At 61.3% G+C, this 55,310-nt stretch carries 60 protein-coding genes, 2 tRNA genes and 1 riboswitch (2 of these 63 cut by a window edge); of the genes, 31 read left to right on the top strand and 31 right to left on the bottom strand.

Annotated features, from left to right (window positions below; genetic code table 11):
- Positions 1-1,298: the 5' end (the start) of a transcription-repair coupling factor gene (mfd, locus tag ACFSM5_RS06690; protein WP_379875529.1), read on the bottom strand. The gene continues 2,194 nt to the left of window position 1, outside the view; 1,298 of the gene's 3,492 nt are visible here — the first part of the coding sequence; the start codon lies at positions 1,296-1,298; the stop codon falls past the left edge of the window.
- Between the two features lie 12 nt (positions 1,299-1,310).
- Complete coding sequence (locus tag ACFSM5_RS06685) at positions 1,311-1,562, bottom strand: FAD assembly factor SdhE (protein ID WP_379875528.1); 252 nt, start codon at positions 1,560-1,562, stop codon at positions 1,311-1,313.
- 91 nt (positions 1,563-1,653) lie between these two features.
- On the opposite strand from ACFSM5_RS06685, the gene recG reads away from it, so the two are divergent.
- The 10 genes from recG to ACFSM5_RS06635 all read left to right on the top strand — a co-directional run bounded on the left by recG (position 1,654) and on the right by ACFSM5_RS06635 (position 10,529).
- Positions 1,654-3,738, top strand: a complete 2,085-nt coding sequence (gene recG / locus ACFSM5_RS06680) for an ATP-dependent DNA helicase RecG (protein ID WP_379875527.1) — start codon at positions 1,654-1,656, stop codon at positions 3,736-3,738.
- 6 nt (positions 3,739-3,744) lie between these two features.
- Positions 3,745-4,068, top strand: a complete 324-nt coding sequence (locus tag ACFSM5_RS06675) for a hypothetical protein (protein WP_379875526.1) — start codon at positions 3,745-3,747, stop codon at positions 4,066-4,068.
- 68 nt (positions 4,069-4,136) lie between these two features.
- Positions 4,137-4,319, top strand: a complete 183-nt coding sequence (locus tag ACFSM5_RS06670) for a YdcH family protein (RefSeq protein WP_379875525.1) — start codon at positions 4,137-4,139, stop codon at positions 4,317-4,319.
- A gap of 13 nt (positions 4,320-4,332) precedes the next feature.
- Complete coding sequence (locus ACFSM5_RS06665) at positions 4,333-4,521, top strand: DUF2842 domain-containing protein (RefSeq protein ID WP_379875524.1); 189 nt, start codon at positions 4,333-4,335, stop codon at positions 4,519-4,521.
- Positions 4,522-4,638: 117 nt separating this feature from the next.
- Positions 4,639-6,240, top strand: a complete 1,602-nt coding sequence (locus ACFSM5_RS06660) for a peptide ABC transporter substrate-binding protein (RefSeq protein WP_379875523.1) — start codon at positions 4,639-4,641, stop codon at positions 6,238-6,240.
- Positions 6,241-6,330: 90 nt separating this feature from the next.
- A complete protein-coding gene (gene oppB, locus ACFSM5_RS06655; RefSeq protein WP_379875522.1) occupies positions 6,331-7,269 on the top strand; it encodes an oligopeptide ABC transporter permease OppB in 939 nt (312 codons plus the stop codon).
- Positions 7,266-8,144, top strand: coding sequence for an ABC transporter permease subunit (locus ACFSM5_RS06650; RefSeq protein WP_379875521.1), 879 nt, complete (start codon positions 7,266-7,268; stop codon positions 8,142-8,144). The genes oppB and ACFSM5_RS06650 overlap by 4 nt, the downstream gene beginning before the upstream one ends.
- A 5-nt stretch (positions 8,145-8,149) precedes the next feature.
- Positions 8,150-9,121, top strand: a complete 972-nt coding sequence (locus ACFSM5_RS06645) for an ABC transporter ATP-binding protein (RefSeq protein ID WP_379875520.1) — start codon at positions 8,150-8,152, stop codon at positions 9,119-9,121.
- A 2-nt stretch (positions 9,122-9,123) separates the two neighbouring features.
- Complete coding sequence (locus tag ACFSM5_RS06640) at positions 9,124-10,128, top strand: ABC transporter ATP-binding protein (protein ID WP_379875519.1); 1,005 nt, start codon at positions 9,124-9,126, stop codon at positions 10,126-10,128.
- Positions 10,129-10,208: 80 nt separating this feature from the next.
- Positions 10,209-10,529 carry a hypothetical protein gene (locus tag ACFSM5_RS06635; protein ID WP_379875518.1) on the top strand — a complete coding sequence of 107 codons (321 nt, stop codon included), beginning with the start codon at positions 10,209-10,211 and terminating at the stop codon, positions 10,527-10,529.
- 209 nt (positions 10,530-10,738) lie between these two features.
- On the opposite strand, the gene ACFSM5_RS06630 is transcribed toward ACFSM5_RS06635, so the two are convergent.
- The 3 genes from ACFSM5_RS06630 to ACFSM5_RS06620 form a co-directional block, all read right to left on the bottom strand.
- On the bottom strand, positions 10,739-11,011 hold the full coding sequence (locus ACFSM5_RS06630; RefSeq protein ID WP_379875517.1) for a hypothetical protein: 273 nt from the start codon (positions 11,009-11,011) through the stop codon (positions 10,739-10,741).
- An 86-nt stretch (positions 11,012-11,097) separates the two neighbouring features.
- A complete protein-coding gene (locus ACFSM5_RS06625) occupies positions 11,098-11,574 on the bottom strand; it encodes a thermonuclease family protein (RefSeq protein WP_379875516.1) in 477 nt (158 codons plus the stop codon).
- A complete protein-coding gene (locus tag ACFSM5_RS06620) occupies positions 11,564-12,037 on the bottom strand; it encodes a peptidoglycan-binding domain-containing protein (RefSeq protein ID WP_379875515.1) in 474 nt (157 codons plus the stop codon). Before ACFSM5_RS06620 ends, ACFSM5_RS06625 begins: the two co-directional genes overlap by 11 nt.
- A gap of 308 nt (positions 12,038-12,345) precedes the next feature.
- On the opposite strand from ACFSM5_RS06620, the gene ACFSM5_RS06615 reads away from it, so the two are divergent.
- From ACFSM5_RS06615 to ACFSM5_RS06605, 3 genes are read left to right on the top strand one after another with little or no spacing between them, the layout of a single operon-like run.
- Positions 12,346-12,942, top strand: a complete 597-nt coding sequence (locus tag ACFSM5_RS06615) for a histidine phosphatase family protein (RefSeq protein WP_379875514.1) — start codon at positions 12,346-12,348, stop codon at positions 12,940-12,942.
- Positions 12,943-12,944: 2 nt separating this feature from the next.
- Positions 12,945-13,754, top strand: a complete 810-nt coding sequence (gene mazG, locus ACFSM5_RS06610) for a nucleoside triphosphate pyrophosphohydrolase (protein WP_379875513.1) — start codon at positions 12,945-12,947, stop codon at positions 13,752-13,754.
- Positions 13,751-14,503, top strand: a complete 753-nt coding sequence (locus ACFSM5_RS06605) for an SDR family oxidoreductase (protein ID WP_379875512.1) — start codon at positions 13,751-13,753, stop codon at positions 14,501-14,503. The genes mazG and ACFSM5_RS06605 overlap by 4 nt, the downstream gene beginning before the upstream one ends.
- 33 nt (positions 14,504-14,536) lie before the next feature.
- Here the strand turns inward: ACFSM5_RS06605 and ACFSM5_RS06600 are convergent, their stop codons facing one another.
- The 8 genes from ACFSM5_RS06600 to ACFSM5_RS06565 all read right to left on the bottom strand — a co-directional run bounded on the left by ACFSM5_RS06600 (position 14,537) and on the right by ACFSM5_RS06565 (position 22,367).
- The gene (locus ACFSM5_RS06600) at positions 14,537-15,457 is read right to left on the bottom strand and encodes a hypothetical protein (protein WP_379875511.1); all 921 of its coding nucleotides are present in this window, start codon (positions 15,455-15,457) and stop codon (positions 14,537-14,539) included.
- Positions 15,458-15,543: 86 nt separating this feature from the next.
- Positions 15,544-16,431: a hypothetical protein gene (locus ACFSM5_RS06595; protein WP_379875510.1), complete on the bottom strand. Its 888-nt coding sequence runs from the start codon at positions 16,429-16,431 to the stop codon at positions 15,544-15,546.
- Between the two features lie 86 nt (positions 16,432-16,517).
- Positions 16,518-17,030, bottom strand: coding sequence for a hypothetical protein (locus ACFSM5_RS06590; RefSeq protein WP_379875509.1), 513 nt, complete (start codon positions 17,028-17,030; stop codon positions 16,518-16,520).
- Between the two features lie 3 nt (positions 17,031-17,033).
- Entirely contained in the window at positions 17,034-17,840 is an 807-nt protein-coding gene (locus tag ACFSM5_RS06585; protein ID WP_379875508.1) for an inositol monophosphatase family protein, read from the bottom strand.
- Between the two features lie 81 nt (positions 17,841-17,921).
- Positions 17,922-18,641 carry an amino acid ABC transporter ATP-binding protein gene (locus tag ACFSM5_RS06580; protein WP_379875594.1) on the bottom strand — a complete coding sequence of 240 codons (720 nt, stop codon included), beginning with the start codon at positions 18,639-18,641 and terminating at the stop codon, positions 17,922-17,924.
- A 53-nt stretch (positions 18,642-18,694) separates the two neighbouring features.
- Complete coding sequence (locus ACFSM5_RS06575) at positions 18,695-19,981, bottom strand: amino acid ABC transporter permease (RefSeq protein WP_379875507.1); 1,287 nt, start codon at positions 19,979-19,981, stop codon at positions 18,695-18,697.
- A 10-nt stretch (positions 19,982-19,991) separates the two neighbouring features.
- Positions 19,992-21,185, bottom strand: coding sequence for an amino acid ABC transporter permease (locus ACFSM5_RS06570; RefSeq protein ID WP_379875506.1), 1,194 nt, complete (start codon positions 21,183-21,185; stop codon positions 19,992-19,994).
- A 138-nt stretch (positions 21,186-21,323) separates the two neighbouring features.
- Entirely contained in the window at positions 21,324-22,367 is a 1,044-nt protein-coding gene (locus tag ACFSM5_RS06565) for an amino acid ABC transporter substrate-binding protein (protein ID WP_379875505.1), read from the bottom strand.
- A 279-nt stretch (positions 22,368-22,646) separates the two neighbouring features.
- Here ACFSM5_RS06565 and metC point away from each other — a divergent pair, with 279 nt between their 5' ends.
- Complete coding sequence (gene metC / locus ACFSM5_RS06560) at positions 22,647-23,810, top strand: cystathionine beta-lyase (protein ID WP_379875504.1); 1,164 nt, start codon at positions 22,647-22,649, stop codon at positions 23,808-23,810.
- A gap of 136 nt (positions 23,811-23,946) precedes the next feature.
- Here metC and ACFSM5_RS06555 read toward each other — a convergent pair whose 3' ends face one another.
- Complete coding sequence (locus ACFSM5_RS06555) at positions 23,947-24,417, bottom strand: Fur family transcriptional regulator (protein ID WP_379875503.1); 471 nt, start codon at positions 24,415-24,417, stop codon at positions 23,947-23,949.
- Positions 24,418-24,467: 50 nt separating this feature from the next.
- On the opposite strand from ACFSM5_RS06555, the gene hisI reads away from it, so the two are divergent.
- Positions 24,468-24,863 (top strand): phosphoribosyl-AMP cyclohydrolase, encoded by a 396-nt coding sequence (gene hisI / locus ACFSM5_RS06550; RefSeq protein WP_379875502.1) that lies wholly within the window; start codon positions 24,468-24,470, stop codon positions 24,861-24,863.
- Complete coding sequence (locus ACFSM5_RS06545) at positions 24,856-25,614, top strand: molybdate ABC transporter substrate-binding protein (RefSeq protein WP_379875501.1); 759 nt, start codon at positions 24,856-24,858, stop codon at positions 25,612-25,614. Before hisI ends, ACFSM5_RS06545 begins: the two co-directional genes overlap by 8 nt.
- A gap of 22 nt (positions 25,615-25,636) precedes the next feature.
- Here ACFSM5_RS06545 and ACFSM5_RS06540 read toward each other — a convergent pair whose 3' ends face one another.
- From ACFSM5_RS06540 to ACFSM5_RS06530, 3 genes are read right to left on the bottom strand one after another with little or no spacing between them, the layout of a single operon-like run.
- Complete coding sequence (locus ACFSM5_RS06540; protein ID WP_379875500.1) at positions 25,637-26,320, bottom strand: hypothetical protein; 684 nt, start codon at positions 26,318-26,320, stop codon at positions 25,637-25,639.
- Between the two features lie 12 nt (positions 26,321-26,332).
- The gene (locus tag ACFSM5_RS06535) at positions 26,333-27,154 is read right to left on the bottom strand and encodes an alpha/beta hydrolase (protein ID WP_379875499.1); all 822 of its coding nucleotides are present in this window, start codon (positions 27,152-27,154) and stop codon (positions 26,333-26,335) included.
- 43 nt (positions 27,155-27,197) lie between these two features.
- Positions 27,198-27,776, bottom strand: coding sequence for a hypothetical protein (locus ACFSM5_RS06530; RefSeq protein ID WP_379875498.1), 579 nt, complete (start codon positions 27,774-27,776; stop codon positions 27,198-27,200).
- Here ACFSM5_RS06530 and pip point away from each other — a divergent pair.
- Positions 27,745-28,833 carry a prolyl aminopeptidase gene (gene pip, locus ACFSM5_RS06525; RefSeq protein WP_379875497.1) on the top strand — a complete coding sequence of 363 codons (1,089 nt, stop codon included), beginning with the start codon at positions 27,745-27,747 and terminating at the stop codon, positions 28,831-28,833. The genes ACFSM5_RS06530 and pip overlap by 32 nt on opposite strands.
- Before the next feature lie 3 nt (positions 28,834-28,836).
- On the opposite strand, the gene ACFSM5_RS06520 is transcribed toward pip, so the two are convergent.
- From ACFSM5_RS06520 to ACFSM5_RS06470, 11 genes are all read right to left on the bottom strand, one after another.
- Positions 28,837-30,279: a hypothetical protein gene (locus tag ACFSM5_RS06520; RefSeq protein WP_379875496.1), complete on the bottom strand. Its 1,443-nt coding sequence runs from the start codon at positions 30,277-30,279 to the stop codon at positions 28,837-28,839.
- Positions 30,280-30,470: 191 nt separating this feature from the next.
- Positions 30,471-30,722 (bottom strand): GIY-YIG nuclease family protein, encoded by a 252-nt coding sequence (locus tag ACFSM5_RS06515; RefSeq protein WP_379875495.1) that lies wholly within the window; start codon positions 30,720-30,722, stop codon positions 30,471-30,473.
- Positions 30,723-30,829: 107 nt separating this feature from the next.
- Positions 30,830-30,906, bottom strand: a tRNA-Arg gene (locus ACFSM5_RS06510).
- Between the two features lie 13 nt (positions 30,907-30,919).
- The gene (locus ACFSM5_RS06505; protein WP_379875494.1) at positions 30,920-31,222 is read right to left on the bottom strand and encodes an ETC complex I subunit; all 303 of its coding nucleotides are present in this window, start codon (positions 31,220-31,222) and stop codon (positions 30,920-30,922) included.
- Positions 31,223-31,295: 73 nt separating this feature from the next.
- Positions 31,296-31,372: transfer RNA gene (locus ACFSM5_RS06500), tRNA-Pro, on the bottom strand.
- Between the two features lie 51 nt (positions 31,373-31,423).
- Positions 31,424-32,329, bottom strand: a complete 906-nt coding sequence (locus tag ACFSM5_RS06495) for an EamA family transporter (RefSeq protein ID WP_379875493.1) — start codon at positions 32,327-32,329, stop codon at positions 31,424-31,426.
- Complete coding sequence (locus ACFSM5_RS06490) at positions 32,326-33,609, bottom strand: TRAP transporter large permease (protein WP_379875492.1); 1,284 nt, start codon at positions 33,607-33,609, stop codon at positions 32,326-32,328. Before ACFSM5_RS06490 ends, ACFSM5_RS06495 begins: the two co-directional genes overlap by 4 nt.
- Positions 33,606-34,100, bottom strand: coding sequence for a TRAP transporter small permease (locus tag ACFSM5_RS06485; protein WP_379875491.1), 495 nt, complete (start codon positions 34,098-34,100; stop codon positions 33,606-33,608). The genes ACFSM5_RS06490 and ACFSM5_RS06485 overlap by 4 nt, the downstream gene beginning before the upstream one ends.
- The gene (gene dctP, locus ACFSM5_RS06480; RefSeq protein ID WP_379875490.1) at positions 34,100-35,083 is read right to left on the bottom strand and encodes a TRAP transporter substrate-binding protein DctP; all 984 of its coding nucleotides are present in this window, start codon (positions 35,081-35,083) and stop codon (positions 34,100-34,102) included. The genes ACFSM5_RS06485 and dctP overlap by 1 nt, the downstream gene beginning before the upstream one ends.
- Before the next feature lie 96 nt (positions 35,084-35,179).
- Entirely contained in the window at positions 35,180-35,638 is a 459-nt protein-coding gene (locus ACFSM5_RS06475) for a DUF192 domain-containing protein (RefSeq protein WP_379875489.1), read from the bottom strand.
- Between the two features lie 17 nt (positions 35,639-35,655).
- The gene (locus tag ACFSM5_RS06470) at positions 35,656-36,717 is read right to left on the bottom strand and encodes an arginase family protein (protein ID WP_379875488.1); all 1,062 of its coding nucleotides are present in this window, start codon (positions 36,715-36,717) and stop codon (positions 35,656-35,658) included.
- A 275-nt stretch (positions 36,718-36,992) separates the two neighbouring features.
- On the opposite strand from ACFSM5_RS06470, the gene ACFSM5_RS06465 reads away from it, so the two are divergent.
- The 11 genes from ACFSM5_RS06465 (at position 36,993) to ACFSM5_RS06415 (ending at position 47,837) form a co-directional block, all read left to right on the top strand.
- Positions 36,993-37,652, top strand: coding sequence for an SRPBCC family protein (locus ACFSM5_RS06465; RefSeq protein ID WP_379875487.1), 660 nt, complete (start codon positions 36,993-36,995; stop codon positions 37,650-37,652).
- A gap of 138 nt (positions 37,653-37,790) precedes the next feature.
- Entirely contained in the window at positions 37,791-38,261 is a 471-nt protein-coding gene (locus ACFSM5_RS06460; RefSeq protein ID WP_379875486.1) for a (2Fe-2S)-binding protein, read from the top strand.
- Positions 38,262-38,279: 18 nt separating this feature from the next.
- Complete coding sequence (locus tag ACFSM5_RS06455; protein ID WP_379875485.1) at positions 38,280-40,646, top strand: xanthine dehydrogenase family protein molybdopterin-binding subunit; 2,367 nt, start codon at positions 38,280-38,282, stop codon at positions 40,644-40,646.
- A gap of 10 nt (positions 40,647-40,656) precedes the next feature.
- Positions 40,657-41,451 (top strand): FAD binding domain-containing protein, encoded by a 795-nt coding sequence (locus ACFSM5_RS06450; protein WP_379875484.1) that lies wholly within the window; start codon positions 40,657-40,659, stop codon positions 41,449-41,451.
- A gap of 172 nt (positions 41,452-41,623) precedes the next feature.
- Positions 41,624-42,541, top strand: coding sequence for an AAA family ATPase (locus tag ACFSM5_RS06445; RefSeq protein ID WP_417498514.1), 918 nt, complete (start codon positions 41,624-41,626; stop codon positions 42,539-42,541).
- Positions 42,541-43,734, top strand: a complete 1,194-nt coding sequence (locus tag ACFSM5_RS06440; RefSeq protein WP_379875482.1) for a vWA domain-containing protein — start codon at positions 42,541-42,543, stop codon at positions 43,732-43,734. Before ACFSM5_RS06445 ends, ACFSM5_RS06440 begins: the two co-directional genes overlap by 1 nt.
- The gene (locus ACFSM5_RS06435; RefSeq protein WP_379875481.1) at positions 43,731-44,045 is read left to right on the top strand and encodes an XdhC family protein; all 315 of its coding nucleotides are present in this window, start codon (positions 43,731-43,733) and stop codon (positions 44,043-44,045) included. The genes ACFSM5_RS06440 and ACFSM5_RS06435 overlap by 4 nt, the downstream gene beginning before the upstream one ends.
- 5 nt (positions 44,046-44,050) lie before the next feature.
- Positions 44,051-44,734: an XdhC family protein gene (locus tag ACFSM5_RS06430; RefSeq protein ID WP_379875480.1), complete on the top strand. Its 684-nt coding sequence runs from the start codon at positions 44,051-44,053 to the stop codon at positions 44,732-44,734.
- Positions 44,731-46,335: an NTP transferase domain-containing protein gene (locus ACFSM5_RS06425; RefSeq protein WP_379875479.1), complete on the top strand. Its 1,605-nt coding sequence runs from the start codon at positions 44,731-44,733 to the stop codon at positions 46,333-46,335. The genes ACFSM5_RS06430 and ACFSM5_RS06425 overlap by 4 nt, the downstream gene beginning before the upstream one ends.
- Before the next feature lie 46 nt (positions 46,336-46,381).
- Positions 46,382-46,606, top strand: a complete 225-nt coding sequence (locus ACFSM5_RS06420) for a hypothetical protein (protein ID WP_379875478.1) — start codon at positions 46,382-46,384, stop codon at positions 46,604-46,606.
- A 34-nt stretch (positions 46,607-46,640) separates the two neighbouring features.
- The gene (locus ACFSM5_RS06415; RefSeq protein WP_379875477.1) at positions 46,641-47,837 is read left to right on the top strand and encodes a metal-dependent hydrolase family protein; all 1,197 of its coding nucleotides are present in this window, start codon (positions 46,641-46,643) and stop codon (positions 47,835-47,837) included.
- A gap of 250 nt (positions 47,838-48,087) precedes the next feature.
- Here ACFSM5_RS06415 and ACFSM5_RS06410 read toward each other — a convergent pair whose 3' ends face one another.
- Positions 48,088-48,384 carry a hypothetical protein gene (locus ACFSM5_RS06410; RefSeq protein ID WP_379875476.1) on the bottom strand — a complete coding sequence of 99 codons (297 nt, stop codon included), beginning with the start codon at positions 48,382-48,384 and terminating at the stop codon, positions 48,088-48,090.
- Positions 48,385-48,556: 172 nt separating this feature from the next.
- On the opposite strand from ACFSM5_RS06410, the gene mscL reads away from it, so the two are divergent.
- Positions 48,557-48,961, top strand: coding sequence for a large conductance mechanosensitive channel protein MscL (gene mscL, locus ACFSM5_RS06405; RefSeq protein WP_379875475.1), 405 nt, complete (start codon positions 48,557-48,559; stop codon positions 48,959-48,961).
- 80 nt (positions 48,962-49,041) lie between these two features.
- Here the strand turns inward: mscL and ACFSM5_RS06400 are convergent, their stop codons facing one another.
- Positions 49,042-49,938 (bottom strand): response regulator, encoded by an 897-nt coding sequence (locus ACFSM5_RS06400; protein ID WP_379875474.1) that lies wholly within the window; start codon positions 49,936-49,938, stop codon positions 49,042-49,044.
- A gap of 14 nt (positions 49,939-49,952) precedes the next feature.
- On the bottom strand, positions 49,953-53,360 hold the full coding sequence (locus ACFSM5_RS06395; RefSeq protein ID WP_379875473.1) for an ATP-binding protein: 3,408 nt from the start codon (positions 53,358-53,360) through the stop codon (positions 49,953-49,955).
- Between the two features lie 151 nt (positions 53,361-53,511).
- Positions 53,512-53,623, top strand: a riboswitch (TPP riboswitch).
- 58 nt (positions 53,624-53,681) lie between these two features.
- Here ACFSM5_RS06395 and thiB point away from each other — a divergent pair.
- Both thiB and thiP read left to right on the top strand, forming a co-directional pair.
- A complete protein-coding gene (thiB, locus tag ACFSM5_RS06390; RefSeq protein WP_379875472.1) occupies positions 53,682-54,683 on the top strand; it encodes a thiamine ABC transporter substrate binding subunit in 1,002 nt (333 codons plus the stop codon).
- 3 nt (positions 54,684-54,686) lie between these two features.
- On the top strand, positions 54,687-55,310 hold the 5' end (the start) of the coding sequence (gene thiP, locus ACFSM5_RS06385) for a thiamine/thiamine pyrophosphate ABC transporter permease (protein WP_379875471.1). The gene runs 963 nt beyond the window's last position; only the first 624 of its 1,587 coding nucleotides appear in the window; it begins with the start codon at positions 54,687-54,689; the stop codon falls past the right edge of the window.

The following is a 55,310-nucleotide window of genomic DNA, read 5'->3' as shown; positions in this document are numbered from 1 at the left end:
AACGTCTCGACACCCTCGACCCAGCTGACACCATGGTCGCGCAGCAGGCCGATCAGGCGATCCCGGGAACCGGCGGAATGGGCCGACAGCATGGTGCGGGCGCCGGTCGTGCGCAGGCTCGCCAGATGCTCGCGCACCGCATCATAGAGCTTTACGTCAGGGCGGGCGCGCACATCGCCGAAGTCGCGACCCAGGCGCCCTTCGGCATCGGCCCTGCCCTCGGTCTTGGGGCTTTCGGTCGGGGTGAAGGCGGCAACCGCCCGCACGTCTCCGATCTGTCGCCATTCCTTGGGCGTCAGATAGAGCCTGTCGGCGGGCAGCGGATGATAGGGTGAGCCCTCGGCGCGGCTTGATGCGACCAGATCACGGCGGGCCTGATAGAACTCGCTGACCTGTTCAAACCGCGCGGCAATCGCCTCCTCGACCTGATGATCGAGCGAAAGAGCCGCATTCGGCACATAGTCGAACAGGGTCGACATATGCTCGAAGAACAACGGCAGCCAATGTTCCATGCCCATCTGGCGGCGCCCGGCCGATACGCTTTCGTAAAGCGGATCGCCCGATGTCTCGGCACCAAAAAGACTGCGATAGCCATGGCGGAAGCGCGTGATGGACTCCTCGTCCATCAGCACCTCGGAGACGGGCCGGAAGGAGATATCCTTCAGATTGCCGTCCGACCGCTGGCTCATAGGATCGAAGGTGCGGATGGTTTCCAGTTGATCGCCGAAAAGATCGAGACGCACCGGTTCGGCGGCCCCGGTCGGGAAGACGTCGATGATGCCGCCACGCACGGCGAACTCCCCCGCCTCGCGCACCGTCTCGACCCGGCTGTAGCCATTGCGGGCGAAATAGGCGAACAGCATCTGATCGTCGACCGTATCGCCGACCTTCAGACGCAGGGCGGACCCTTTAAGCGCATGGGCGGGCGGCACCCGCTGGGTGATCGCGGCGACGGTGGTCAGCAGCACACGCGGCTTGGCGGGCATGCCGTCGGCAAGGCGGGTCAGCGAATCCAGGCGATGGGCCACCAGCTCGCCATTCGGGGACACGCGGTCATAGGGTAGGCAATCCCAGGCCGGGAATCCCAGCACCTCGACGCCTGGGGCGAAGAAGGCCAGCGCCTCGGTCAGTAGCGACACCCGCGCATCGTCGCGGGCCACATGCACGACCAGCCGCCCCTGCTCGCCAATCGCCTCGGCGGCCCGCTTCAGGACAAGCGCGTCATAACCTTCCGGCACGCCGTGCAACTGCACACGGCCGGGCATGGCGTACCAGGGGGGCGTCTTCGCTAGAACCATCGGGAACAGAACTCAGTCTTTGGCGTGGAACGCGATCAGGCGGCGCAGGATGGGGGTGTCGTCTTCGGGCGGCGGGACCGTGCGGCCCATCACCCAATTCACGAGATCGATATCGGGCAGGTCCAGCATCAATTCGAAAGCCGTCATCTCGGCTTCGGTCATGCCTGGCACCTCGGCGTCGGCAAATCGGCCGATCAGGATGTCGGCTTCCCGGCTGCCCCTATGGTGAGCCTGGAACAACAGCCGCTTTCTGCGGACCTCCATCGTTAACCCCTTTTTGCGTTGCTTTTTGAGACGCGCGGCACTGGATATAGACGCCCTGCTTCCACTTGTCAGCGCCCAACCGATCAATCCGATGCGTCCAGCCGTTCTATTTCCCCTCTTTGCCGGTATCGATACCCTCGCCGGGGTTGGTAAAGCATCCGTGCGCCTGCTGGAAAAGCTGGATGTTCGGAATGTCGCCGATCTGCTGTGGCATTTGCCGACCGGGGCGGTCGACCGGCGGCTGGTGAATTCCATCCAGGAAGCCCCCCTGGGCGAGACTGTCACCCTCAAGGTCTTTGTCGATGGGCATGAGCGCCCGGACAACCCCCGCCGTCCCTGGCGGGTTCGGGTTCGGGATGACAGCGGTTTCCTCACCCTCATCTACTTCCACGCCAAACCCGACTGGCTGGTGAAGCAGCTTCCCTTTGGCGAAGAACGCGCCATCTCTGGCCGGATCGAGGCCTATGGCGACAGCCGCCAGATGCCTCACCCCGATCTGGTCGCGCCGGTTGACGAGATCGAACGTCTCACCGGCTTGGAAACGGTGTATCCGCTTACTGCAGGATTGTCGGGCAAGATATTGGGAAAGCTTGTCAATTCTGCCCTGGAGAAAACACCTGAGCTACCCGAATGGGGCGAACCGTCGCTTCTGAAAATGCGGCAATGGCCCAAGTGGCGGGATGCCCTGCTGGCGATCCATAAACCCGAGGTGCTGACCGTTCTTGATCCCATGAGTAAGGAGCGACAGCGCCTAGCCTATGACGAATTGCTGGCCAATCAATTGGCGTTGCAGCTTGTCCGCGCCCATCAGAAGACCCTGCCAGGTCGCACGCTGCATTTCGATCAGCGGATTCAGGCTCGGGTCCTGGCCACCCTGCCCTTCGGCCTCACCGGCGCCCAAAAGCAGGCGCTGTCCGAGATCATGGGCGACCTCAAATCCGAAAAGCGCATGCTGCGCCTGCTGCAGGGCGATGTCGGCAGCGGCAAAACCGTGGTGGCGCTGCTCACCCTGGCAGCCGCGGTCGAAGCTGGGTCGCAAGGCGCCCTGATGGCCCCGACCGAAATCCTCGCCCGCCAGCATCTCGAAACCATCGCGCCCCTGGCCGACGCGGCAGGCCTGAAGATCGCCCTGCTGACGGGGCGCGAGAAGGGCAAGAACCGCGAAGCCGTGTTGGCCAAGGTCGCCGCCGGTGAGGTCGATATCCTGATCGGCACCCACGCGTTGTTCCAAGAGGATGTCGCCTTCCAGGATCTCGCCGTTGCCGTAATCGACGAACAGCATCGCTTTGGCGTGCATCAGCGTTTGGCGCTGACCGGAAAGGGGCGTGGTGTGGACGTTCTGGTCATGACCGCCACGCCCATCCCGCGCACCCTCGAAATGACCGCTTACGGCGACCTGGATGTCTCGCGCCTGACCGAAAAGCCCCCCGGTCGCAAACCGGTCGATACCCGCGCCCTCCCGATGGAGCGACTGGAGGATGTGATCGCGGGCGTTGGACGTAAGATTGCGGCGGGCGAGCGCGTCTATTGGGTCTGCCCGCTGGTCGAGGAGAGCGAGACGGTCGATCTGACCAATGCCCAGGAGCGGCATCTGCTGCTGTCAGGCCTGTTCGGATCGGCGGTCGGGCTGGTTCACGGCAAGATGAAGGGTGCCGAGAAAGACAAGGCCGTCGCGGACTTCGTCGAAGGCCGCACGCAGATCCTGGTGGCGACGACCGTCATCGAGGTCGGGGTCAATGTCCCCGAGGCGACGGTCATTGTGATCGAGCATGCCGAGCGCTTCGGCCTTGCCCAGTTGCATCAGTTGCGGGGCCGCGTCGGGCGTGGCTCCCTGCCCGCCTCCTGCCTGCTGCTCTATCAGGCGCCATTGGGCGAAACGGCCAAGTCGCGCCTGGAAATCCTGCGCAAGACCGAAGACGGCTTCATCATCGCCGAGGAAGATCTGCGTCTGCGAGGCGCTGGTGAGGTGCTGGGAACCCGGCAATCGGGCATGCCGACCTTCAAACTGGCCGATATCGAAGGGGCGCATCGCGACCTGCTGCCGGTTGCCCGCGACGATGCCCGCCTTATTCTTGACAAAGATCCCGAGCTAAACGGTCCACGCGGCGCGGCATTGCGGACCTTGCTGTATCTTTTTGAGCGCGATGCCGCCGTTCGTTATCTTCGATCTGGATAGAAAACCATGCGCCTTAGTCTGATCCTGCTTCCCGCCCTGCTTTTAGCCGCCTGCTCGGACAGCACGCGCTACTACCGCCCTGGTACCGACATGGCCGAAGCCGCGCGGACGGAGCGGGCCTGCAAGCGGGAAGCGCAGGCCTCGATGGCGGGTAGCACGCGGGAACGTGTCGACGCCCTACGCGATAACTATGATCCGGCCGGCGGGGGCAACGGAATGAACAGTGACAGTTATCGGATCCGTAGTTCCATGAACAACGCCAGCCGCGACCGTGCCATCGCGGGTGCTGTCGACAGCTGCATGCGCGGAATGGGCTATTCCTCGCGCTGATTTTAACCAAACGGTAACACGCCAGCTCCTATAGAATAGGAGAGTGGAATAAAGGTTCTGTGCGTTCTATGAGTCGTCTGCAACAGGTCGAAACGCTGCGCATGCAGCATAATCAGCTGGATTTGGAACTGGCGGCGGAAACGCTTCGCCCGCATCCTGATCCCAGTCGGCTGTCACAACTCAAGCGCCACAAGCTTAACCTGAAAGATCGGATCGCCCGGCTGATGCATCGCCGCGGCTGGTTCGCCTAGTCGTCCGCTTCAAATGTCCAAGAAACGCCCTATCGCCGCCCTGATTTTGATTTTCGGGATCTTTTTCTATGTCCTGGTCGCCATGGCGGTTCATGCTTTGCTGCCGGTACACTGGGCGGTCGATCTGCTGTTTTTCCCAGTAGCTGGAATGCTTTGGGTGCCACCGGCAGTTAAAGTTTTCCGTTGGGGTCAGCGCGGATAGCGTTATCACGGCCAATTAACTCACGCTCCTATTGCGTTTTCCTCAACTCAGCCATACCCTCCGTGCCAGGGTTGCCCTGGGGAGAGGGCGCCACAACCACATCTTGGGGAAGGTTACATGAGCAAGTATCGGTCTCTCGCACTCGCGATGGTCATTTCGACCTCCGCTCTGGCGATGGCTTCGGCAGCGAATGCCGAGTCTGTTCTGCGCGTTGCCAATTTTGGCGAGCCGGACACTCTCGATCCGCAGAATATGTCGGGCACCTGGGAGAACCGCATTTCCGGCGATATGTTCCTGGGTCTGACGACCGAGGCCGCCGACGGTAAAGTCATTCCGGGCGCTGCCACTGACTGGAAGATCAGCGAAGACGGTCTGACCTACACCTTCAAGATCCGCGACAATCTGAACTGGTCGGACGGCGTTCCGGTGACCGCTGACGATTTCGTCTTCTCGTATCGCCGCATTCTCGATCCGAAGCAGGCTGCGAAATACGCCTCGCTGCTCTACACCATCAAGGGTGCAGAAGAGATCAATTCGGGTAAGGAAACCGATTTCCTGAAGCTCGGCGCCAAGGCGATCGACAGCAAGACGCTGGAAGTCACCCTGAAGGAGCCGGCCCCCTACTTCCTGCAGCAGCTGACTCACTACACCGCGTTCCCGCTGCCCAAGCATGTCGTCGAAAAGCACGGCAAGGAATGGGTCAAGTCGGGCAACATGGTCTCCAACGGCCCGTACATGCTGCAGTCGCACACCCCGAACGACACTGTCGTTCTGGTGAAGAACCCGAAGTTCTATGAAGCCGCCAAGGTCAAGATCGACAAGGTCGTCTTCTATGCGGCCGACGATCGTTCGGAAATGGAAAAGCGCTATCGCGCCGGTGAAATCGACATCGTCACCGACATCAACACCCAGCAGCTCGATCGCCTGAAGAAGGATTATCCGAACGAGCTGAAGATCTCGGCCTATCTCGGCAACTACTACTACGTCTTCAACACCGCCAAGGGTGTGACCGCCGATCCGAAGGTCCGTCAGGCCCTGACCATGGCGATGGATCGCGAGATCCTGACCGAAAAGGTCTCCAAGGCTGGTGAAATCCCCGCCTATGGCATCGTCCCGCCGGGCATCGACAACTATTCGGCCGGCAATGCCGAACCGGCTTGGAAGAAGCTCAGCAAGGACCAGCGTCTGGCCGAAGCCAAGAAGCTGCTCGCCGAAGCAGGCTACACTGCCGAAAAGCCGCTGAAGATCACGCTGTCCTACAACACCTCGGAAAGCCACAAGGCGCTGGCCGTCGCGGTGCAGGCAATGTGGAAGCAGTCGCTGGGCGTTCAGGCCGAACTGACCAACGCCGATACCAAGACCCACTACAACAACCTGCGTGACGGCACCTTCGACGTCGCCCGCGCTGGTTGGATCGCCGACTACAACGATCCGCAGAACTTCCTCTATCTGTTTGAAACCCGTACTGGTTCGAACAACTACGGCAAGTTCTCGAACGCTGAATACGACAAGCTGATGGTCGATGCCGGTAAGGAAGTCGATCTGAAGAAGCGTGCGCAGATCCTGAAGAAGGCCGAGCAGATCGCCATCGATGGCTATGCCTGGTCGCCGATGTATTACTACGTTTCGAAGAACATCGTTTCGCCGCGGGTGAAGGGCTTCGTTGCCAACACGAAGGACACTCACCGCACCCGCTGGATGGAAATCGCAGCGAAGTAAAAAAACGAGCGTGAACCACCGCAGGCGGGAGGGCGAAAGCCCTTCCGCCGATTTTAATTGCGGTCAATTCCCGCCTCGGAGTGACACCACATGACACGCTTTATCTTCGCCCGTCTGATCAGCGCCATACCCACGGTGCTGGTGACGGTGGCGTTGGCCTTTTTCATGATGCGGCTCGCCCCCGGCGGCCCCTTCGACAGCGAGCGGCCGGTTTCGCCAGCCATCGAAGCCAATCTGAAGGCCGCCTATCATCTCGACGATCCGCTATATCTGCAGTTCCTGCGGTATCTCGGTGGCGTTATCCAAGGGGATTTCGGCCCCTCCTTCAAATATCAGGATCTCACCGTCGGTGAGTTGATCATGCAGGGCCTGCCGACATCGCTGTTTCTGGCGTTTACCGCCGTCTTTCTGGCGACCGGCCTCGGCATCACCATCGGCCTGATCGCCGCCTGGCGTCAGAATAGCGCCACGGACTATACGGTCATGACCGGGTCGATGCTGGGCATTGTCATCCCCAACTTCGTCATGGCCCCCCTGCTGACACTGGTCTTCGGCGTTTACCTGGGCTGGCTGCCGGTCGGTGGTTGGGTTCGAGGCGATCTTGGTATCGTAAAGCCGCTCTATGTGATCCTGCCGATCATTGCGCTGATCCTGCCCAAGATTGCCTATATCGCCCGCCTGACCCGCGCTTCGACCATTGAGGTGCTGCGCTCGAACTTCATCCGCACCGCCCGCTCCAAGGGGCTGAGCGAGCGGAAGGTTCTGACCCGGCATGCGCTCAAGGCCTCGTTGCTACCGGTTGTATCCTATCTTGGGCCGTCGACCGCCGGCACGATCATCAGTTCGCTGGTCGTCGAAACGATTTTCGGTATTCCGGGCATCGGCCGCTACTTCGTGCAGGGCGCGCTGAATCGCGACTACACCCTCGTGCTGGGGGTCGTGGTGCTCTACGCCGTGATCATCATTCTGTTCAATCTGATCGTCGACATCATCTACGGTCTGCTGGATCCGAAGGTGCGCTTCGAATGACAGTTCACACCATGGAAGAAGAAATCGCAGGGCGATCGCTGCTGAGTGATGCCCTTGCCCGTCTGCGACGTAACAAGGCCGCGATGCTCGGTCTGTTCATCCTGGGCGTGATTTCCCTTTTCGCCATTATCGCCCCCAACGTCTCGCCGCACCCTTACGACGAGATCTATTGGGACCGCTTCAATAGTCCGCCCGATTTTGAGAATCAGCATTGGTTCGGCACCGATGCCAGTGGCCGCGACCTTTTTGTGCGTGTTGCCTATGGCGCCCGCATCTCGCTGATGGTTGGTCTTGTGGCGACCTTGGTGTCGCTGATCATCGGCGTTTTCTATGGCGCGGTTGCCGGGTTTGCCAGCCGCCGGGTCGATAACTTCATGATGCGGATCGTCGATATCCTCTATGCGATGCCGTTCATCTTCTTCGTGATCCTGCTGATGGTCTTTTTCGGCCGGAACATCCTGCTGATCTTCATCGCCATCGGTGCTGTCGAATGGCTGGATATGGCCCGTATCGTCCGTGGGCAAACGCTCAGCATCAAGCGCCGCGAATATGTTGAAGCCGCGCGGGCGTTCGGTGTCTCCAACTGGACGATCATCCGCCGCCATATCGTGCCTAACGCCATCGGCCCGGTCGTTGTTTATGCCACTCTGACGGTGCCGAAAGTCATTCTGCTGGAGAGCTTCCTCTCGTTCCTTGGGCTTGGTGTCCAGGAACCGATGACCAGTTGGGGCGTGTTGATCTCTGAAGGATCGCGCGGCTTAGAAGAATATCCCTGGCAGCTTGCCTTCCCGGCGACCTTCATGGCGTTGACCTTGTTCGCCTTGAACTTCATCGGTGATGGCATCCGCGATGCCCTCGATCCCAAGGACCGTTGATCGCGATGTCCCAGACCATTCTTGAAGTGCGGGATCTCGTCACCCGCTTTACGACCCAGGACGGCGACGTCCAGGCCGTCAACAACATCAGCTTTTCCGTCAATGCCGGCGAACGTGTCGGTATCGTCGGTGAAAGCGGTTCCGGCAAATCGCAGACCTTCATGTCGATCATGGGGCTGCTGGCCACCAACGGTCACGTTACGGGCAGTATCAAGCTCAATGGCCGCGAACTGGTCGGCCTGACGCGCGATGAGCTGAACGAGATCCGTGGTCGCGAGATGGCCATGATCTTCCAGGACCCGATGACCTGTCTTAATCCGTACCTGCGCATCAGCCGTCAGCTGACCGAAGTGCTGGTGAAGCATAAGGGCATGACGGAATCCCAGGCTCGCGAGCAGGCCATGGGCATGCTGGCCCGCGTCGGTATTGCCGATGTGGAGCGGCGCTTCGACATGTATCCGCACGAATTCTCGGGCGGTATGCGTCAGCGCGTCATGATCGCCATGGCCCTGCTCTGTGCGCCCGATCTTCTGATTGCGGACGAGCCGACAACGGCCCTGGACGTGACCGTTCAGGCCCAGATCCTGGATCTGTTCCGCGATCTGAAGGCCGACAACGAGAAGACGGCGCTGGCGATCATCACCCATGATCTGGGCGTCATCGCCGGTCTGTGCGACCGGGTCATCGTGCTTTACGGCGGCCGGATCGTCGAACAGGGTACCGTGAAGGAAATCTTCTACAGCCCGCGTCACCCCTATACCAAGGGCCTGCTGAACGCCTTGCCGCGCTTCGATATGCCTGCGCGTGGGGTGTTGCCGACCATTCCGGGCCAGCCGCCTAATCTGCAGCGCCTGCCCAGCGGTTGTGCCTTCTCACCGCGATGCCCCAGCGTCTTCGATCGCTGCCGGGCAGAGCGTCCCCCCTATAAGGAACTGGCGCCCGGTCGCGGCAGTACCTGCTTCCTGGAGGAGGTCTAGTCATGGCCCAGCCTCTCCTCTCCGTCCGTGACCTGCGCGTCGAATTCGCCATCGGCGGCGGTCTGTTCGAAGCCCCCAAAAGCCTCAAAGCCGTCGACGGCATCAGCTTCGATCTGATGCCGGGCGAGACACTCGGCGTCGTCGGTGAATCGGGTTGCGGCAAGTCCACCCTCGGGCGCGCCGTGCTGCGCCTGATCGAGCCAACCGGCGGCAAGGCCGTCTGGCTCGGCAAGGAACTGGGCGGCCTGAATGATGAAGCCATGCGTCAGGTCCGCCGCGACATGACCATCATCTTCCAGGATCCGCTGGCCGCGCTCGATCCGCGGATGACGGTGGAGCAGATCATTGCCGAACCGCTGGTCACCTTCCGTAAGGATCTTGGCAAGGAAGAAGTCGGCCGCCGGGTGCGTCAGATGATGGCGCGTGTGGGTCTCAGCCCGCAGCACGTCAACCGCTATCCGCACGAATTCTCGGGCGGCCAGTGCCAGCGTATCGGCATTGCCCGCGCGATGATCCTCGAGCCTAAGCTGGTGGTGTGCGACGAGCCCGTCTCGGCCCTCGACGTCTCCATCCAGTCGCAGATCATCAATCTTCTGATCGATCTGCAACGCGAGCTGGATCTGGCGCTGATCTTCATCAGCCATAATCTGGCGGTCGTGAAGCACATCAGCCACCGGATCGCGGTGCTCTATCTTGGCCGTCTGGTGGAACTGGGGGATGCGGCGGAAGTCTTCAATTCGCCAAAGCACCCCTATACGCGGGCGCTGATCTCTGCCGTGCCGATGCCCGATCCGGAACTGGAGGAACGCCGCCAGCGTATCCCCCTGATCGGCGAGCTGCCCTCGCCGCTCAATCCGCCGTCGGGCTGCAGCTTCCGTACCCGCTGCCCCTATGTCATCCCCAAATGCGCCGAACAACGGCCCGAGCGGGAGTTCGCCTTTGCCGGTCATGAAGTGGCTTGCCATCGGTGGCCGGAGTTGGAGCCTTTCAATCCGTTGGAGATGTAGGCAATAGTATCCGTGGGGAGCCTTTAGTCATGCTCTCCACGGATATTGTTTGAATACAAATCAATGGAAGGGAATGAACAGTGCTACATAAATGGCTGACGGTTAAAGCCGTGGTACTGGATGACCCCAAGCGTCCCTTTCGTGGATTCGGGCGCGACCTTGCCCCGAACGAACGCCCCCGCATGCATGAGACCGATATCGCGCCGAGCCATATCGTGCGCGCGACAGTCTGGGTGGACGACAAGACGACCCCCGGCGAAGCCGTCAATCGCACCGTTCTGCATCTGGTGACGGGCGAAATCCTCTATCTCGCCGAAACCCGCCGCTCCTTCTTCACCGCCTGGAGCGAGCTGCTGAACCTGTCAGGCCAGCAGGTCCGGATCGACGTCGACGATCTTTAGAATAGAGTTCTCGGCGTAAAACCACAGCACTCCCAAAACACCTCGTCATCCCGGACTTGATCCGGGATCTCGTGTAGGCAGACTCGAAGAGATTTTCGATGCGGCTCGTCAACGCCAGATCCCGGATCAAGTCCGGGATGACAGATTTTGTTTGAAAACAAAAAGCCCGGGATCTCTCCCGGGCTTTTGTCTTTGTCCTGTCCGGCGACCTATTCGAGGTCGGCGCGGTTCGGGATGAATTCGACGGTGATCTGATCCGCGTTCTGGTCGCGCTTCACAATCGTCCAACCGGCTTCCTGATAGCGCTGCATGATCGAGTGCAGAATACGATCCGTGACCGTCTTGGTGGGCAGCGGAATGGTGACTGTCAGGCCGGGGAAGTAGTTCTCTTCCAGAAACTCATCGATCTTCTTTTCGATGACACGCAGAACTTCATATTCCTGCTTGGCGAGACGGAAGGCCTGGAACGGCGTAATCGGCATCAGGTGCGATCCTGCGATGGGAAAGACGGCCTTCTGGCCGACGGGACGATGGCGCGATTATGGACTAAATTAAGGCGTAAGCGCAACTACCCGCCGCGCTTTAACTTTCCGCCCGCAGTCTTACAATTGTCCGGCAACTGGAAACGGTCGGCCAAACGCTGTCCGGCAGCTTCCGCCCGCCCCTGTTGCACACGATAGCGACCGCCGCTTTCCTTGGGGCAATCAAGGGCGACACCTGCCTCTACCATCAAAGCAGACAGATCCAACCCTTCGATTTCGCAAGTACCGATATTCAGCGTTACTGCGGGGTTCGGTTCGAAATGACAGTAGGTCCGGCGATTCTGGATGCGGCGATGCAACCAGCCCCGGGCGTTGAGACCATCCGGTGTCGAGGCCTTGGGAACTGCAATCCCCTTCAGGCGCACGGCATTGGCGTCGATCCGCACGACATTACTGTCGACCACTTCAGGGAAGCCATCGACGGACCGGGGACCATCGGATTTTGCCGATGCCCCCGCCGCCGTTAGGCAGATCGCCAGGATCAGAGGAAGCTTAAAGGCCAAGGCGGCGCGTCTCTTCGTCGGTCAGGCGGCCAGTGGCATTCGCCCCCTGCGACCGCTGCCACTCGCGGATGGCATTGCGAGTACGCGATCCGATCACGCCGTCCGTAGCACCGGGATCGAAGCCTGCCGCGCGCAGGGCATCCTGGACCGCGCGGTTATCGACCGTACGTCGGCCGCCCGGAGAAACCTGAACCTGCCCCATCATGGTGTTGGACAGCGGGATCTGCGCGGTATTGGCTGGGCAGGCACCATTGGCGATGTCGCAGTTCCACATATAGCCGCGCGGCTGCTGCGTCATGGTGCCGCCGGGCTCGAACGCGCATTTGCAGATGGTGCCGGTCTGGCAGATCTGCATGCCGACACTCTGGGCCGAGCATGCCAGCGGAACCTGCGCCGAGGCACGCTCCGCAACAAGCGGCAGACCGGTACAGACAACAGCGGCAAGGACGATGGAACGCCACATAGCGACCCTCTTTTCTTCGTTGGCGGACAACTGCCGATAGGTCATGACACCCGTCGGCCATAGGCATTCAAGCAAGTTCGATGCCGCCGACCTATGCCATTTAACTCTTTGAAAATACGCCATTAACGATTGCCAGAGGCGCTAACCCGGCAAAAGATGACTAGGCAACCGGAACGATCTTACTGCCCTGCCGTGGCGAGACTATGGAGCCGGGTTCAATCCGGTCATAGCCGCCCTGCACCATCGCCCTTGCTCGGGCGTGTCAGGCCGCTATGCTCGTTGGCCGAACAAGGAAAGCACCCTACCGAATGATCCTGCTGCTGCGCCATGGCCAGACCGAATGGAACCGCGACCGCCGCCTGCAAGGCCAAGGCGATTCTCCCCTGACCGCTCTTGGCCGCGCCCAGGCCCGCGCCATGGGGCGTACAGCCCGCACTGCCCTTGGAGCCGGGATCACGCCGCGCCTGATGGCCAGCCCGCTGGGCCGCACCCTCGCAACCGCCGATCTGGTGGCATTCGAGCTGGGGATCTCCGCCGCACCGGTCACCGATCCGAGGCTGATGGAACTGGCGTTCGGCAGTTGGGAAGGCCGCACCGGGATCGAGACGCTCGATACCCTCACCCATCTGGAGCCGCACTGGCGCTACTTCCATTCCCCCGATGGCGAGACGCACCCGGTCTTCGTGAAGCGGATCAGCGGCTGGTTGGAGGAATTCGCCGATGGGCCGGAGCCGCTGGTGGTGGTCAGCCATGGGTTGACCGGTCAGATCATCCGGGGTGTCTATGGCAAGCTGGATGACGAGGCGACCTTGCGGCAGGACCATCCGCAGGATGCCATCTTCAAACTGCAGGGCGGCATCGTCGAGCGTCTCGCCTGTGAGCCCGTCGAGATGGACCTCGCCTGAGCATGACTGTCCCGCCGCCCGATCAGCAGGATCCGTTTCGCCGCCTCCAGGCCATCATGGCGCAGCTCCGTGACAAGGACAGCGGCTGCCCCTGGGACATCGAGCAGACTTTCGCGACCATCGCGCCCTATACGGTCGAGGAGGCCTATGAGGTCGCCGACGCCATCGAGCGGGGCGACAAGACCGACCTGAAGGACGAGCTGGGCGACCTGCTGCTGCAGGTGGTTTTCCACGCCCGCATGGCGGAGGAGGAAGGCTCCTTCACCCTTGATGATGTGGCGGAAGCCATCTGCGCCAAGATGATCCGCCGTCACCCCCATGTCTTCGATGTACCCGCCGGTGGACCGACTGCCTGGGAAGACATCAAGGCGGCCGAGCGCGCGGCCAAGGGCAAGCCCGAAACCCCGCCCGGCGCTCTGGACGGTATCTCCGTCGCCCTGCCCGGCCTGAGCCGCGCCCTGAAGCTTCAGCAGCGGGCGGCCCGTGTATCTTTCGACTGGTCCGAGGCCCGGTCGGTCTTCAACAAGCTGACCGAGGAAATCGGCGAGCTGGAAGCCGAGATGACCGCGCCGCAGGTCGATGGCCGCAAGCTGGAGGATGAATTGGGCGACGTGCTCTTCTGCGCCGTCAATCTCGCTCGCCATCTGAAAGTCGACCCGGAAGCGGCCATCCGCTCCACCAATGCCAAGTTCGAGCGGCGCTTCCGCCGCGTCGAGTCACTCCTGGCCGATCAGGGCCGCACACCGACCGAGGCCTCCCTTGATGAGATGGAAGCGCTCTGGGTTCAGGCAAAGATAGAGGAACGCACATGAGCCATATCGTTCTCGTCACCGGCGCCACAGCCGGTTTTGGCGCAGAAATCGCCCGCCGCTTCATCGCCGAGGGCCATAAGGTCATCGGCACTGGACGTCGCAAGGAACGTCTGGCGGAGATGACCAAGGAGTTCGGCGATAGGTTCCTGGGCGTCGAGATGGACGTGCGCGACCGCAAGAGCGTCGAAGGCGCCATCGCGGCTCTGCCCGCCGACTGGCAGGCTGTCACGGTGCTGGTCAATAACGCCGGTCTCGCCCTTGGCCTGGATCCAGCCTGGTCGGCCAGCCTCGACGATTGGGAAGAGATGGTCGATACCAACGTGAAGGGCGTGCTGTATCTGACCCGCGCCCTGCTGCCCGGCATGAAGGACCGCGACCGTGGGCATATCGTGAACCTCGGCTCGACGGCGGCGGAATTCCCCTATCCCGGCGGCCATGTCTATGGCGCGACCAAGGCTTTTGTCCATCAGTTCAGCCTCAATCTGCGGGCCGATCTGGTCGGAACCAATGTGCGCGTTACCGATATCCAGCCGGGCCTGTGCGGCGGGACAGAGTTTTCCAACATCCGTTTCAAGGGCGATGATGAGAAAGCCGCCAGCGTTTATGCCGGGACAGTGCCGCTGACAGCCGAAGATATCGCCGAAGCCATCTATTGGGCCGCTACGCTGCCTAAACACGTCAACATCAACTCGATCCAGATGATGCCGACGTGTCAGGCCAATGGCCCCTTCACGATCAAGCGCTCGTAAATTTGTGGGAAGATCGGGGAGAATTCTCCCCGATCACTGCATGACCTTGCGGGTGACCAGCAGCCGGTCGTTCTCCTTGCCCTGGGTCTTCCAGAACAGGCGGAACGGCGCGCAGATCTGATCGTCGCTGCGGATCGTCACATTGCAGACATCGGCGCCAGTAAAGGCCTTGGCTTTGGCAGCCGTGTATTTTTCGATTTCGATGGAGATGTCGTTCTCCTTCCCATCACCACACATCTGACCGTTCTTCTCGTCATCGCCGCTCAAAGGGAAACGCACGGTCTGGCCGCTGTGATTTCCGGCATGGTGGGTGACCAGCATGATGACATATTCCGGCTTCTTGGGATCGTAGCGATCCAGATAACCGACGGCTCGATCCTCGACGCCATCGCAGGTGAAATCACCCTTCAACTGCTGGGCTTCCTTCAGCTTGTCGGGAAAGCCTATCTCGGCTTTGAACTGGGCGAACACATCGCCAGCTACCACCGGCGATGCCTTGCCTGCAGGCGCGGGAGCAGCCGGAGCTTTGGTCGCTTGCGGAGCCGCGGCAGCGGGCGCTGCCGAAGCCATCGGGAAACTGCCTGCGGTCAGATTACCATTCCAGGCACCACCACTCCCCGCCCGGTCATCGCAATAGGCCCAGGTCCCCGCGAGCGAGCCGTTCGGCTGCAGCTTCCACTGAACGGTACCCCAGAAATTGCTGCCATATTGCGCCCTGGCGCAGCGCTTTTCGGACTGTGGCTGCACCCAAGTCGCCTGGATCCGATCGCCGGTGATCTTGCCGATAAGCTGGCCCTGGTATTTGGAATAGCTGCCAGTGAGCACATCAAGCTTATCGGTCTTCATCGACAGGGGACCGAAGTCCGATGTCCAACTTGCGCTGCGCTCCAGCGCCCCCGCCGTCGATGCGCTGAGCATCGCCACAAGAAACCCAACCACGCCTGCTCTTGTCATGCCGCTACTCCCCTGATGGATAAGCTCAAGCATAACATCCGGCACCGGGCGCGGTACCTGAGAACCTAAATTATGCGGTATCCAGCCTAGTTCCGACCGATGGTCATCCGGGACCCAGGACGACCGCCTGGCTGCGTTCCCAATTTCCAGAAAACCTGCGGATCACTGCATTGCCCGCTGGAAACACGCACGGAAACGCTGCAGACATCAGCCCCGGTAAATCCTTTAGCATCGGCAGGCGTCGTCTCAACGCGGGAGATCGAGATCTTCCTGTCTGGTCCCTTGCCGCAGAGGGGCTGCGGGACATCACCAAAGCCGAAGCGCTCAACATCTCCGTCGGGTTGCTCGCCGCTGGTCGTTACGATCAGCACGGCATATTCCGGCGCTGCCGGGTCCGCCTCGTCAAGATAGCCGAGGACACGGTCGGGGGAACCGTCGCAGGTAAAATCGCCCGTCAACTGTTGGGCTTTGGCGAGATTCTGGGACGGTCCGATATAACGCTCGAACATCGCCGTCACGTCGCTGTCGGTAACCGGCCGGTTCGGCAGTTGCGGGGCGATGCTGGCGGGGACCTTGGCAACGGAGGCTGGCAGATCGCCGCTCACCATCCTGCCGTTCCAGGCCCCCTCGCTGCCCAGTGGCGCCGTGCAGAACGACCAGATGCCCGTCATCGAGCCATTGTCGTAAAGCTTCCACTGGACCGTTCCCCAGAAGAAGCTGCCCAGCAAAGGCCGGTCGCAGCGCCGCTCGGAAAGCGGCTGAATCCAGGTCGCAGTGATTTCGCCTTCGCGCAGTTCGCCGAGGATTTTGCCGTCATATTCGGGGTAGGTGCCGGTGACTTTCAGGTCGTCGGAGATGGTCAGCGTTATGGTGCCGTAATCGGTCGCCCAACTTGAAACCCGGTCAACCGCCAAAGCCTGGGCGGAGACAAGAACACAGGACGACAACAGCAAGGCACCAGCAACGCGACGCATCAAAGCCCCGGCTCAAAGAACGTAAGGATACGAATTTATCCTTGGCCTTGGCCGTAAGGGCAAATGAAAATCGGTCGGCCGAGCGCTCAGTTCCGCCCGACCACAAGCTCGCCTCTATGCTCGCCTGACCGAATCCAGAAAATGCGAGGGGAGTCGCAGGCATCATCCTGCACGCGCACCGCAACCTTGCAGACTGGAAGATCGCCGAACCAATCGCTCACATCGAACTTTCTATGGTCTTCCCGATGCAGAGTGATCTTGTTTTCCTGGTTGCCACAGATACCGATCTGATTATGACCAGCCCCAAGCCCAATCGTCTTTACCGCAAGCTTGCCACCCGACTTCGAGATGAAGCTCACCCAGTAACCTGAATATTCCTCATCCGGCGAATCAAGATAGCCGACAATACGGTCGCTGACGCCATCGCAGGTAAAATCCCCCTTCAATTGGGATATGCCCGCTCTGTTGCCAATCGGAGCCTTGGGAAGCGAAGGGAGGACCCGCTCGACATCGGCATCTGTCACGGCCTGTCGCTCTGCTGCCGCAGCCACACCCCCGAAGACAAAAAACAGGCTCATCAGGGTGGCTGCGATGCGCATGGCCTAAAGTCCTAGCCGCTTGCGGACCGTTTCCCAGATCGAGACGTCCCGGGCGATCAGCAGCCCCTGCCCGCGTTGACTGGCCTTATAGGGCGTGCCATCGAAGCGGGCGCTGATACCGCCGATCTCCTGCATGGCGAGCGCACCGGCCGCATGATCCCAGGGAAGTGTGCGGTAGAAGAGCGCGAAATCGACGACGCCATCAATCAGCCGCAGATAATCGTGACCAGCGCAGAACACCGGCTTCACGACGGCGATCTGCGTCTTCTTATGCTCCAGGTCCGCACGCTGCTCGACCGGAAAGAAGCGGGTATTCATAGAGCCGCGCCAATGGGCGGGGTTTTCTTCGAACGGCGGACGCGGGCCCAGCGGAGCGCCATCGACCTCCACCCCCTCGCCTTTCACGGCGATGGCCATCCGGCCGGACAAAGGGTCGTGGATCCAGCCGCCGACCGTTTCGCCCTTATGCACCAAGGCCACGAGGCAAGCGACCAGCGGGCGGCCATTGGCGAAGTTCGAGGTTCCGTCAACGGGATCGATCACCCAGACCCAATCCTCGCCATCCAGACGATCGCGCACCGTGGGATCGGCAGCGCAAGCCTCCTCACCCACCACCAGCGATCCGGGGATCAGCGCGGCAAGATCGCGGGTCAACCTATGTTCCATCGCCTCATCGGCGACAGTCACCAGATCGTTCGGCGCCTTCTCGCGGATATCGCTTTTGGCGAGTTTACCGAAACGCGGCTTGATCTCGATGGCAGCGGCTTCAGCAATGATGGCGGCGGTTTTGGCGGGGTCAAAAATGCTCATACATCCGTCATGAAACAAAACGGCGGACAGATCAACTCTGCCCGCCGCATATGTGGTCTTCCTCAGGCCCGGAGCTGCAGATCAGTGGTTCAGGATCTGGCTCAGGAACAGGCGGGTACGCTCCGACTGCGGATTATTGAAGAAGGCATCCGGTTCGTTCTGCTCGATGATCTCGCCGCGATCCATGAAGATCACGCGGTCAGCCACCGATTTGGCAAAGCCCATTTCGTGCGTGACGCACAGCATGGTCATGCCGTCTTCGGCAAGGCTGATCATGGTATCGAGCACTTCCTTGACCATTTCCGGATCGAGGGCCGAGGTCGGCTCATCGAACAGCATGATCTTCGGCGACATGCAGAGCGCGCGGGCAATCGCCACACGCTGCTGCTGACCGCCCGAAAGCTGGCCCGGATACTTCAGGGCCTGATCGGGAATGCGCACCCGCTCCAGATAGCGCATGGCGATCTTTTCGGCTTCCGCCTTGGGCATCTTCTTCACCCAGATCGGCGCCAGGGTGCAATTCTCCAGCACCGTCAGATGCGGGAAGAGATTGAACTGCTGGAACACCATGCCGACTTCGCGACGGATGATTTCGATGTTCTTGACGTCGTTGGTCAGTTCGGTGCCTTCGACGACGATCCGGCCCTTCTGGTGTTCTTCCAGACGGTTGAGGCAGCGGATCAACGTCGATTTGCCCGAGCCCGACGGCCCGCAGATGACGATGCGTTCGCCCTGGGTGACCGACAGGTTGACGTCGCGCAGGACGTGGAATTCGCCGTACCACTTATGGACGCCCGCCATCTCGATGATGGTCGGTGCATTGGCGATATCGCGTTTCTTTTGAGCAGGTGCGGTCATCGGCTCGTACCCTTACGGAGATCATATTCAAGACGCTGGCTGAACTTCGACATCGTGAAGCAGAAGGCGAAGTAGATCAGCGCGAGGAAGACGTACATTTCGATATAGAAGCTGCGCCAGGGCGGATCGGTCAGCGCGGCCTTGCCTGCCGACAGCAGGTCGAACAGGCCGATGACGATCACCAGCGAGGTATCCTTGAAGGTCGAGATGAAGCTGTTGACCATGGGCGGGATCACCAGACGCAGAGCCTGCGGCAGGATGATCTTGCGCATCTTGGTCCAATAGCCGAGGCCCAGGGCATCGGCCGCTTCATACTGGCCCTTGGGGATCGCCTGCAGGCCGCCGCGGATGACTTCCGCCAGATAGGCACCCAGGAACAGGGTGAAGCCGATCTGAGCGCGCAGCAGCTTGTCGATGCTCACGCCTTCTGGGAAGAAGAGCGGGATCATGAAGGATGCCATGAAAAGCACGGAGATCAGCGGCACGCCGCGGATCAGCTCGATATAGGCAACACAGACTGCACGGGCCACCGGCAGGTGCGAGCGACGCCCCAGGGCCAGGATGATGCCCATGGGATAGCCGAACACGATGGCGATCATCGACATGAGGAGCGTCAGCGGCAGGCCGCCCCATTCCTCATGGCTGACGTACTTCAGATTAAAGAAGCCGTTCTGCGGGTCGTTGATCATGCCGCCGAACAGCACCACCAGCCAGATGAAGACCGCAAAGCCCCCAGCGGTGATGACGGCCGGGCCCCGGAAACGCTTGAAGGCGGCCAGGGCCAAGGTTGCGACAGTCAGGACGATGGCGGTCCAGGCCGCAGGGTTTCCACCCCACAGCAGGGCAGTCCAGACGAAGACCTGCATACCCCAGGCCGTCAGCAGGGCATTGCCCCAAAAACGGCGATAGCAGCTGACACCGACCAGCCCGACGAAGGTCAGGATCGCCAGCGCCGGACGCCATTGCTCGATATAGGAATAGCGACCGAACAGGGTGAAACGACCCTTTTCATGGACGATGGCCCAGCAGGCCCCGCCCGCGGCACGGCATTGGTCGGGGGTGATGGCTTTGCCCGTCGCGTCCAGCCCCTGGGAAACCCAGGTTGCCTTGAAAAACGCCCAGGGGACGATCTTCGAGACGGCATAGACGATGAAGGCGACGCAGACCACCGTCAGGACGGAGTTCAGCCAGGAATTAAAGAGATTGGCGCGCAACCAGCCGACCACACCCGTTTCGGATGCCGGTGGTTTTTCGACGGGAGCGCTGGTGGTGAGTTCGCTCATGGCTTTCTCCTCAGCGCTCGATCAGAGCAATGCGCTTGTTGTACCAGTTCATGAAGGCCGAGATCGACAGGCTGACCGTAAGGTAAGCCGCCATGATCAGCGAGACGCCTTCAACGGCCTGACCTGTCTGGTTCATCGTCGTATTGAGGATGGACACGAGATCGGGGAAGCCGATGGCAACAGCAAGCGAGCTGTTCTTGGTGAGGTTGAGGTACTGGCTGGTGATCGGTGGAATGATCACGCGCAGGGCCTGCGGCAGCACGATGAGACGCAGGATGGTGCCGCGCGTGACGCCCAGCGCCCCTGCTGCTTCCCACTGCCCTTTCGGCACGGCCAGAATACCGGCGCGCACATTCTCGGCGATGAAGGCCGCCGTATAGAGCACGAGACCGAAGGTCAGCGACATCAGTTCTGGCGAAACCGCCCCGCCGCCATTGAAATTGAACCCGCCCAGCTTGGGCAGATCCCACTGCAACGGCGCACCTGCAACGAGCCAGACCAGGAGCGGCAGACCGAAGAGGAAGCCAAGCGTCGGCAAGAAGACCGGGCGCATCTGGCCCGTGGCTTCCTGATGTTTAGCCGCCATGCGACGCCACACGAAGGTCGCAGCCACACCGGCAAAGAAAGCGATCCACATCCAGCCATGGATAGCGTGCTCGACGATATGCGGAACGCGCAGCCCCTTTTGGGACAGGAACACGGCACCGGGAATGATCTCGATGGCCTGACGGACAGGCGGCAGCGCCTCGCCGATGATCGTGTACCAGAAGAAAAGCTGCAGCAGCAGCGGGATGTTACGCAGCGTCTCGACATAGATCGAGGCGAGCTTGGCCACCAACCAGTTCGACGACAGGCGCGCAATACCGATGATGGTGCCGAGAATGGTCGACAGCACGATGCCGATGATGGCGACCAGCAGCGTATTCAGAATGCCGACAACGATGGCGCGGGCGTAGGTATCGGCCGCGCTGGAGGCGATCAGCGATTCGCCGATGCCAAAACCGGATTCACGACCGAGGAAGCTGTAGCCGCTCGCAATCTTGCGCTGCTCCAGATTCGACAGTGTGTTGTTGACCAGATACCAGCCGACCGCGACAACGCCGGCAAGAATGAGAATCTGGAAAAGGACTGCCCGAAAGTCCTTGTCGTTCAGCAGTGAACCCTTGGGCCGCTGAACAGATACCGCGTCTCGTCGATTGTTCATCGAGACGTGTCTCCTTGACGTAAAGCCTGAATTCCGGGGCCTGTCGGACTTATGCCGACTTTAAGGCCGATAAGACGACGACGCCGATGCACGTTCCCTTACGTGCATCGGCGCCGGTCTTAGGTGTCGATGGACCGCTTAGCGGATCGGCATCGCGTACTGCAGACCGCCCTTGGTCCACAGTGCATTGAGGCCACGCTCCAGCTTCAGCGGGGTGTTGCGGCCGACGTTACGCTCGAAGATTTCACCGTAGTTGCCAACGGCCTTAACGGCGGTGACAACCCAGTCTTCCGACACGTTCAGAGCCTTGCCCATGCCCGGGGTCACGCCCAGGACGCGCTTGACTTCCGGATTGTCCGACTTCTTCTGCTCTTCGACATTCGCCTTGGTGATGCCGAGTTCTTCAGCCTGCACCAGGGCCGCAACGGTCCAGGCAGCCAGGTTGAACCACTCGTCGTCGCCCTGGCGGACGGCGGGAGCCAGCGGCTCCTTCGAGATCAGTTCCGGCAGGATGATGTAGTCGTCAGCATTGCCTGCACGCGCCGAACGGGTCGAGGCCAGGCCCGAAGCGTCGGTGGTGTAGACGTCGCAACGACCAGCGAAGAAGGCAGCTTCAACTTCGGCGAGATCGGCGATCACGACCGGCTTGAATTCCATCTTGTTCGCACGGAAGTAGTCGGCGAGGTTCAGTTCGGTGGTGGTGCCCGGCTGCACGCAGACGGTGGCGCCATTCAGTTCCTTGGCGGACTTCACGCCCAGCTTCTTCGGAACCATGAAGCCCTGACCGTCATAGAAGGTCACCGGAGCAAAATTCAGACCCAGCGACGTATCGCGCGACAGGGTCCAGGTGGTGTTACGCGACAGAATGTCGATTTCGCCCGACTGCAGAGCGGCGAAACGCTGCTGCGAGCTCAGCGGAACGAACTTCACCTTAGTGGCATCGCCCAGGGCGACAGCAGCCACGGCGCGGCAGACGTCAACGTCGAGACCGGTCCAGTTGCCCTGTGCATCCGGTGCCGAGAAGCCCGGAACGCCGGTGCTGACGCCGCAGGTCAGAACCCCGGCTGCCTTCACCTTTGCAAGGGTGCCCGCGCCCTGTGCCTGCGCGCCCGGCGCAAGAGCAACCGCAGCGGCGACACCGGCGGCAAGAGCGGCACCGATGGTTGCCTTCGAAATTTTCATACCCTCAACTCCTCATTTACCCGTCCGTCATTGCGGCGGGCATAACCCCGTGAAGTCCATAGTTACGAGTACACCCCTTCCCTTAAGGATGCCCCGCTGCTGCGATCATTGCGAACCAGACCCTGTGGGTCAATGTCCCCGTGACAAGAAAGTAATGTTTTTTCGCAAAATCCCGACGAAGAGACGGTTGACGCTGGCGAAACGTCGGAATCTTTTGGCAATGTGATCGCCTCACCGGCCCAAACGTAATTGTCTGAATGACAGGAATTGACAGTAATTATGAACGACGAGACGCTTGTTACCCAGATAGGTCGTCAACGCAGCGACCAGCGCCACTTCGTGAATACGGCGATACACCGGGGCTCGACCGTCGTCTATCCGACCTACGCGCAGTTTTGCGAAGCAGGCAACCTCGGGCGGCACCAGCTTTCCTATGGGGCTGAAGGTACGCCAACCAGCTTTGCCGTCGAACAGGCTATCGCGGAACTCGAAGGAGCGGCTGCTGGCTTCATCGTCCCGACCGGGCTTGCGGCCGTCACCACGGGTCTGATGGCGGTTCTGAAAGCAGGCGACCATCTGCTGATCGCCGACAGCATCTATGGCCCGACCCGCCGTTTTGCCTGCTCCACCCTCACCCGCTTTGGGGTCGAGGTGGAATTCTTCCCGCCCTGCCTGGGTGCCGATATCAAAAGCCTGTTCCGACCGAACACCCGCGCCGTCATGACGGAAAGCCCAGGCTCGCTGACCTTCGAGATCCAGGATATTCCCGCTATTGCCGATGTGGCGCACAAGCACGGCGCCGTGGTGCTGATGGATAATACCTGGGCCACGCCGATCTTCTTCAAGCCGTTCGACCATGGGGTCGATATCTCGATCCAGGCGGCCACCAAATATCTCTCGGGCCATTCCGATCTGCTTGCCGGAACGGTCGCCACCACAGCGGCCCTGCAGGATCAGGTCTATCACCAGCTTCACGACCTCGGCATGACCTCGGCGCCGGAGGATTGTTATCTGGTGCTGCGCGGCATGCGAACCCTGTCGATCCGTCTGGAGCGCCACCAGCAGACCGCCCTCACCCTTGCGGAATGGCTGGCCGGACGGCCGGAGGTGGAGAAGGTTCTGCACCCTGCCCGCCCCGATTTTCCGACCCATGATCTCTGGAAGCGCGATTTCACCGGCGCCTCCGGTCTGTTCGGCTGCATCCTGAAGCCGGTCAGCAAGGCTCAGCTCGCAGCCTTCGTCGATGGCATGCAGCTTTTCTCGATGGGGTTCAGCTGGGGTGGCTATGAAAGCCTGCTCATCCCCTGCAATCCCCGCTCGACCCGCTCCTCGACCACCTGGGAGGAGCCGGGCCAGCTGCTACGTATCAGCGCCGGGCTGGAGCATCCCGACGATCTGATCGCGGATCTGAAGGCAGGGTTCGAACGGATGGCGCGGGTTTAGGACGAAATAAAATGGATCGTCATCCCGGGACTTGATCCCGGGATCCCCTCCGAGAGCGCTTCTACGTCTTTCCGCCAGAATTGGACAAGCTCCCGGAGGAGATCCCGGTGTCGAGCACCGGGATGACGGTCAAAAACTAAGCCGCCGCGCAGGCCGCACAGGTGCCGCTGATCTCGACCGTCGAGCGCTTGGGTTTGAACCCTTTGCGCGCGGCAAGCGTATCGATGGCCGCGACCATCTCATCGTCCGCCAGCTCGGTAACGGTGCCGCAGGTATCGCAGATCAGATACTGGCCCTGGTGGGGGTGATCGGGGTCGGGGCAGCCGATGAAGGCATTGCGCGACTCCAGGCGATGAATCAGCCCCTGTTCCAGCAGGAAGTCGAGCGCGCGATAGACGGTCGGCGGCGCAGAATTAAAGCCGTCGTCCTTCAGATTGTCCAGCAGCGCATAGGCCCCGACCGGCTCATGGCTACGCCAGATCAGCTCCAGCACCCTGCGGCGCACCGGGGTCAAATTGGCATCGCGCGACTGGCATAGGCGCTCGGCCTTGGAAATCGCGCTGTCGATGCAATGCTGATGGTTGTGGTCTGCCAAGGCTTCGCTCATTCTCGCCGCATTCTGGCGGATACTATTACGATGTTCTGGAGCCCTTGCCTATGTCCGACGACCAATTGCTCGATCAAATCGCCTTCGACGACAAGGGACTGGTCCCGGTAATCGCGCAAGCGGCCGGTACCGGCGAGATCCTGATGATGGCCTGGATGAACCGCGAGGCCGTCGCCGAGACTCTCCTGACCAAGAAGGTGTGTTACTGGTCTCGCTCGCGCAAGTCCCTATGGCGCAAGGGCGAGACATCGGGTCAGGTCCAGACGCTTGTTGAACTGCGCCTCGACTGCGACGGCGACGCGCTGCTGGCCGTGGTCGAGCAGCAAGGCGTCGCCTGCCACACCGGCCGCCGCTCCTGCTTCTTCCTGACCGCGACGGACGGAGCCTGGGTCGAGAACGCCAAGCCCCTTATCAGCCAAGAGGAGCTGTATCACCGCCATGACTAACCTTGCCCGCCGCCACCTGCTGGTCGCCCTCGCCGCCCTGCCGCTCGCTTCGAAGGCTGGTTTTGCCGCCGACAAGCCGGTGACGGTTCTGACCGTCCCTGCCCTGGTCGAGCCCTTGAAGGCCCTGTTGCCGCGCGGCACCCGCTTCATCGCCGCCAATGGCGCCGAAATGCCGATCAAGATCGAAAGCGAGATCGCCGCCGATCTGATCATCACCGATAATCCTGGCCAGTTGACCGAGTTCTCCCAGAACGGCCGCACGGTTCTGGGGACTGAGCGCAGCTTTGCCCGCGACCGGCTGGCCCTCGCCCAGCGCTCCGATCAGGCAAGGGTCGCCATGGTCCGGCCCGGCATCGTCTGGCAGGACGTGGTGGAAGGCGGCAACTTCGGCATTCTGGCGCCCGAGGCCGGGATCACCGGCGAGCGTATCGCCCAGACCGCCGAGCAGCTTGGGGTGCAGCAGCAGCTTCCGGGGCGCGCTGTCCCCTTCTACGATCTGACCGCCCTGGTCGCCTCCCTGAAGGAAGGCACGATTGCCGCCGCTTTCCTGCCCCATGCGCTGGCGACCGGCACCCCCAACCTGGAAGTGGTCGGCAGCGTGCCGGAAACCCTGGCAGCGCCCATCGTCTATAGCGCCGCCCTGATCGAAGGCCACGACCGCGCCAACGTCCGCGCTGCGCTCGAAGCCTTGAGCAGCGTCGGCGCGCGGGAGATCTATGCGCGCTTCGGGCTGCTGACGCCGCTGGTTTAGGGGGCGCTAGGCCTGCCGGCGGCTAATCGCCTGACTTGCCGCCGGCTCGGCCAGCCTCGCAGAGTGTAAGAAACTCATCGGCGAGACTTGATCGTCGGAGCCAGAAACTTCTCTTCATTTCGAGATCGATAACTTGCCATTCGGCAGAGCCCGTTTCCGATAAGGCTACGGGCATGATATAGCCACGACGCTCATCTTGAACATCGTATAAAACCTCACCGGAAACGCCATTTCTGGAGGATTCTTCGTCTGGAATCTTTGTCAACGGCAAGGGGTTCGGCAGCGTTTTCCCGAGCCCCCAGTCGCCTCTTAAGCGGTGTTTTTCTAGAGGGACCCGGATCAACTCCAGATTTCGATACAGCGTCTCAAATTGAGTATCCCCGACGAGCGATTTTTTAATGGTTCGCAAGATCTCGTAGGCACTGCCGATCCAGAATTCGCTCAGCATGAGTTGATAGTGTGGCCCAAGGTCTAAGACCATCGGGTTTTTTCCCTGCCTAAGCCCAGCAGCCGCTTCATCTTCCATGGCTCTTAGCAGGGTGTCGACCTCCCCTAGCTTTTGCGTGGCGACAAGCAACAAGGAATTTGAAAGATGGCTGCTCACCCAATAAGAGGCAGTGATCCAGCGGGTTGTAAGTTCCGGGCGCGCATTTCTGGCAACGGCGAATGCAACCGCCATTAATGTCGAAACGGAAGGTGCCGTCATATTTGCAACCCCTTAGCCCGCAACTAACGCGTATTGACGCGTGAAATCCATCAGCCGCCGGGTAAGCTCGGCGATGTCGAAATCGGCATGATGGACGCCGGGGTAGAAGACAGCCTGCTTGGGCTCGTTCGCGGCGGCAAATAGCGCACGGCCATAGGAAACCGGCACCACGCCGTCGAGCTCGCCATGGAACAGCAGCAGCGGCGCCTTGACCTTTGGGATCTTGCTGAGCGACTCGAAGCGATCTTTCAGCAGCAGGCGCGCCGGGAGCCAGGGATAGGAGGCAGCGGCGAGATCAGTGATCGAGGTATAGGGCGCCTGTAGCACCAGCCCCGCGACCGGATATTCCGTCGCCATCTGCACGGCGACGCCGGTTCCGATGCTTTCGCCATAGATCAGAATGCGATCCGGCATGAGCGACAGCTGGCGCTCCGCATAGGCGATCAACGCCCGGGCGTCCTGATAGAATCCTTCCTCCGACGGGTTGCCCGCGCTCGCCCCATAGCCGCGATAACTCAAGGCTAGCACGCCGAAGCCCGCCTCGCCCATCAGGCGGAAGAACCCCGCGCGCCCGGCGATATTGCCGCCGTTGCCCTGGAAATAGAGGATCGTGGGGAACCCCTGCCGCGCCGGACGGTGCCAGGCTTGCAACGGAGTGCCATCCCCGCTGGCCAGCCTCAGATCGCTGAAGCCGGAAAGGCCGTAAGCGGACGGCTCCTCGATCTGCTTTGCGGGGAAATACTGCAGACTCCGCTGGAATGCCCACATACCGAAGCAGATCAGCACGTAGAGGCTGAGAAGCACCGTCACGGTCAGAAGTACGATCTTGCTCAAGGCTTTCAATCTGCCGCTCGAAGTGGATTTCGGAATATTCGACTTAAGAACGCTGGGACCATTCCGTCCAATAGGAATCGCTAAGATCCCAAAGTGCATCGAGAGACACCAGCTTGCCGCTTTGATCTTTGAGAACAGCATAGGCTGCTACCAATTTCAGCAACCCGCCGCTGTATCCGGTCTTCGGTTGGCTTTGGTGTAAAGTGATCTCGACGGCCCCGTCTTTTTCTTCCGCCTGCAGAATCTCAGGCTCAACAGACAGAACACCAAAAGCCTCGAGAGGCCCCTTAGTCCCATCATCCAACCAAGCCTCGAAGCTCAGGGATGTCAGACCGGACAAGGTGATGCGGAAATAGTCATAAGTCGGATCGATCCTCCGGGTCAGATACCTAATCTCAACCCTGAATGACAGTTCATCGTCCGCCAGCGATGGCTCGACGATGCCACCGTCGTGAAGGGCGCCGAAGAGCTGGGCTATCGGTTCAAGGCCAGTGATCAAGACGCCATTATCCCTTTGAAGCCGCTTAAATTTCCGGCCAGGATACAGCGTCGGCAGCGTCGCCGCCATTTCAGAACACAGGTGCCGAATGATGGATTTTTCGCGACTGCTGACCACCAGCAAGGCGACTACCGAGTGGTCTTACCCTCAAGCATCGGCCAATCGCGACGGCTATCTCGATGTCGGCGCGGGCCATAGGCTGCGCTGGTGGGAGTACGGCAATCCCGATGGCGAGCCGGTCATGTATCTGCACGGCGGCCCCGGTGGCGGGTCGTCGCCCCTGATGGCGCGCTTCTTCGATCCCAAGCGCTATCGCGTGATCCTGTTCGATCAGCGCGGCTGCGGCGAGAGCGAGCCGAACGTCGCCAAGGACGGCCCCGCCGCCGCCCTGACCAACAATACGACCAGCGACCTCGTCGACGATATCAACCGCCTGCGCGATGCCCTGAAGATCACCGGCAAGATGCATGTCTTTGGCGGCAGCTGGGGTAGCACCCTCGCCCTCGTCTATGCGATCCGCCATCCCCAGCATGTGGCGTCGCTGATCCTGCGCGGTATCTTCATCGGCGGCCGGGAAGATCTGCTGTATCTCTACCAGGGCAATGCCGCGACCTTTGCGCAAGACCCCTTCGGATTGACCGAGCCTGGCGCCTATGTGGCCTATCCCGATGAATGGGCGGAACTGATCAACTTCATCCCGCCCGAAAAGCGCGGGGATATCATGGCGGCCTATAAGACCATCTTCGATATGGTCCCCGCCAATGAAGCCGAGCGGGATTTCCAGTTCCGCGCCGCGATGATCTGGTCCGATTGGGAGGGCGCGATCTCCTACATGGTGCCGATGGAAGCTGGCCGGGATCCGGGTAAGTTCGGCGCGGCCCATGTCGCGCTCTGCGTCGCGCAGATCGAGGCGCATTATTTTGCCAACGATATGTTCCTGGACACCGGTTACATCCTGAACAACGTCGATAAGATCGCGGGCATCCCGACCCATATCGTCCACGGGCGTTTCGATCAGGTCTGCCCGATGACCCAGGCATCGCAGCTTGTCGCTGCCCTCACGAAGGTGGGTGCCCCTCCGGCCAGCTTCATCAAGACCAATGCCGGGCATAGCGCCATGGAGGGCCAGACGGTCCTGGCCCTCACCGCGATCATGGATGGGCTGCCGCCGCTTAAGTGAGCGCTAGTTCCCCAACGCCCTTAGAACCTCCACCATCACGGCATCCTTCCCGGCGACATAGTCCGCGAAGCTTGGCGTGATGGTTTTGGCGGGGGTAAGCGAACCGGCGGGAACGTCATAGACGTAGTTCAGGAAGAAACAGGTCGTCAGGTCCGACAGGCCGCATCCCCGCTCCCAGTCATGATAGGCGGTCGTATAGCGGATCGGGGTCTTGGAGTTCGGCAGGAAGGTGCTATTGCCCTCGCCCCAGAACTGCCCCCGGTCTCCCACGGGTTCACCCAGAATAACCGTCCGCGATCCGGCGAAATGCTTCAGGCGCGCCGCCGTGCTGATCGCGGCCGAGAAAGTGTTCGCGCCGGTCAGGATGAAGAGCTTGCCGTCCGGCGGCAGGAGTTTGGGCAGGCGCTCCGCGAAATCAGCCGTCAGAACATAATTGCCGCCGCCGTTGAAGCGCAGATCGACGATCGCATTGCGCAGAGACTTCTTGGCCGCCTCGCCCAGCATATCCGACAGATATTTCTCAAGCCCGACTGGCGATTGATCGCTCACCCGGTTGATCTGGACATAGAGCAGGCCGTCCTGCGGGTAAGCATGCCAATAGTTCGCATTAGGCTGCGACAGATAGGCCGGCAGCGCGGCACCATCGAGAACATGCTTCCAGCCGCTGGGCCGCGCAGGCAACGCCGCCGGGCTCAGGTCGCGCTTGGGCCAATAGAAACCGCGTAAGGCTGCCTGGGTGGCAGGGGCCGCCGCCAGATCGACAGAGACCGAGTTGCCGTCCGCAAGACGGAACTCATAGGCGCCACCGTTTGCCGATTTTGCCAGACCTGCTGCATGTAGAAGTTCGGGCGAGATCAGCAGGTTCGGCACAAACTCTCGGGCAAGATTGGCCGGTCCGCCGATATAGGGACGCAATGCTTCGACCAGAGCGGCAGTCGCGCGACCGTCGACGCCCAGAACCTGCGCGCCCAGAAGGCGGCGTTGCTCTTCGCTCGCGGCCACCACGAACAGACCATCCTGGAACCAGCCCAGACGGATCGGCACGGCATTATAGCCATAGTCGCCAGCGAGGCTTCCGACATTGGTGTGGCCATTGTCGACCAAGGCAACCGCCTTCGCGACCGCCATCGCCAACCCGGCCTTATCGAGATCGGCGGCCCGCCGCTCTATCTCATCGACAGCGAGAATAAATGCCGTCCGGCTTTTGTCCGAGAAGCCGCGCTCAACCTCCGGCAGATGCCGCAGATGGGCGATATCCTGCCGGTTCTTATCCGCCTGGGTGGTCACCGCTGGAAGATCGGTGCTTGGATAGGATTTGAACGTCGGCTGGAGAATAAAATAAGCGGGCGTCACCACCAGAATAAGCAGCGCTGCAATCGTCAGCCCAAGAAACTTCAATCCGCGCCGCAGCCAGGACCGCTTCGGCCGATTACCGGTTTGTCGCATGCTCCAACCACTCTCCGCAGACTAGCGTTGACTATCGTGCTGCCGGACAAGGTTCGAAATCGTGCGAGCAACAGGACAAAAGTGGAAAATTGTTTGAATGCAGATGTTCTGGAAAGCAAGGAGCTTTTCAGATGACGGTTCTGTTCGGGGGAAATTGCCGCAATTTTTCGATAGCTGGCGATGATCACTGATCATAAAGGCGGGAGAAGTCTTTTCTTCGCGAAAGCTCTGCCCGAGTGAGATTTCAGGTATCTCTCGAAATCCAGCGCTATTCCTTTGTCAGGAAAGGCTGAGTACCAGATCAAAATCCACGGCTTGAACTTAGCTGTATGGCTCGATCTGCCTGCATTGTGGTCCACAAGTCGCTGTTTCAAATCGCCTGTTACGCCCGTGTATTCCTGGCTCGGGGTATGTTCGCTCCGAAGAATATAGACGTACCACATGCAAACAGTCCGTCTTCGCTTCCGCTGCGCTACAGCTACGCCGGCCACCGCTTCGCTCTAACGTGCTTCACGTGGCCGTGCCACGCGTAGCCCGTAAGGGCGAAGCGTGGTGCACCCGGAGGGGCTCGAACCCCCAACCAACCGGGTAGAAGCCGGTTGCTCTATCCAGTTGAGCTACGGGTGCTTACGCTTTGAAACTAGAAGCGAATTCTTTCCGGCCGGAAATTGTCGGCGTAGCTCTTCGCCTTGAACTTCGACGGCTGCGGATCCTCGATCACCGCGATCAGCGAATGACGCTGAGCATAGGCGACCGCATCTTCCTTAGTATCGAACGAGAGGCGCAGCTGCGAGCGGGTGTCGCTGCCCGAAACCCAGCCAATGAGCGGCTCAGGCGTGCGCGGAGCACCGGGTTCGAACTCCAGCACCCAGTCCTTGGTGCGACCCTTGCCGGACTGCATCGCGGTCTTGGCGGGGCGATAGATGCGCACTTGCTGGCTCATGCGGTGCCTCTTTTTGTAAACGTCTCGAACCCAGGTCAGCGGGTTAACCCGCTTATAGTATGCTTTGCCGTGCTGGTCGGGGCGACAGGATTCGAACCTGCGACATCCAGTTCCCAAAACTGGCGCGCTACCGGACTGCGCTACACCCCGTCCTGCACGGCACTCGGGTTTTAGCGGGAAGAAACGGATACGGCAACATCTTCAAGCACGAACCAGCAAGATAGCGATCACCGAAGCGACGATGACCATGACGCCCAGCGTTTCCCGCCACCCCAGGCGCTCGCGGAAAAACAGCACGGCGGTCAGGAAAGTGAAGACAAGTTCGGCCTGGCCCAGGGCGCGGACATAGGCGGCATTCTGGATGGCGAAGGCATAGAACCAGCCCGCCGACCCCATGACCGACAGCAGCCCGACCAGGGCCGCCGGGCGCCAGGCGGTAAAGATCCGCCCCACCTGCCCTGGTTCGCGCATCAGCACGTAAGGCAGGAACAGCGTTAGTTGCAGGGAAGTGGCGGTCGCCAGTGTCGCCAGCGAGGCGGTCAGGCGGTCGGTATCGGTCAGATCGATCGTCGCCTCGCGGAAGAAGATCGCCGATACCCCGAAACAGAAGCCGGAAGCAATGCCATCAATGGCACCGCGCCCGGTGAACATGGAGCGCGCCTCGGCCAGATTGGCGGGCCAGCGCGGCACCGACAGCAGGAAGACCCCGATGGCGCCGCCGAAAATCGCGGTCCAGCCGAGCGGGGTAATGATCTCCCCCACAAAGATCGCCGACAGGATCGCCGCCTGCAACGCCTCGGTCTTGGAATAGGCGGTGCCGACGGTGAAGTTATGGCTTAGGGCATTGATCAGCAGCGACGTGGCGACGATCTGCGCGATTCCGCCGACCAGGGCATTCAGGAAAAACGCCGCATTCGGCGTCGGCATCGCCCCACCCGCCTGGAGAGCTATCAGGAAGGCAACCGCGGCAAGCGGGGCGCCAAAGATATAGCGGACCAGATTGGCGCCATTGGTTGACAGCTGCCCGCGTAAGCGCTTCTGCAAAGCCGTGCGCGTGCATTGCAGGGCGGCAGCCCCCAGCGTGACGACAGCCCATTGTTCAATCATTCTGCCATGGTCCTTGGTAGCCAAAGGGCGATATCGGGGAACGCCATCACCAGCCCCAGCGACAGCACCAGCAGAACGGCATAGGGCACGACGCCCCGCACGATCTGGCTGATCGGGGCCTGGGTGATGGCTTTGATGGTGAAAAGATTCATGCCGACAGGCGGGGTGATCAGCGCCAGTTCCAGGTTGATCACCAGCAGGATGCCGTACCAGACCGGATCGATCTGCATCTGCTGCATCACCGGCAGGACCACCGGGGTCGTGATCATGATGATGGCGATGGTCTCCAGGAACATTCCCAGGATGAAGATCAAGCCCATCAGGGCCGTGAGAAAACCAATGACGCCGACGCCAAGGCCGGTGATCAGCGCCGTGATCTCCTGGGGAATGCGCAGGGTGGTCAGCACATGGCCGAACACACCCGCCGCCGCCAGGATCAGCATCAGCATCGCCGTAGTCCGCGCGCTATCCAGGGCAGCCTGCCAAAGCTCCTTGAGACCGAAACTACGATAGACGAGGACAGCGACCACAAGGGCCGCCATAGCCCCGACCGCAGCGGCTTCGGTGGCGGTGAAGACCCCGGCATACATGCCGACCAGTACGAAGGTCGGCAGCGTCAGCGCCCAGAGCGACCGGCGCAATGCCTGGAGCATCTCCGACCAGGACGCCCGCTCCTCCCGCTGGGTCGGCTGGTCCGAGAAACGATCCTGCAGCAGGCAGAAGACGGAGAAGATGGCCGTCACCAGCAGCCCCGGAATGACGCCCGCCATATACAGCGCGCCGATAGAAGTATCCGAGACGACGCCATAGAGGACCATCGGCCCAGACGGTGGGATCAGAATGCCCAGCGTCCCGCCCCCGCCGACAACGCCATAGGCGACATGCGGCTTATAGCCGTAACGCAGCATCTGCGGGATGGCGACCGCGCCGATGGTCAGGGCAGTCGCGACCGAGGAACCGGATACGGCTGAAAAGGTCGCGCAGGCAATCACGGTCGCGATCCCAAGCCCGCCCGGCAGATGCCGGACCAGGGTATGGGCGGTTGCGAACAGATCATCAACGATGCGCCCCTTCACCATGATGTGCGCCATCAGGGTGAACATCGGGATCGCCAGCAGCAGATAGGAATTGAGCTCGCCAAAGATAATTTCGCTTAAGCCCGCAAGGCGCCCTTCGGAGGCCAGCATCAGCCCGCCACCGACCATCCCCAACCCGGTAAACACGGGCAGGCCGCTGAGCAAAACCACAATCACCAGCGCCAGGATCGCGAAGAAGATCATTCCCGCTGCCCCAGGGTGAGGCGGCAGAGGTCGGCAAAGGCTGCGATGGTCAGAAGCAGGCCGCCCGCCGGGATAAGCAACTGGGGAATCCACATGGCGATAGACAGATACCCGGTCGACCGCATGCCGAAATCTCGGTTGAAGGCGACGGTCTGTAAGCCCTCGACCAGCAAAAAGCCGCCAACCAGCATGACGGATAACAGCCCGGCGATACGGGTGATGCGCTTGCCGCGCGAGCCTAGCTTCTGGGTCACGATATCGACCGCCAGATGGTCCCCGCCCCGCAAGGCATCGGCCGCCCCCAGCATCACCATGGCGACCAGCAGATAACCGACCGCCTCATCGACCCAGGGTATCGGCTGATGCAGCAGATACCGCATACCGACCGACCAGCAGATAAGCACCAGGCAGGCAAGAACGGCACCTGCCGCCAGCCAGACCGCGCCCCGGCAGATCGCGGCGGCGATCCTCTCGATCAGAATAGCTGCCATCAAAGCCCGTTCAGCAGGTCGAGGATCTTCTGCCCATCGGGTGACGCTTCCAGAAAAGCCTTCAGGACCGGCGGCTGCATGATCCGGGTGAAAGCAGCCACTTCCTCGGCCGTCTGGGTATGGAGCACCATGCCCTTGGCACTCAGCTGCAGCATCGCCTCTTCCGCCGCCGCTTCCGTCGCCGGAATGGCATCGATGGTGATCTTGCGGGAGGCTGCCGACAGCACGTCCCGCAGGTCCGGCGCAAGCTTCCGGTACCAATCCGGGTTGACGTAGATGTGATAATAGACGGCGGAAATCGGCGTCACGGTGCCGTATTTCTGAACCTCGAAGAATTTACGGCTATAGGCAGCGGACAGATCGGTCATCCCGGCATCCAGCACCCCGCTCTGCAGCGCCTGATAGACTTCCGGTGCAGGCATGGCCGAAGGAGCTGCGCCGACCGCCACCAGCGCATTATCCACCAGGCGGTTAAGGCCCCGGATTTTCACGCCGCGGAAGTCTTCGGATTGAATCAGCGGGCGTCGCTGGGACGTGAAGACGCTCAACCGAGAAGTATACAACCAGGCAAGGTTGACGACACCCTTCTGTGCCAGTTTCTCTTCCAGAAAAGCTGCGGCAGGAGACCCCGGAAAACGCCGAATCCGCTCCAGATCCGTCAACAGGAACGGCAGGATAGTGACGTTCATTTCCGGGACGGTCTCGCCCCACTGGAAATTGACCGAGGCTGCAGCCTCGATCTGCCCGCGCGCGACGGCGACGATATTTTGCGGGGCCTTGAATGCCTGTTCGGCGCCGAAGATCTGTACCTCGATCCGGCCACCGCTAGCAGATTGGATATCCGCTGCCCAACCGTCGATCAGCTTTGCGATATGGTGCGACGGGGGCATGGGGTGGCTGAGGCGCAGGACAGCCTCCGCAGCCGATGCGCGTCCCGCCGTCAGCAGGCCCAAGGCCAGCCCTATGATCAGGACAATACGCATACTTCCTTCCCCGACAATATTTTAAGGAAGGCTGTAACTAGACGGCAACGGCAGGCAAGGGAATTTTACGCAAGCCCGACTTGACCGGACCTGGAATTACTTGGTCCCGAACGCCTTATAGATGACCTTGTCGCCGGGTTTGATACCAAGGCGCGAAACGGTGCCACCATTCAGTTCCAGCACCGATTTGACGGCACCCCGGCTGGCGATGGTCGCTTCCGACCGGGGAACGGCGCGTTCATGGATCGAATGGATGGTGCCGTCGGCCCGGATGAACAGCATATCCAGCGGGATCAGCGTGTTCTTCATCCACATGAGCTGCTCACGCTCGCCCGGCTCGACAAACAGCATACCAGCGTCGGGCGCCATGCTCTTGCGGTACATGAGACCCTGGGCGCGCTGTTCGGGCGACTCGGCCAGTTCCACCTGGAAGGTGACCCGTTTGCCACCGCTTTCGATGGCGAGGCTATCGCGGGGGAAAACCGCCTGGGCACTGGCAGCGAGCGGCGACAGCACGAGGGCGAGGAAGACGAAGAGACGGGTGATCTGGCTCATGATCGGATGTTTGTGCCTCAAGCCGCCGAAGCCCGCAAGCCCATCGCTGCGCCCGCCAGATCCATAATCTGCTGGCGCACCGGCAGAGGTTCAGCTGGCGGATCGGCCAAGGTGGTCAACCAATGGTCAGGCGGATTGCGTCCCAGCCGATGATCCCAGGATAAGCCCCGCAGCACCGCTTCGGCAGCCGTAGAGATCGGAGCCGACTCATCGATATTATTGATGAGTCCCCAGAGGCCTGCCCAGGCGCGGGCCACGCTCCAGGGATTGTAGCCACCGCCACCCAGGACAATGGCCTGGGGCGCCAGGGTCAAGGCGCGCTTTACAGCCGCCCACAGCCCCCGGTTCGTGAGGTTCAACCTCGACTGCGGATCGTCGGCCAAAGCATCGGCTCCGCATTGAATGACGATCACTGGCGCGGCGAATTCCCTACCGATCGATAGAACTAATCGATCCATCAGATAGATCAGTTCGGCGTCATGGAAGCCTTCGGGCACCGGCAGATTGATGGCGGAACCGCCAGCGGTATCCTCAAGCAGCCCCGTATAGGGCCACCGATTAGTTTCATGGATCGATAGGCACAGAACCCGCTCGGATCCGGCAAAGGCCAGTTCCACCCCATCGCCATGATGGGCGTCGAGATCCAGATAGAACACTTTAGGAACGCCACGATCCAACAGGCGCAGAATCGTCAGCACGGGATCATTCACGAAGCAGAAGCCGTTCGCCTGCCCTGCCCGCCCGTGGTGTGTGCCACCCGCGGGGCTCTGCACCCTTAGCGCCTGCCCGCTGGCGACCAGATCCGCTGCCAGCAGCCCAGCCCCTGCTGCCGTTACCGGCCGCCGATACATCTCTGTAAAGATCGGATTGCCGTTGCAGCCGATATTGAAGCGGGCACGATCCTCGGGCGATACGCGCTGATCCCGCTCCGCCGCCAGCAGGGCCGCGATATAAGCCGGGTCATGGAAGCGGGCAAGCTCCGCAGGCGTCGCCATCGGACTGTCGCGATATTGCTCCTCCGGCAACCAGCCTAGCGCCCGAACCAGATCCAAGGTGGAAGAGACGCGGGGAATGCTCAAGGGATGGCGCGGCCCATAGGAGGAGCCCCGATAGATCTCACCCGCGATGAAGATTGGTTTCAGAGTAACACCCCATCCATGACGCCCCCCTATTGAACACCAAGACGGGGAGCGCCGAAATCTCGCCTTAGTGCTAATGCCATAAATCGGAGACGAAGCAGCAGAACACCATGGAGAGGAGATCGCCGCCGGAGCAAGATCGTTGCAGGAACAACAGTCGATCCGCTAGCCTACCGGTAAATCAAAAATAAGCGCGAAGGAGCACCCCTATGCAGATGACCGGCGACGTTGTCATCCCCGCCACCCGCGACGCAGTCTGGGCTGCCCTGAACGATCCTGAAGTGCTGCGCCAGGCGATCCCCGGCTGCGAGACCATCGAAAAAAAGTCGGATACCGAACTCTCCGCCAAGGTCGCGGTCAAGATCGGGCCGGTGAAAGCCAGCTTCAGCGGCAATGTCACTTTGAGCGACCTGGATCCCCCCAATGGCTACCGCATCAGTGGGCAGGGTCAGGGCGGCGCTGCGGGCTTTGCCAAGGGCGGTGCGACCGTGAAGCTGGAAGAGGTCGAGGGCGGCACGAAGCTTTCCTATGAGGCCGATGCCCAGATCGGCGGCAAACTTGCCCAGATCGGCTCCCGCCTCGTTGACGGTGCCGCCAAAAGTCTGGCTGCCGAATTCTTCAATAATTTCTCGACAATCGTGGCGGGAACACCGGCCGTTTCGGCGGAAGAGGCCGGCGAAGAAGACAGCGGGGAAATTGTCGACTCCCCGCCCCCGCCGACCGAACTCGCCTCGCCTGCCACCGCCGATGAAGCCAAGGCGATGGATGAGGTTGCCGAGGCCGTGGAAAACGCCGAACGGTCGCTGCCGCCAGCGGTTTGGATCGGCATTCTACTGTTACTGATCGGCGGTATCCTGCTCGTCGTATCTTCTTGAATTCGCCGTCATACCGGCTAAGCTGCGAAAGTTAAGGCCGTTAATTGCTACCTAGGGTAGGTGGCCATTTTCTCTCAAGCGTACTCGAACCAAACAGCGCCCCGCTAAGAGGGCAGCCACGGAAGGGGAATCGTCGCGATGAGTGTATCCATCAGTCTGTCCGTAAACGGCAAACAGGTTACCGGCACAGTTGAGCCGCGCACCCTGCTTGTCACGTTTCTGCGTGAACATCTACGCCTGACCGGCACCCATGTCGGCTGCGATACCAGCCAGTGCGGCGCCTGCACCATCCATGTGGATGGCGTCTCTGCCAAAAGCTGCACCATGCTGGCCGTCCAGGCGGATGGCACTGAAGTCACCACGATCGAAGGCGTGGCGACAAACGGCACCCTGCATCCCCTTCAGGAGGCTTTCCGCGATAACCACGGCCTGCAGTGCGGCTTCTGCACGCCGGGCATGGTGATGAGCAGCCTCGATCTTCTGAAGCAGAACCCCAACCCCGACGAACACGAAATCCGTGAATGGCTGGAAGGCAACATCTGCCGCTGCACCGGCTATCACAACATCGTGAAATCGGTTCAGGCGGCCGCAACCGCCATGCGCGGCTGAGCTCGGGGATGATGCATCATGAACAATTATATTGGAGCGTCGGTTAAGCGGCGCGAAGACCAGCGATTCCTGACCGGTCGCGGGACCTATACGGACGATTTCAACCGGCCGCAGCAGACTCATGCCTATTTCCTGCGCTCGCCCCATGCCCATGCGGCCCTGAAGCGGGTCGATGTGACGGCAGCCAAAGCCGCGCCGGGCGTAGTCGCGATCTTCACCGGCGAGGATATGAAGGTCGGCAGTATTCCTTGCGGCTGGCAGATCCATAACAAGGATGGCAGCCCGATGGCCGAGCCGGGCCATCCTCCGCTGGCCCAGGGCTTCGTGCGCCATGTGGGCGATCAGGTCGCGGTGGTGATCGCCGAGACGCTGGAGCAGGCCAAGGAAGCCGCCGAGCTGATCGAGGTCGACTATAGCCCCCTGCCCGCCGTCGCTTTCCTGAATGACGCGGTGAAGCCGGGCGCACCCCAGGTCTGGGAACAGGCGCCGGGCAATATCTGCTTCGACTGGCACATCGGCGACAAGGGGCCGGTGGATGCCGCGATGGCCAAGGCGAAATGGGTCGCCAAGATCGACCTCGTCAATAACCGTCTCGTCCCCAATGCCATGGAGCCACGGGCGGCCATCGGCGAATATGATGTCTCCAGCGGCGATTACACACTGACGACCACCAGCCAGAACCCCCATGTGATTCGGCTGCTGATGGGTGCCTTCGTTCTTGGGATACCGGAAAGCAAACTGCGGGTGGTGGCGCCGGACGTCGGCGGCGGCTTTGGATCGAAGATCTTCCATTATGCCGAAGAAGCCATCGTCACCTGGGCAGCCGGTCAGGTGCATCGCCCGATCAAATGGACGGCCGAACGCTCGGAAAGCTTCATCTCCGACGCCCATGGCCGCGATCATGTGAGCCATGCCGATCTTGCCATCGATGCGGACGGCAAATTCATCGGCCTGCATGTAACGACGCTCGCGAATATGGGCGCCTATCTGTCGACCTTCGCGCCTGCCGTGCCGACTTACCTCTATGCCACGCTGCTGTCGGGGGTTTACGACCTGCCGGCGATCTATGCCGAAGTGAAGGCCGTCTTCACCAATACCGTCCCCGTGGATGCCTATCGCGGTGCCGGGCGGCCGGAGGCGACGTTCCTGCTGGAACGCCTCGTGGATATCGCGGCGGAAACCACGGGCATCGACCGGGTGGAGCTGCGCAGGCGTAACTTCATCAAGGCAAATGCCTTCCCCTATCAGACCCAGGTCGCCTTGCAGTACGACAGCGGCGATTACCAGACCTGCCTCGATCAGGCGCAACAGGCTGGCGATATTGCCGGTTTTGCTGCCCGCCGGGCGGAATCCGAGAAGCGCGGCAAGCTGCGTGGTATTGGCTATTCTACCTATGTCGAGGCCTGCGGCATCGCACCGTCCGCCGTGGTCGGCTCGCTGGGGGCCCGTGCCGGTCTCTATGAGGTCGGCACCATCCGTGTGCATCCCACCGGCAGCGTCACGGTCTTCACCGGCACCCACAGCCACGGCCAGGGGCATGAGACGACCTTTGCCCAGTTGGTCGCCTCGCAACTCGGCCTGCCGGTCGAGAGTGTGGAGGTGGTGCATGGCGATACCTCCAAGATCCCGTTCGGCATGGGGACCTATGGCTCCCGCAGCCTCGCGGTCGGTGGATCGGCCATCACCAAGGCGGTCGACAAGATCGTCGCCAAGGCCAAGCGCATCGCCGCCCATCTGCTTGAGGCTTCGGAGGCCGATATCGAGTTCAAGGACGGCAAGTTCACCGTCGCGGGCACGGATCGCTCCAAGGCCTTCGGCGAAATCTCTCTGGCAGCCTATGTCCCCCATAACTACCCCATCGACGAGATCGAACCGGGGCTGGAGGAAACGGCCTTCTACGATCCCAAGAACTTCACCTTCCCCGGCGGCACACATATCTGCGAGGTCGAGATCGATCCGGAGACAGGTGTCACCCGCGTCGTGAGATTCACGGCGGTGGATGATGTGGGCCGGGTGATCAATCCGATGATCGTCGAAGGGCAGATCCAGGGCGGCATCGCCCAGGGCATCGGGCAGGCGCTGCTGGAAAATGCGGTCTATGACAGCGACGGCCAGCTTTTGAGCGGATCGCTGATGGATTACTGCATGCCCCGTGCGGACGATCTGCCCAATATCGATGTCGGCACCCATACGACGCTCTGCACCCATAATCCCCTGGGGGTGAAAGGCTGCGGCGAGGTCGGGGCCATCGGCTCCCCACCCGCCGTCATCAATGCCGTGGTCGATGCCTTGAAGCCTTATGGCGTCAAGAATATCGACATGCCCGCATCCCCGGAAAAAGTCTGGCGCCTGATCAATGGAGCAGCGCTCCAGGCCGCCGAGTAAGGAGAGACCGATGTATAGTTTTGATTACGCCAAACCAAAATCGGTCGCCGACGCGGTCTCGGCCTTGAAGGGCGACAGCGACGCCAAGGTGCTGGCGGGCGGTATGACGCTGATCCCGACCTTAAAGCAACGCCTCGCCCAGCCGAGCCAGCTGGTGGACCTTGCCAAGGTACCGGAACTCAAGGGCATCAAACGCGAGGGCGACACGCTCGTCATCGGCGCCATGACCCGCCATGTGGAGGTCGCGACCTCCAAGGAGGTTCTGGCGGCGATCCCGGCGCTGGCGCATCTGGCCGAAGGGATCGGTGATGCCCAAGTGCGCAATCGCGGCACCATCGGCGGATCGGTCGCCAATAACGATCCGGCGGCAGATTATCCTGCCGCCTGTCTCGGTCTGGGCGCCACCATCGTGACCGACCGGCGGCAGATCCCCGCCGATCAGTTCTTCACCGGCATGTTCTCGACCGCGCTGGATGAGGGCGAGCTGATTACCGCCGTCCGCTTCCCGATCCCGCAGAAGGCGGGCTACGTGAAGTTTCCGAACCCCGCCTCGCGCTATGCCATGGTCGGCGTGATGGTCGCCAAGACTGCTGGTGGGGTGCGGGTTGCCGTCACCGGCGCCGGTCCCTCCGTCTTTCGGGTCGAGGCAATGGAAAAGGCGCTGGCCGCCGATTTCAGCGCCAAGGCGGTGGCCGGGATCAAAGTGCCGTCCGACGATCTCAACAGCGATATGCACGGCAGCGCCGACTATCGCGCGCATCTGGTCGGAGTGATGGCAAAGCGGGCGGTTGAGGCTTGCGGGTGAACTAAGAGTGCTTCAAACAGGAACCGTCATCCCCGGACTTGATCCGGGGAGCTCGTGTTGACGGGCCGCGTCGAAGCATTTGATAGATCGTCTACGCGGTGTGGCCACGGGAGATCCCCGGATCAAGTCCGGGGATGACGTACTTCCATGACACGATAGGATGAGTGATCTCGTGCCCCTTCCCGCCTCCGTCGATGAAACCCTGAGCTTGCTCGAAACCGGCAACTACGTTGGCGACCGGGCGCTGGCGACCGCGCTGTTCCTGTCGTTGAAGCTAGGCCGTCCGTTGTTCCTGGAGGGCGAAGCCGGTGTCGGCAAGACGGAGATCGCCAAGGTTCTCTCCGACCGTTTGGGCCGCCGTCTGATCCGCCTGCAATGTTATGACGGGCTGGATGCTGCAACGGCCCTCTATGAGTGGAATTACCCGCGCCAGATGCTGGAAATCCGCATGGCGGAGGCCGCAGGCGCCGACAAGGATGCCCTGGCCCGCGATCTCTTTGACGAACGTTTCCTGATCAAGCGCCCCCTGCTGCAGGCACTGGAGCCAGATGCAGCCGGTGCGCCGGTGCTTCTGATCGACGAGATCGACCGCACGGACGAACCGTTCGAGGCTTTCCTGTTGGAACTGCTCTCGGACTTCCAGGTCTCGATCCCGGAGCTTGGCACCGTCAAGGCGCCCACGCCGCCGCTGGTGATCGTGACCTCCAACCGCACGCGTGAGATCCATGACGCGTTGAAGCGGCGCTGTTTCTATCACTGGGTCGATTATCCTTCGGCCGAGCGGGAAATGGCGATCCTGAAGCGCAAGGCCCCGGAAGCCAGCGACCGGCTGGCGGCCGAGATCGTCGCTTTTGTCCAGAAGCTGCGCGCGGCCGAGCTGTTCAAGGCACCCGGCGTGGCGGAAACGCTGGATTGGGCAGCCGCCCTGGTCCAACTCGACGCGGTGGCGCTGGATCCGGAGTTGGTGGACAGCACTCTGGGCGTGCTTCTGAAATATCAGGACGACATCGCCCGTCTGCGCGGGTCGGAGGCGCTGACCCTGATCCAGACCATCCAGGCCGAACTGAGCCAGAAACCGCTGGGCATCTGATGTCAGGAAAGTTGGGCCAGACCATCGTCCAGTTCGTGCGCGTACTGCGGCGGGCCGGGCTGCCGGTCGGGCCTGCCCATGCCATTGATGCCGTCAGGGCCGTGGAGGCGGTCGGGATCGAGCGGCGCGACGATCTCTATTGGGCGCTGCATGCCGCGCTGGTGCGCAAGCCGGAAGAACGGGTGATCTTCGATCAGGCGTTCCATCTGTTCTGGCGCAATCCCAAGCTGCTGGAACGCGCTATGGGCGTGCTGCTGCCCGCGCTGAAGCTGGAGACCCCGGACAAGGGCGAACCGCAGGTGGCGCCCCGCCTTGCCGAAGCCATGCGCCCCGCCGATCAGCAGAAGCAGCGACTGCCCGAGGAACAGGCCGAAGAGATCGACGCCGCCCTCACCTTCTCCCAGAACGAAATCCTGCGCGCCCAGGATTTCGAGAAGATGAGCACGGCGGAACTGGAAGCCGCCAAACGGGCCATCGGCGCCATGCGGCTGGCGTTTGCGCCGGTGCGCACCCGGCGATATCGCACGGCCCGGCGCGGCAGCCGCCTGGATCTGCGGGCCATGTTGCGGGCCAGCCTGCGCCAGGGCGGCGATATGGCGGCCCCGCGCTGGCGCACGCCGGTCGAACGGGAACCGCCGCTGGTGGTGCTGTGCGATATCTCCGGCTCCATGGCGCGTTATTCGCGGATCTTCCTGCATTTCCTGCATGCACTGACCAATGACGGGCATCGGGTGACGAGTTTCGTTTTCGGCACGCGCCTCACCAACATCACCCGTGCCCTCAAACATCGGGATGTCGATGTGGCGGTGGAGCGCGCCTCGGGTCAGGTCGCCGACTGGTCGGGCGGCACCCGCATCGGGGAGACGCTGCATGAGTTCAATCGCACCTGGTCGCGCCGGGTCTTAAGCCAGGGCGCACTGGTGCTGCTGATCACCGATGGCCTTGACCGCGGCGGTGGCGAAGGGCTGCGGGTGGAGGTGGAGCGCCTGCGGAAATCCTGCCGTCGCCTGATCTGGCTCAATCCCCTGTTGCGCTACGCGGGGTTCCAGCCCAAATCCTTAGGCATCCGCGCGATCCTGCCCGAGGTGGACGAGATGCGGCCGGTGCATAACCTCGATAGTCTCGCGGCCCTGACATCGGTGCTCTCCCAACCGATGCCGCGCCTGCGCAAACCGCTGGAGTTACCCGCATGACCGAAGACCTGTTGCAGACGGCATCCGACTGGAGCGTGCAAGGTCGCGGCGTCGCTATCGCCACCGTGATCGAAACCTGGGGCTCCTCCCCGCGCCCGGTGGGCAGTCAGTTGATCATCGACAAGGACGGACGCTTCGAAGGATCGGTTTCCGGCGGCTGCGTCGAGGGCGCGGTGATCGCGGAAGGTCAGGCCGCCATTGAAGATGGTGAGCCTCGGGTGATGAGCTTTGGCGTTTCGGACGAACAGGCCTGGTCGGTGGGCCTTGCCTGCGGCGGCACCATCAAGGTCTATGTGGAAAGGCTGGGCTGAGAAACATGCGTCCCCATATTCTTAAGCGCCTGCTGGATCTGAAAGCCGCCAAACAGCCGGTGGCCCTGGTGACCGATCTGTCGACCGGGCAGCAGAGTCTGGTGCAGTTGGAGATCGTCGAAGGCGAAAGCGGCTTCTGGGAAGAGGACCTTGTCGAGATCCGTGAAGCCCTGCGGAAAGAAAAAAGCGGCCGGATCGGTGAGAATCTGTTTGTGCAGGTCCATCTGCCGCCGCCGCGACTGGTGCTGATCGGCGCGGTGCATATCGCCCAGAGTCTGGCGCCGATGGCGGTGCAACTGGGCTATGGCGTCACCATCATCGACCCCCGCAGCGCCTTTGCGACCGAGGAACGTTTCCCCGGCGTCACCCTATCGACCGACTGGCCGGATGATGCCATGCACGCCTTGGCACCCGATCTGCGGACCGCCGTCGTCGCCCTCACCCATGATCCCAAGATCGACGATCCGGGGCTGGAGGTCGCCCTCGCCTCGCCCGCCTTCTATATCGGTGCCTTGGGCAGCCGGAAAACCCACGCCAAGCGGCTGGAGAGGCTGACGGCTGCCGGGATAAATGGCCTGGAGCGTATCCATGGGCCGGTCGGCCTCGCCATCGGAGCCCAAAGCCAGGCGGAAATTGCTGTCTCGATCCTGGCCCAGATCACCGCCGTCCGGCGCGGGATTGCATCGTGAAGTTTGGTCCCCTGTCCGTCGATCAGGCAGTCGATGCCCTGCTGGCCCATAGCATCAAAGCCGAGGGGCTGGTCTTCAAGAAGGGACGCAAACTTTCTGCCGAGGACGTCGGGCGCCTTGCTGCCGCCGGGATTACGACAATCATCGCCGCGCGCCTCGATGCTGGAGATATGCACGAGGATGAGGTTGCCGACCGACTGGCCGCCCTGCTGGCTGGAACGGGACTGCGCGCCGGACAAGCCTTCACCGGCCGGGCAAATCTGTTTGCTGAAGCCAGCGGCATCGTCACTCTCGATGCCGATCGGATAGAGGCGCTGAATGGGATCGATGAAGCGATTACGCTGGCGACCCTGCCGCCCTTTGCCCAGGTTCAGGCAGGCGACATGGTGGCGACCCTGAAGGTCATTCCCTTTGCGGCACCGCGCACAGCCGTTGAGACTGCCGAAGAGATCATCGGCGCCCTTCCCCTGCTGTCGCTTACCGCTTTTCGCCCCATGGCGGCCCTCCTGATCCAGACCCAGTTGCCGGTTCTCAAGGCGTCGGTTCTGGACGGCACGGCGCGCGTGACATCGGAACGGCTGACGGCCCTGGGCAGCGCGCTGATCGGGGAAATGCGGACGCCACATAACGCTGATGCGCTGGCAACCGCCATCGCAGCCTGCCCGGCCGACGTCGATCTGCTGCTGATCGCCGGAGCATCGGCCATCGTCGACCGGGCGGACGTCATTCCAGCGGCGATAGAGGCGGCAGGTGGCACGGTCACGCGCTTCGGCCTGCCGGTCGATCCCGGTAATCTGCTGTTGCTGGGAACCCTCGCCGACGGTCGTCCCGTGGTGGGGCTGCCCGGCTGCGCGCGGTCGCCCAAGCTGAATGGCCTCGATTGGATCCTGCAACGGTTGGCCGCAGCGCTACCTATCGATGCCCCCGCGATCCGTAAGATGGCTATCGGCGGCCTCTTGAGCGAGATCGGCACAAGGCCTCAGCCGCGCGGTGGCCGGGATGTGCCACGAGCGCCGAAGATATCCGGCCTGCTGCTGGCAGCCGGGCGCTCCAGCCGCATGGGCCGCAACAAGCTTCTGATGCCCGTGGACGGTCGCCCGATGGTGCGCAAGGTCGCTGAAACGCTGCTGGCGGCCCGCAGCCTGCAGGATCTGACCGTGGTGCTGGGTCATGAGACAGCCCTGGTGCGTCAGGCGCTGGACGGGCTTCCGGTGCAGTTCGTCGAGACGGATCGCTATCAGGAAGGTCTTAGCGGGTCCCTTAAGGCCGGACTGGAGTCGTTGCCGCAGGATATCGATGGGTTGCTGGTGGCCCTGGGGGATATGCCGCTGGTCGATAGTCTGACCATCGACCGCCTCGCCGCGGCTTTCAACCCCACCGAAGGTCGAGCGATTTGTCAGCCCGTCCATGGCGGACAGCGGGGCAATCCCGTGCTCTGGGATAGCCGCTTCATCGTCGAGATGCAGGAGGTCACGGGCGATACCGGCGCGCGGGCCCTGCTACAGCGGCATGCCGGTGAGATCTGCGAGGTGGCCTGCCCGTCGCCCGGCGTGTTAATCGACCTGGACACACCCGAAGCCTTCGCCGCCAACATCGTTTAAGCAGCTATTTCCTTCGGCCCCAAATTTGTTTTAGGATCGAAACACGATGGCCGATCCAATCCGCAGCAATCCCGACCGTGGCGTTCAACTCGATACACGTGTCGGCAATACCCTGGTCCCCCGCGAGGGGATTGCCCCTGCGCAACCCGCTCGCAAACGCTGGCGGGATCGTATTCCCAGCGCTGCGGAACTTGCCGGTCTGATCGTTAATGGCGAATTACGCCTACCCGCCCGATATTTCCGGGGATTTTTCCTCGACCTCATCATCTGAGCGCGGGTTCTTCACTTAAAAAGGAAGGGTCACTATGGCGACGCTTTACCGTGGCGGACGGATCTTCGATGGTCTCGGACGCTGCGCCCAGAATCATGCCGTTTTGGTGGATGGCGACACCATCCAGCGCTTTGCTCCCGCCGATGAATTTGCCGGTTTTTCCGGCGAGATTGTAGAGCTTGAGGGCCAGACCCTGCTGCCCGGCCTCATGGACTGCCATGTCCATCTGATCTATGGCGCCGAAGGCAATCCCGGCGCCCTGGTCGAATCGCTCCAGCCCGGCGTCATCACCATGAAGGCCTATGAAAACGCCTTCTCCACCCTCGAAGGCGGCATCACCACCGTCCGCGACTGCGGCGGGCGCGATTATCTGGAATTCGCGGTGCGCGATGCCTGTAATCAACGGCGCGTGCTTGGCCCCACAATCCAGGCTGCGGGCCGCATGGTCTGCATGACCGGCGGTCACGGCAATCGCTTCGGCCGCGTCGCCGATGGCGTGAACGAAGTCATCAAGGCCGTACGCGAGCAGATCCATGCCGGATCGGATCTGATCAAGATCATGGCGACCGGCGGCGTCATGACCCCCGGCGTCAATCCCGAGGACGCCCATTACACCCTGGAAGAGATTTCAGCGGGCATTCACGAAGGCCATCGCTTCCACAAACATTCCGCCAGCCATGCCCAGGGCAAGGAAGGCATCCTGAACGCCGTGCGCGGCGGCGTGGACAGCATCGAACACGGCATCTTCATGGATGACGAATGTGTCGAGGAAATGCTGAAGCGTGGGACCTACCTCGTCCCCACCCTGGCGGCGGTCAATAACATCCTGGCCCAGGCCGACAAGGTTCCCGCCTATGTGATCGAGAAATCCCAGCGCGTCGCCGGGCGCCATAAGGAATCGATCCAGATGTACTATAAGGCGGGTGGGCGCATCGCGATGGGGACCGACGCTGGCACCCCCTTCAACCGCCACGGCGAGAATGCCCTGGAGCTTCTCTATATGGTCGAACTGGGGGTAAAGCCCATCGACGCCCTCATCTCCGCCACCGGCAATGCAGCGGCCCTGATGCGCCTCAAAGATCGCGGTACGATCGCTGATGGCATGAAGGCCGATCTGCTGATCGTCGCTGGCGATCCCACGACCGATATTACCGCCGCCTCAAATCGGAAGAACCATCGGGCTGTCATAAAAAATGGCCAAGCAGTTGTAAATCCAATCAAAAAGCCGTGATAAGCCTTAGAATCAAGATTCACAAAATGCCGTAAGACACTGTTTTTCAACAAAACATGTTGACGGCAGAATCCGGCTTAAGCTTAATGAGTGCGGGTGGCGGTGTCGGGAACCACCACTACCCGCTCAAAATAGGTTGGTCGTTCAAAGAAAAGACCGGATGCCACAGGCAGGCATCCGGTCTTTTTTTGTCCATAATTTTCCAGAAAGATCCAGACAGGCTGCGGGACTGCGTGTCCGGCGCCAGCCTTTAAGACGCGATTTTCACCGCGGTAATGGTGATGCTGGAGATATCGCGCACCAACCCATCCATCGTGAGTTTAATGCCGAGGTCGGCGATGGAGGCGGCACCATGGGTCGCGCGCAGCTTCTCGACCTTATCTTTCAGAACTTCGGCGGTCTTGGCCATGGTCGCATGGGCCAGGCCACGATGCTCCCCTTCAGACGTGCGCAGGACTATCTCGACGACATCCTTGCCGTCGGATCCAAGACGCTGGCGAATATCGACGATCGCCCCCGTCACACTGCGCTGTTCGACCTGTGCCAACCGATTATCCTGGCCTTGTCACGATGCCGTTGCCGACGTCGATCCCTTCATCCCGTTACTATATGGCATGAGGTTGCCCATACCAACTCATTGCTTTATCGCCGGAATGGCTCGATAAAACAATAACACTGGTTGGCGATTTCGACCGCAGCAATCTTTGGGGAGGCAGAGCATGTGGGGTGAATTTAAAGCATTCGCGATGCGAGGCAATGTTATTGATCTTGCCGTGGGCGTGATTATTGGGGCTGCTTTCACAACAATCGTCAATTCGCTAGTTAATGACATCTTAATGCCACCCTTGGGCTTGCTCATTGGGGGTATCGATTTCTCCAATTTCTTTATAACCCTTAAAGGAGAAGCTTATACGACACTGGCCGAGGCTCAAAAAGCTGGTGCAGTTACAGTGAATTACGGAATTTTCCTAAATTCCCTTATTAAATTTTTTATCGTCGCATTCGCGATTTTTTTCCTTGTTAAGCAAATCAATCGTCTGAAAGCGAATGAACCCCCCCCTCCCACGAAGGTTTCGGCCGAGGTTGAGGTTCTTTCCGAGATCCGCGACCTGCTCAAGAAATAGTCTTTTCGGAGTCGAAATGAAAAAGGGCACCTCCCATGAGGTGCCCTGTTGCGTTTAAAATTGCTTATTCGCCGACGGCTTCAGGCGCTTGCCGCGACAGACCTCCCCAAGATCAGCATGCCCAGCCCCCAGGCCTCGTTGTTCTGCCCCTGAAGCCGCGCTTCGGATTCCTTGCGTCCTTCCAGCCGGGCAGTCTTGAAAATCTCCTGGGAGACCAGCTCCTGCCGCTCGCCCAGCAGCGTCCGCACCGACATGTCAGACAAGGCACCGCTGGGCTCCAGCAGCTTCATCCAGGTACCAAACAGCTTGTCCCCGGCCACCTGCCCATCCTTGGCATAGGTCTCGACAACGCCAAGCGCATAGCCAAGCAGGATCGTCTGCTCCCGCTTGTCGGCCCCATATTCAACGCGAGCAACATAGCGGGCATCACGGAAGATCTCGCGGGCCCCTTCCGGCACCTCGACCCCCTCAGTGGCGGCGCTCAGGGTGTCGTCAGGCAGGATCTTCTTGACCGGACGCCCGCTGAACTGGTCGATGGGCGACGTGTCCCCCAACTGCTGCCGCACCTGCTGAAGCAGCTTTACCCGCCGCTCCCGCCCGCCGGAATTAGGTCGGCGAGCCCAAAGGTCCAGGCGGGTCATGATGCTGGACAGGGTATCGCGCTTCCGGATGAAGTCGTCTCCCCCCGCCGACAGCGCATCGCGCAGGGCCTCCATTCCATCCAGCGCCGTCACGAACACGATGGGCAGATCGTCTCCCAACCGTTCGCGGATACGCGAACAGACGGTATAGCCATTGAGATTGGGCATATTGACGTCCAGCACCACGAGACGTGGACTGACGCGATGCAGCAGGTCCAGAACCTCCTGCCCGCTCCTGACCGCCATCGGAAAGTAACCTGCGGTCTTCAAGGCCGCTGAATAGGTCTGCAGCAGAACCCGTTCGTCATCGGCCAGAACAACGATACCTTTGGACATGGCGTGCTCCCCGCCTAGGCCACCATGAGCGCAGACTGCCACGCTCGCAGGGCTGCCAATCCGATTTCCACGGGCGTAACCAAGGCTGCCCGCAACTCTTCCACGTCAGCAGTCTTGCCTTTACGGGCGGCCTCTTCAAGGGCCCGGGCAAGACTTTCAATCTGCATCAGGCCGAAGTTACCGCTGCTGCCTGCAAGATCGTGCGCGTCACGAATAATCGTCTCCAACCCCGCATCTTCCTCCTGAATACGCGCTGCCCGAGATTCCGCCAGCGTAATGACATCGCTGATCAGTTCAAGCATCTCCTTTGCCGGCAGGATGGCCTGAAGCTCCGCCAGCCGCGCGACGTCAAGCGGCAACAGACCGCTTACCATCGGCACGACGGCCTTCTGAGGCTCCACCGGCAACTCTGCAACCTCTTCCAGGCCACGCCCTTCGAGGTTGAAAGCACGTCTTAATTTGGTTTCAAGCGTGTTGCGGTCAATGGGCTTGGATAAGTAATCATCCATGCCCTGGGCCAGAAGCTCTTCGCGCACACCGCGCATCGCATTGGCTGTCATGGCGATGATCGGCACCTGGCCCGAGCGATCCGGCAAGGCGCGGATCCGTTTTGCCGCCTCGCGCCCATCAATTCCCGGCAGTTGCAGATCCAGCAGGATGGCGTCGTACCGCACGGCGCCCGCCAGCGTGACCGCCGCTTCGCCGGTTTCCGCCAGATCGATGGTGAGGCCCGGCTGTTTGAGATAGCCGAACGCGACCTTCTGATTGATCGGATTATCCTCGACCAGCAGGATACGGCGCGGCCTGTCGGCTGCCAGTCCGGGACGGGCCGCCAGGGGTTCGACACTGGCCAGGAGCCGCCGCCCGCAGGCCGTGGCGACAGCATCGACGAGCACACGGCGCCCGAAGGGAGCGGATAGGATGGCATCGAAGCGCGGGGACAGGCTGGCAGGCGGGCGTCGGACCACCGGCCCGATCAGGATCAGCGGCGGTTGCCCCGGCAGAGACGGCAAATACTTGAGCTGCTCATAAAGCGCATCTGCATAGCTGGTGTCATTGGCGACAAAGAGGACAGCATCAAGTGGCGGGCCTGTCAGGGCGCTGTCAGCTAACGACTGGGTATCGTCGAAGGGCAGTACACTGGCCCCCGCTTCGCTCAAAAGCCGCTGCGCGATCCGCATGCCTGTGCCGGAACGGTCGACAACGCCAATCGTCAGATCGGCCAGCGTCGGGCGATGATCTTCCGTATCCTCGGCAAATGTCAGCGGGACCGTGAACCAGAATTCGCTGCCTAAACCGATCTCGCTCTCAACCCCGATAGAGCCGCCCATCAGTTCGACCAGTTGACGACAGATGGCCAGCCCGAGCCCTGTACCACCAAAGCGCCGGGTGATCGTCTCGTCTGCCTGGGTGAATTTAGCGAACAGACGCTCGCGCGTGTCCTCCGTCATCCCCATGCCGGTATCCGTCACAGCAAAGCGGATCAGGCCATCATCGGTCCGCGATGCAGACAGCCGGATCTCGCCGATTTCCGTGAATTTGACAGCATTGCCCAGCAGGTTGAGCACGACCTGGCGCAGGCGTGTGGGATCGCCCACATAGGCGCGATCAAGCTCTGCCGACAGATCGAGATGGAGTGCAAGCCCACGGGCATGTCCACGGGGCGCGACCAGATCGAACGCCCCCTCCAGCACGCTCGACAATTCGAACTGGATCGCCTCCAGCTCGATACGGCCTTCTTCCAGCTTGGAGACATCGAGAAGATCGTTGATAAGCGCTAGCAGGATTTCGGCGCTTTCCCGCACGGATCCGACGTAGTCGCGCTGCTGCTGGGAAAGCTGGGTTTCGCTCAGAAGCTCGCTCAGACCCAAAATCCCGTTCATGGGTGTGCGGATTTCGTGGCTGACGTTCGCCAGGAAGTCCGTCTTCGCCTTATTTGCCGTTTCGGCCTGCGCCTGGGCCACTTCTGCGGCACGCAAGGCTGCAGCGAGCTGGCGAGCGTGTTCCTCCAGTTTCAGCGACGCCTCTTCCCGCTCGCGCTCATGCAGTTTGCGGTTCGATACATCTTCGGCCACCAGAACATAGCCGCCGGTCGGGATGGGTCGGCCCCGGATATCAAGATAACGGTCGTCCGCCAACCGAACCTCGCTGCCGATATGGTCGCCCATCATCATGGCAGCCAGTTGCTCGTCCGTCAGAATCCGGGCTTCCTTGAAGGCCGCGATCAGCGCTTCGCCCTTCCCGCTCTGGGAGAGCACGCTGTCAGGATCGATGCCAGTCAGCCGCCAGATCGCGGTGTTCCAGACCACCAGATCATTGGTGCGGTCGAAGACAGCCATACCGTCGGGAACGCTTTCCGTCGCCGCCTGCAGGATGGCCGATTTCGCGGCAACAGCCCGTTCCAGCTCGATGCGATAAGTGACATCGCGCGCGACACCGACATAGCCTTCGAAGCGTTCATCCGCCCCGAAGATCGGCATGCCGGCCAACAGCAGGATATGCTCCCGGTCATCAGGGTCGCGGTAGCTGATTTCCAGATCTCGAAACGGACGCCGGGCCTCCAGATCATAGATATGCTGCTCGACCTTGGCGCGGTCTGGATCGGACTCCATCCATTCCAGATGGTAACTGCCGATGATCTCCTCCGGATCGAGGCCCAGTTGGGCGATATCCGGGGACACCATGCGAATACGCAAGCTATCGTCGGTTTCCCAAAACCAGTCGGTTGCAACCCGGGTCCAGCGCTCCATGCGCGCCCGCGCCGCCCGCGCGCCTGCGGCCGAAGTCTCCGCCGCGACGATTGCGCCAAAGCCGCGCCGGATCGACGGCAGCACGACAGCCATCGCCTCGATCAAAATGACCAGGATGATCGCAACCACCAGAGCAAGCTGGAGCCGGTTGTATTGCAGCAGCTTGGCATCGGCAGCACGATATTCCAGCGCCTGAATTGCCTGGAGCTCAGGGAAAAGATTATCGATCACCAGCGCCTGGATTTCCGCCGACCGGACCGGGCGTTCCCGCAAGGGCAACGGAATAGGATATGTCGACAGGGTTTCGACCACGGCGCCCAAGTCATTCAGATGCTCGTAGAGCCGCAGAACCCCAGCCGGGGCCGTCGCATCACTATGGGCCGGATCCTGCCGATGCCAGACCCGCGCGACCCAAGTGTCGAAGCGACGCCATTCGTCCATCAACCGCCCATTGAGGGTCTTGACCGCATCGGCATCCGTCTGGGCAATCCGTGTCTGGGCCGTGATCGCGAGACTTTGCAGCGACGTGAGCGTCACCATTATCTGAGCGTCGCGTTCGCTCCGTTCGGCAATAATGCTACGGATACCGATCGTCACCAGGAAGATCGCAAAGACGAGCCCCAGTAGAATGACTGCCAGACCGACATAAATACGGTTGAAACGACTGCGCAAGCGCCAAGCTTCGCCGTCGCGTCTAGTATCCTGTTTCATTCGGCCTGAATCAGCGGACATAATACTGATATCGCACGATCAACTGTCGAAAGCTAGCGATAGACGCCGTTAACCGCCTTGCGCATTCGTCATCCCCTGGGCTAGAACCGAAGCGCTCTCAACGGGGTGCCCCTTCTGGGGCTGAGAGGCCATGGGTTTCCCTTGGTCAACCCGCAAAACCTGATCCGGATCATACCGGCGGAGGGATTGAGATGCGGTTTACGAACCCAAGGATTCTCGGAACCGCTTCACCACCCTTCGCCTTCTTTGGAGTTGCTCCTCATGAAGGCGTTCAAGCTTTTAACGCTCGCTACTATCATAACCGCTGCGGCTTTCACCGCATCGGCCCAATCTGCGCTGACCGTTTATACCTATTCCGGCTTTGCCTCCAAATGGGGTCCCGGTCCCAAGCTGAAAGCGGCCTTCGAAAAGACCTGCGCCTGCACGGTCACTTTCATCGGCATGGAGGACGGCGTCGGTGTCCTGACCCGCCTGCGTCTGGAAGGCAAGGACAGCCCCGCCGATGTCGCGGTCGGTCTTGACCAGAACCTGACGTCCGAAGCCGGTGCCACAGGTCTTTTTGCCCCGCATGGTCAATCCATCGACGCGCTGACTCTGCCGGTCGCCTGGAAGGATGCGAACTTCCTGCCCATCGACCATGGGGCCTTCGCCGTCGTCTATGACAGCCAGAAGATTGCGACTCCTCCAAAGAGCCTGAAGGAACTGATCGAAGGCAATCACGGCCAGAAGATCATCCTGCAGGATCCGCGCACCTCGACCCCCGGCCTCGGCATGCTGCTGTGGATCAAATCCGTCTATGGCGATGGATCGGAAGCCGCCTGGGGTAAGTTCAAGGGCAACATCCTGACGACCACCAAGGGCTGGTCGGACGCCTATGGCCTCTTCACCAAGGGCGAGGCGCCGATGGTCCTCTCCTACACGACCTCGCCTGCCTATCATCTGATCGAAGAAAAGAGCGACCGTTATAAGGCGGCTATCTTCTCCGACGGGCATTATGCGCAGATCGAGGTCGCCGGCCGCCTGAAGGCGTCCAAGAATGAAGCGCTGGCAACCCAATTCCTCGCCTTCCTGATAACGCCCGAAGCCCAATCCATCCTGCCGACCACGCAGTGGATGTATCCGGTCCGCGATCTGGGGAACGAACTGCCCGAAGCCTTCCGCACCCTGCCCAAGCCAGATAAGACTCTGATGCTCGATAGCACAGAGATTGCTGGCAAGCGCAAGGTCTGGACCGACGAATGGCTGCGAGCGATGGCGAAGTAAGCTTTGCTGCGCCAACCCTACATTGGCCAACCCTACATTGGTCTGGGACTGCTGACGCTCATCGCGGCGGCAGTCCTGAGCGCCCTTGCCAGCCTGTGGCACCTGGGGATCGACGAGCCCTTTTCGCTCGCGGATCCCTATCTGCTGAGCGTTGTAAAATTCACCCTATGGCAGGCCGCTCTCTCCTCCCTCATCTCCGTCCTGCTGGCAGTGCCGGTCGCGCGGGCACTGGCACGACGGTCGGAGTTTCCGGGCCGGGGGCTGATGCTGCGTTTCTTTGCTCTGCCCCTGGTGATGCCCGCCATCGTCGTTGCCTTGGCCGTCGTCACGCTATTCGGTCGCTCCGGCTGGCTGAATCAGGGACTTCAGGCTCTGGGCCTGCCGAGCGTAGCGATCTATGGGTTGCCCGGCATTCTGATCGCCCATGTCTTCTTCAATATGCCGCTCGCCGCCCGCCTGTTGCTGACGGTGCTGGAGCGGATCCCGGCTGAACATTGGCGATTGGCGGCGCAGCTTGGCCTGTCGCCCGCCGATTGTTTCCGGCGGATCGAAGCGCCGGTCCTGGCCCGTGCCCTGCCCGCCGTCGCGGTCCTTATCTTCCTTCTGTGTTCCAGCAGTTTCACCATC

Source organism: Lacibacterium aquatile, from assembly GCF_042683105.1.
GTDB lineage: Bacteria > Pseudomonadota > Alphaproteobacteria > Elsterales > Elsteraceae > Lacibacterium > Lacibacterium aquatile.
The sequence above is the reverse complement of the archived record's forward strand: the minus strand, read 5'-3'. Positions and strand labels throughout refer to the sequence as shown.

Excerpts from the sequence above, each read along its gene's own strand:
- ACFSM5_RS06630 (WP_379875517.1), bottom strand. The coding sequence starts at position 11,011 with ATGCCGATTACGCCGTTCCAGGCCTTCCGTCTCGCCAAGCAGGAATAT.
- ACFSM5_RS06515 (WP_379875495.1), bottom strand. The coding sequence starts at position 30,722 with ATGTGGTACGTCTATATTCTTCGGAGCGAACATACCCCGAGCCAGGAA.
- ACFSM5_RS06600 (WP_379875511.1), bottom strand. The coding sequence starts at position 15,457 with ATGACAAGAGCAGGCGTGGTTGGGTTTCTTGTGGCGATGCTCAGCGCA.
- ACFSM5_RS06505 (WP_379875494.1), bottom strand. The coding sequence starts at position 31,222 with ATGAGCCAGCAAGTGCGCATCTATCGCCCCGCCAAGACCGCGATGCAG.
- ACFSM5_RS06670 (WP_379875525.1), top strand. The coding sequence starts at position 4,137 with ATGAGTCGTCTGCAACAGGTCGAAACGCTGCGCATGCAGCATAATCAG.
- mazG (WP_379875513.1), top strand. The coding sequence starts at position 12,945 with ATGACTGTCCCGCCGCCCGATCAGCAGGATCCGTTTCGCCGCCTCCAG.
- ACFSM5_RS06665 (WP_379875524.1), top strand. The coding sequence starts at position 4,333 with ATGTCCAAGAAACGCCCTATCGCCGCCCTGATTTTGATTTTCGGGATC.
- ACFSM5_RS06650 (WP_379875521.1), top strand. The coding sequence starts at position 7,266 with ATGACAGTTCACACCATGGAAGAAGAAATCGCAGGGCGATCGCTGCTG.
- ACFSM5_RS06605 (WP_379875512.1), top strand. The coding sequence starts at position 13,751 with ATGAGCCATATCGTTCTCGTCACCGGCGCCACAGCCGGTTTTGGCGCA.
- thiB (WP_379875472.1), top strand. The coding sequence starts at position 53,682 with ATGAAGGCGTTCAAGCTTTTAACGCTCGCTACTATCATAACCGCTGCG.
- ACFSM5_RS06495 (WP_379875493.1), bottom strand. The coding sequence starts at position 32,329 with ATGATTGAACAATGGGCTGTCGTCACGCTGGGGGCTGCCGCCCTGCAA.
- ACFSM5_RS06420 (WP_379875478.1), top strand. The coding sequence starts at position 46,382 with ATGGCCGATCCAATCCGCAGCAATCCCGACCGTGGCGTTCAACTCGAT.
- ACFSM5_RS06400 (WP_379875474.1), bottom strand. The coding sequence starts at position 49,938 with ATGTCCAAAGGTATCGTTGTTCTGGCCGATGACGAACGGGTTCTGCTG.
- dctP (WP_379875490.1), bottom strand. The coding sequence starts at position 35,083 with ATGCGTATTGTCCTGATCATAGGGCTGGCCTTGGGCCTGCTGACGGCG.
- metC (WP_379875504.1), top strand. The coding sequence starts at position 22,647 with ATGAACGACGAGACGCTTGTTACCCAGATAGGTCGTCAACGCAGCGAC.
- ACFSM5_RS06430 (WP_379875480.1), top strand. The coding sequence starts at position 44,051 with ATGCGTCCCCATATTCTTAAGCGCCTGCTGGATCTGAAAGCCGCCAAA.
- recG (WP_379875527.1), top strand. The coding sequence starts at position 1,654 with ATGCGTCCAGCCGTTCTATTTCCCCTCTTTGCCGGTATCGATACCCTC.
- ACFSM5_RS06540 (WP_379875500.1), bottom strand. The coding sequence starts at position 26,320 with ATGACGGCACCTTCCGTTTCGACATTAATGGCGGTTGCATTCGCCGTT.
- ACFSM5_RS06645 (WP_379875520.1), top strand. The coding sequence starts at position 8,150 with ATGTCCCAGACCATTCTTGAAGTGCGGGATCTCGTCACCCGCTTTACG.
- hisI (WP_379875502.1), top strand. The coding sequence starts at position 24,468 with ATGTCCGACGACCAATTGCTCGATCAAATCGCCTTCGACGACAAGGGA.
- ACFSM5_RS06520 (WP_379875496.1), bottom strand. The coding sequence starts at position 30,279 with ATGCGACAAACCGGTAATCGGCCGAAGCGGTCCTGGCTGCGGCGCGGA.
- oppB (WP_379875522.1), top strand. The coding sequence starts at position 6,331 with ATGACACGCTTTATCTTCGCCCGTCTGATCAGCGCCATACCCACGGTG.
- ACFSM5_RS06570 (WP_379875506.1), bottom strand. The coding sequence starts at position 21,185 with ATGAACAATCGACGAGACGCGGTATCTGTTCAGCGGCCCAAGGGTTCA.
- ACFSM5_RS06490 (WP_379875492.1), bottom strand. The coding sequence starts at position 33,609 with ATGATCTTCTTCGCGATCCTGGCGCTGGTGATTGTGGTTTTGCTCAGC.
- pip (WP_379875497.1), top strand. The coding sequence starts at position 27,745 with ATGGATTTTTCGCGACTGCTGACCACCAGCAAGGCGACTACCGAGTGG.
- ACFSM5_RS06585 (WP_379875508.1), bottom strand. The coding sequence starts at position 17,840 with ATGAGCATTTTTGACCCCGCCAAAACCGCCGCCATCATTGCTGAAGCC.
- mscL (WP_379875475.1), top strand. The coding sequence starts at position 48,557 with ATGTGGGGTGAATTTAAAGCATTCGCGATGCGAGGCAATGTTATTGAT.
- ACFSM5_RS06465 (WP_379875487.1), top strand. The coding sequence starts at position 36,993 with ATGACCGGCGACGTTGTCATCCCCGCCACCCGCGACGCAGTCTGGGCT.
- ACFSM5_RS06440 (WP_379875482.1), top strand. The coding sequence starts at position 42,541 with ATGTCAGGAAAGTTGGGCCAGACCATCGTCCAGTTCGTGCGCGTACTG.
- ACFSM5_RS06545 (WP_379875501.1), top strand. The coding sequence starts at position 24,856 with ATGACTAACCTTGCCCGCCGCCACCTGCTGGTCGCCCTCGCCGCCCTG.
- ACFSM5_RS06555 (WP_379875503.1), bottom strand. The coding sequence starts at position 24,417 with ATGAGCGAAGCCTTGGCAGACCACAACCATCAGCATTGCATCGACAGC.
- ACFSM5_RS06460 (WP_379875486.1), top strand. The coding sequence starts at position 37,791 with ATGAGTGTATCCATCAGTCTGTCCGTAAACGGCAAACAGGTTACCGGC.
- ACFSM5_RS06575 (WP_379875507.1), bottom strand. The coding sequence starts at position 19,981 with ATGAGCGAACTCACCACCAGCGCTCCCGTCGAAAAACCACCGGCATCC.
- ACFSM5_RS06565 (WP_379875505.1), bottom strand. The coding sequence starts at position 22,367 with ATGAAAATTTCGAAGGCAACCATCGGTGCCGCTCTTGCCGCCGGTGTC.
- ACFSM5_RS06485 (WP_379875491.1), bottom strand. The coding sequence starts at position 34,100 with ATGGCAGCTATTCTGATCGAGAGGATCGCCGCCGCGATCTGCCGGGGC.
- ACFSM5_RS06660 (WP_379875523.1), top strand. The coding sequence starts at position 4,639 with ATGAGCAAGTATCGGTCTCTCGCACTCGCGATGGTCATTTCGACCTCC.
- ACFSM5_RS06435 (WP_379875481.1), top strand. The coding sequence starts at position 43,731 with ATGACCGAAGACCTGTTGCAGACGGCATCCGACTGGAGCGTGCAAGGT.
- ACFSM5_RS06620 (WP_379875515.1), bottom strand. The coding sequence starts at position 12,037 with ATGTGGCGTTCCATCGTCCTTGCCGCTGTTGTCTGTACCGGTCTGCCG.
- ACFSM5_RS06415 (WP_379875477.1), top strand. The coding sequence starts at position 46,641 with ATGGCGACGCTTTACCGTGGCGGACGGATCTTCGATGGTCTCGGACGC.
- ACFSM5_RS06675 (WP_379875526.1), top strand. The coding sequence starts at position 3,745 with ATGCGCCTTAGTCTGATCCTGCTTCCCGCCCTGCTTTTAGCCGCCTGC.
- ACFSM5_RS06450 (WP_379875484.1), top strand. The coding sequence starts at position 40,657 with ATGTATAGTTTTGATTACGCCAAACCAAAATCGGTCGCCGACGCGGTC.
- ACFSM5_RS06590 (WP_379875509.1), bottom strand. The coding sequence starts at position 17,030 with ATGCGCATCGCAGCCACCCTGATGAGCCTGTTTTTTGTCTTCGGGGGT.
- ACFSM5_RS06595 (WP_379875510.1), bottom strand. The coding sequence starts at position 16,431 with ATGCGTCGCGTTGCTGGTGCCTTGCTGTTGTCGTCCTGTGTTCTTGTC.
- ACFSM5_RS06455 (WP_379875485.1), top strand. The coding sequence starts at position 38,280 with ATGAACAATTATATTGGAGCGTCGGTTAAGCGGCGCGAAGACCAGCGA.
- ACFSM5_RS06615 (WP_379875514.1), top strand. The coding sequence starts at position 12,346 with ATGATCCTGCTGCTGCGCCATGGCCAGACCGAATGGAACCGCGACCGC.
- ACFSM5_RS06640 (WP_379875519.1), top strand. The coding sequence starts at position 9,124 with ATGGCCCAGCCTCTCCTCTCCGTCCGTGACCTGCGCGTCGAATTCGCC.
- ACFSM5_RS06580 (WP_379875594.1), bottom strand. The coding sequence starts at position 18,641 with ATGGCGGGCGTCCATAAGTGGTACGGCGAATTCCACGTCCTGCGCGAC.
- ACFSM5_RS06475 (WP_379875489.1), bottom strand. The coding sequence starts at position 35,638 with ATGAGCCAGATCACCCGTCTCTTCGTCTTCCTCGCCCTCGTGCTGTCG.
- ACFSM5_RS06685 (WP_379875528.1), bottom strand. The coding sequence starts at position 1,562 with ATGGAGGTCCGCAGAAAGCGGCTGTTGTTCCAGGCTCACCATAGGGGC.